The sequence below is a fragment of the Propionivibrio pelophilus DSM 12018 genome, assembly GCF_059569095.1.
Genome location: NZ_JCANUT010000016.1, coordinates 1 through 56,935 on the forward strand (window position 1 = coordinate 1; position 56,935 = coordinate 56,935).

53 protein-coding genes (1 of these 53 cut by a window edge) are annotated in these 56,935 nt (G+C 63.9%); 26 read left to right on the plus strand and 27 right to left on the minus strand.

The features are described 5' to 3' along the window. Positions 1-152 precede the first annotated feature (152 nt). The 11 genes from cbiE (at position 153) to BO74_RS08880 (ending at position 11,043) form a co-directional block, all read left to right on the plus strand. Positions 153-1,442, plus strand: a complete 1,290-nt coding sequence (cbiE, locus tag BO74_RS08830) for a precorrin-6y C5,15-methyltransferase (decarboxylating) subunit CbiE (RefSeq protein WP_496441627.1) — start codon at positions 153-155, stop codon at positions 1,440-1,442. 130 nt (positions 1,443-1,572) lie between these two features. Next, complete coding sequence (cobI, locus tag BO74_RS08835; protein WP_496441628.1) at positions 1,573-2,349, plus strand: precorrin-2 C(20)-methyltransferase; 777 nt, start codon at positions 1,573-1,575, stop codon at positions 2,347-2,349. Positions 2,350-2,466: 117 nt separating this feature from the next. Further along, entirely contained in the window at positions 2,467-3,210 is a 744-nt protein-coding gene (locus BO74_RS08840) for a cobalamin biosynthesis central domain-containing protein (RefSeq protein ID WP_496441630.1), read from the plus strand. Continuing rightward, positions 3,207-3,611 (plus strand): cobalamin biosynthesis protein, encoded by a 405-nt coding sequence (locus BO74_RS08845; RefSeq protein WP_496441632.1) that lies wholly within the window; start codon positions 3,207-3,209, stop codon positions 3,609-3,611. Before BO74_RS08840 ends, BO74_RS08845 begins: the two co-directional genes overlap by 4 nt. Beyond that, positions 3,608-4,600, plus strand: coding sequence for a precorrin-3B C(17)-methyltransferase (cobJ, locus tag BO74_RS08850; RefSeq protein ID WP_496441634.1), 993 nt, complete (start codon positions 3,608-3,610; stop codon positions 4,598-4,600). Before BO74_RS08845 ends, cobJ begins: the two co-directional genes overlap by 4 nt. 29 nt (positions 4,601-4,629) lie before the next feature. Continuing rightward, positions 4,630-5,370 carry a uroporphyrinogen-III C-methyltransferase gene (gene cobA, locus BO74_RS08855; protein WP_496441636.1) on the plus strand — a complete coding sequence of 247 codons (741 nt, stop codon included), beginning with the start codon at positions 4,630-4,632 and terminating at the stop codon, positions 5,368-5,370. Positions 5,371-5,418: 48 nt separating this feature from the next. Beyond that, entirely contained in the window at positions 5,419-6,135 is a 717-nt protein-coding gene (locus BO74_RS08860; protein ID WP_496441638.1) for a DUF599 domain-containing protein, read from the plus strand. A 265-nt stretch (positions 6,136-6,400) separates the two neighbouring features. Continuing rightward, positions 6,401-7,990: an FGGY-family carbohydrate kinase gene (locus BO74_RS08865; protein ID WP_496441640.1), complete on the plus strand. Its 1,590-nt coding sequence runs from the start codon at positions 6,401-6,403 to the stop codon at positions 7,988-7,990. Between the two features lie 30 nt (positions 7,991-8,020). Continuing rightward, positions 8,021-9,670 (plus strand): hypothetical protein, encoded by a 1,650-nt coding sequence (locus BO74_RS08870; protein WP_496441641.1) that lies wholly within the window; start codon positions 8,021-8,023, stop codon positions 9,668-9,670. Positions 9,671-9,727: 57 nt separating this feature from the next. After that, positions 9,728-10,663 (plus strand): dihydrodipicolinate synthase family protein, encoded by a 936-nt coding sequence (locus tag BO74_RS08875; RefSeq protein ID WP_496441643.1) that lies wholly within the window; start codon positions 9,728-9,730, stop codon positions 10,661-10,663. Between the two features lie 170 nt (positions 10,664-10,833). Further along, positions 10,834-11,043 (plus strand): hypothetical protein, encoded by a 210-nt coding sequence (locus tag BO74_RS08880; RefSeq protein ID WP_496441645.1) that lies wholly within the window; start codon positions 10,834-10,836, stop codon positions 11,041-11,043. Positions 11,044-11,057: 14 nt separating this feature from the next. Here the strand turns inward: BO74_RS08880 and BO74_RS08885 are convergent, their stop codons facing one another. The 7 genes from BO74_RS08885 to mpl all read right to left on the minus strand — a co-directional run bounded on the left by BO74_RS08885 (position 11,058) and on the right by mpl (position 18,712). Next, positions 11,058-12,089 (minus strand): LacI family DNA-binding transcriptional regulator, encoded by a 1,032-nt coding sequence (locus tag BO74_RS08885; RefSeq protein ID WP_496441647.1) that lies wholly within the window; start codon positions 12,087-12,089, stop codon positions 11,058-11,060. Positions 12,090-12,134: 45 nt separating this feature from the next. Beyond that, complete coding sequence (locus BO74_RS08890) at positions 12,135-13,430, minus strand: TRAP transporter large permease (RefSeq protein ID WP_496441649.1); 1,296 nt, start codon at positions 13,428-13,430, stop codon at positions 12,135-12,137. Beyond that, on the minus strand, positions 13,427-13,939 hold the full coding sequence (locus tag BO74_RS08895; protein ID WP_496441651.1) for a TRAP transporter small permease: 513 nt from the start codon (positions 13,937-13,939) through the stop codon (positions 13,427-13,429). The genes BO74_RS08890 and BO74_RS08895 overlap by 4 nt, the downstream gene beginning before the upstream one ends. Before the next feature lie 92 nt (positions 13,940-14,031). Then, entirely contained in the window at positions 14,032-15,045 is a 1,014-nt protein-coding gene (locus BO74_RS08900) for a sialic acid TRAP transporter substrate-binding protein SiaP (RefSeq protein ID WP_496441653.1), read from the minus strand. A gap of 193 nt (positions 15,046-15,238) precedes the next feature. Next, positions 15,239-16,150 (minus strand): ribokinase, encoded by a 912-nt coding sequence (gene rbsK, locus BO74_RS08905; protein ID WP_496441655.1) that lies wholly within the window; start codon positions 16,148-16,150, stop codon positions 15,239-15,241. 126 nt (positions 16,151-16,276) lie between these two features. Continuing rightward, positions 16,277-17,323: a LacI family DNA-binding transcriptional regulator gene (locus BO74_RS08910; protein WP_496441657.1), complete on the minus strand. Its 1,047-nt coding sequence runs from the start codon at positions 17,321-17,323 to the stop codon at positions 16,277-16,279. A gap of 15 nt (positions 17,324-17,338) precedes the next feature. Then, the gene (gene mpl, locus BO74_RS08915; RefSeq protein WP_496441659.1) at positions 17,339-18,712 is read right to left on the minus strand and encodes a UDP-N-acetylmuramate:L-alanyl-gamma-D-glutamyl-meso-diaminopimelate ligase; all 1,374 of its coding nucleotides are present in this window, start codon (positions 18,710-18,712) and stop codon (positions 17,339-17,341) included. 130 nt (positions 18,713-18,842) lie between these two features. Between mpl and BO74_RS08920 the strand changes: the two genes are divergently transcribed. The 8 genes from BO74_RS08920 (at position 18,843) to BO74_RS08955 (ending at position 25,650) form a co-directional block, all read left to right on the plus strand. Then, entirely contained in the window at positions 18,843-19,451 is a 609-nt protein-coding gene (locus tag BO74_RS08920) for a hypothetical protein (protein ID WP_496441661.1), read from the plus strand. Next, complete coding sequence (locus BO74_RS08925) at positions 19,451-19,996, plus strand: TlpA family protein disulfide reductase (protein WP_496441738.1); 546 nt, start codon at positions 19,451-19,453, stop codon at positions 19,994-19,996. The genes BO74_RS08920 and BO74_RS08925 overlap by 1 nt, the downstream gene beginning before the upstream one ends. Positions 19,997-20,112: 116 nt before the next feature. Further along, positions 20,113-20,583, plus strand: coding sequence for an acetyl-CoA carboxylase biotin carboxyl carrier protein (gene accB, locus BO74_RS08930; protein ID WP_496441663.1), 471 nt, complete (start codon positions 20,113-20,115; stop codon positions 20,581-20,583). A gap of 9 nt (positions 20,584-20,592) precedes the next feature. Continuing rightward, a complete protein-coding gene (gene accC, locus BO74_RS08935; RefSeq protein WP_496441665.1) occupies positions 20,593-21,951 on the plus strand; it encodes an acetyl-CoA carboxylase biotin carboxylase subunit in 1,359 nt (452 codons plus the stop codon). Positions 21,952-21,973: 22 nt separating this feature from the next. Next, positions 21,974-22,867 carry a 50S ribosomal protein L11 methyltransferase gene (gene prmA / locus BO74_RS08940; RefSeq protein ID WP_496441667.1) on the plus strand — a complete coding sequence of 298 codons (894 nt, stop codon included), beginning with the start codon at positions 21,974-21,976 and terminating at the stop codon, positions 22,865-22,867. 11 nt (positions 22,868-22,878) lie between these two features. Further along, positions 22,879-23,814 carry a DUF3426 domain-containing protein gene (locus BO74_RS08945; protein WP_496441669.1) on the plus strand — a complete coding sequence of 312 codons (936 nt, stop codon included), beginning with the start codon at positions 22,879-22,881 and terminating at the stop codon, positions 23,812-23,814. A gap of 77 nt (positions 23,815-23,891) precedes the next feature. Continuing rightward, positions 23,892-24,827, plus strand: a complete 936-nt coding sequence (locus tag BO74_RS08950; RefSeq protein WP_496441671.1) for a carbohydrate kinase family protein — start codon at positions 23,892-23,894, stop codon at positions 24,825-24,827. A gap of 31 nt (positions 24,828-24,858) precedes the next feature. After that, entirely contained in the window at positions 24,859-25,650 is a 792-nt protein-coding gene (locus tag BO74_RS08955; protein WP_496441673.1) for a lysophospholipid acyltransferase family protein, read from the plus strand. Here BO74_RS08955 and BO74_RS08960 read toward each other — a convergent pair. The 4 genes from BO74_RS08960 to BO74_RS08975 all read right to left on the minus strand — a co-directional run bounded on the left by BO74_RS08960 (position 25,586) and on the right by BO74_RS08975 (position 29,908). Continuing rightward, complete coding sequence (locus BO74_RS08960; RefSeq protein WP_496441675.1) at positions 25,586-26,407, minus strand: symmetrical bis(5'-nucleosyl)-tetraphosphatase; 822 nt, start codon at positions 26,405-26,407, stop codon at positions 25,586-25,588. The two genes, BO74_RS08955 and BO74_RS08960, sit on opposite strands and share 65 nt — an antisense overlap. A gap of 1 nt (position 26,408) precedes the next feature. Beyond that, positions 26,409-28,271 (minus strand): polysaccharide biosynthesis protein, encoded by a 1,863-nt coding sequence (locus tag BO74_RS08965; RefSeq protein WP_496441677.1) that lies wholly within the window; start codon positions 28,269-28,271, stop codon positions 26,409-26,411. A gap of 77 nt (positions 28,272-28,348) precedes the next feature. Next, positions 28,349-28,921: a sugar transferase gene (locus BO74_RS08970; RefSeq protein WP_496441679.1), complete on the minus strand. Its 573-nt coding sequence runs from the start codon at positions 28,919-28,921 to the stop codon at positions 28,349-28,351. After that, positions 28,922-29,908, minus strand: a complete 987-nt coding sequence (locus BO74_RS08975; protein ID WP_496441681.1) for a UDP-glucose 4-epimerase family protein — start codon at positions 29,906-29,908, stop codon at positions 28,922-28,924. An 86-nt stretch (positions 29,909-29,994) separates the two neighbouring features. On the opposite strand from BO74_RS08975, the gene waaC reads away from it, so the two are divergent. Together waaC and waaA are read left to right on the plus strand one after the other, a co-directional pair. Next, positions 29,995-30,951 (plus strand): lipopolysaccharide heptosyltransferase I, encoded by a 957-nt coding sequence (gene waaC, locus BO74_RS08980; protein WP_496441683.1) that lies wholly within the window; start codon positions 29,995-29,997, stop codon positions 30,949-30,951. After that, positions 30,948-32,222, plus strand: coding sequence for a lipid IV(A) 3-deoxy-D-manno-octulosonic acid transferase (waaA, locus tag BO74_RS08985; protein ID WP_496441685.1), 1,275 nt, complete (start codon positions 30,948-30,950; stop codon positions 32,220-32,222). Before waaC ends, waaA begins: the two co-directional genes overlap by 4 nt. Here waaA and BO74_RS08990 read toward each other — a convergent pair. From BO74_RS08990 to BO74_RS09005, 4 genes are all read right to left on the minus strand, one after another. Next, positions 32,197-33,537, minus strand: a complete 1,341-nt coding sequence (locus tag BO74_RS08990; RefSeq protein ID WP_496441687.1) for a TolC family outer membrane protein — start codon at positions 33,535-33,537, stop codon at positions 32,197-32,199. The two genes, waaA and BO74_RS08990, sit on opposite strands and share 26 nt — an antisense overlap. A 19-nt stretch (positions 33,538-33,556) precedes the next feature. Beyond that, on the minus strand, positions 33,557-34,222 hold the full coding sequence (locus BO74_RS08995; protein WP_496441689.1) for a protein-L-isoaspartate O-methyltransferase family protein: 666 nt from the start codon (positions 34,220-34,222) through the stop codon (positions 33,557-33,559). Between the two features lie 191 nt (positions 34,223-34,413). Continuing rightward, complete coding sequence (locus tag BO74_RS09000; RefSeq protein ID WP_496441691.1) at positions 34,414-36,999, minus strand: TRAP transporter permease; 2,586 nt, start codon at positions 36,997-36,999, stop codon at positions 34,414-34,416. Between the two features lie 97 nt (positions 37,000-37,096). Further along, on the minus strand, positions 37,097-38,065 hold the full coding sequence (locus tag BO74_RS09005) for a TAXI family TRAP transporter solute-binding subunit (protein WP_496441693.1): 969 nt from the start codon (positions 38,063-38,065) through the stop codon (positions 37,097-37,099). A gap of 439 nt (positions 38,066-38,504) precedes the next feature. Here BO74_RS09005 and BO74_RS09010 point away from each other — a divergent pair, with 439 nt between their 5' ends. Continuing rightward, positions 38,505-39,395, plus strand: coding sequence for a DUF4392 domain-containing protein (locus BO74_RS09010; protein ID WP_496441695.1), 891 nt, complete (start codon positions 38,505-38,507; stop codon positions 39,393-39,395). Here BO74_RS09010 and BO74_RS09015 read toward each other — a convergent pair. Further along, positions 39,315-39,836, minus strand: a complete 522-nt coding sequence (locus BO74_RS09015; RefSeq protein WP_496441697.1) for a hypothetical protein — start codon at positions 39,834-39,836, stop codon at positions 39,315-39,317. The genes BO74_RS09010 and BO74_RS09015 overlap by 81 nt on opposite strands. A 147-nt stretch (positions 39,837-39,983) precedes the next feature. On the opposite strand from BO74_RS09015, the gene BO74_RS09020 reads away from it, so the two are divergent. Together BO74_RS09020 and BO74_RS09025 are read left to right on the plus strand one after the other, a co-directional pair. Continuing rightward, the gene (locus BO74_RS09020; RefSeq protein WP_496441699.1) at positions 39,984-41,381 is read left to right on the plus strand and encodes an aminotransferase-like domain-containing protein; all 1,398 of its coding nucleotides are present in this window, start codon (positions 39,984-39,986) and stop codon (positions 41,379-41,381) included. A gap of 45 nt (positions 41,382-41,426) precedes the next feature. Next, on the plus strand, positions 41,427-42,509 hold the full coding sequence (locus BO74_RS09025; RefSeq protein WP_496441702.1) for an NADH:flavin oxidoreductase/NADH oxidase: 1,083 nt from the start codon (positions 41,427-41,429) through the stop codon (positions 42,507-42,509). Positions 42,510-42,516: 7 nt separating this feature from the next. On the opposite strand, the gene BO74_RS09030 is transcribed toward BO74_RS09025, so the two are convergent. The 10 genes from BO74_RS09030 to BO74_RS09075 form a co-directional block, all read right to left on the minus strand. Continuing rightward, on the minus strand, positions 42,517-43,497 hold the full coding sequence (locus BO74_RS09030) for an SMP-30/gluconolactonase/LRE family protein (RefSeq protein ID WP_496441704.1): 981 nt from the start codon (positions 43,495-43,497) through the stop codon (positions 42,517-42,519). Between the two features lie 29 nt (positions 43,498-43,526). Further along, positions 43,527-45,074 carry a galactarate dehydratase gene (garD, locus tag BO74_RS09035; protein WP_496441706.1) on the minus strand — a complete coding sequence of 516 codons (1,548 nt, stop codon included), beginning with the start codon at positions 45,072-45,074 and terminating at the stop codon, positions 43,527-43,529. Positions 45,075-45,096: 22 nt separating this feature from the next. After that, entirely contained in the window at positions 45,097-45,930 is an 834-nt protein-coding gene (locus BO74_RS09040) for an aldo/keto reductase (protein WP_496441708.1), read from the minus strand. A 60-nt stretch (positions 45,931-45,990) separates the two neighbouring features. Continuing rightward, positions 45,991-47,517 (minus strand): tripartite tricarboxylate transporter permease, encoded by a 1,527-nt coding sequence (locus BO74_RS09045; RefSeq protein WP_496441710.1) that lies wholly within the window; start codon positions 47,515-47,517, stop codon positions 45,991-45,993. Between the two features lie 9 nt (positions 47,518-47,526). Beyond that, complete coding sequence (locus tag BO74_RS09050) at positions 47,527-48,006, minus strand: tripartite tricarboxylate transporter TctB family protein (RefSeq protein ID WP_496441712.1); 480 nt, start codon at positions 48,004-48,006, stop codon at positions 47,527-47,529. Positions 48,007-48,091: 85 nt separating this feature from the next. Next, positions 48,092-49,063 (minus strand): tripartite tricarboxylate transporter substrate binding protein, encoded by a 972-nt coding sequence (locus tag BO74_RS09055; RefSeq protein WP_496441714.1) that lies wholly within the window; start codon positions 49,061-49,063, stop codon positions 48,092-48,094. A gap of 187 nt (positions 49,064-49,250) precedes the next feature. Next, on the minus strand, positions 49,251-50,144 hold the full coding sequence (glxR, locus tag BO74_RS09060) for a 2-hydroxy-3-oxopropionate reductase (RefSeq protein ID WP_496441715.1): 894 nt from the start codon (positions 50,142-50,144) through the stop codon (positions 49,251-49,253). Between the two features lie 51 nt (positions 50,145-50,195). Next, the gene (gene garL / locus BO74_RS09065; RefSeq protein ID WP_496441717.1) at positions 50,196-50,975 is read right to left on the minus strand and encodes a 2-dehydro-3-deoxyglucarate aldolase; all 780 of its coding nucleotides are present in this window, start codon (positions 50,973-50,975) and stop codon (positions 50,196-50,198) included. Positions 50,976-50,987: 12 nt separating this feature from the next. Next, the gene (gene gudD / locus BO74_RS09070) at positions 50,988-52,316 is read right to left on the minus strand and encodes a glucarate dehydratase (protein ID WP_496441719.1); all 1,329 of its coding nucleotides are present in this window, start codon (positions 52,314-52,316) and stop codon (positions 50,988-50,990) included. Positions 52,317-52,394: 78 nt separating this feature from the next. Continuing rightward, positions 52,395-53,792, minus strand: coding sequence for an enolase C-terminal domain-like protein (locus BO74_RS09075; RefSeq protein WP_496441720.1), 1,398 nt, complete (start codon positions 53,790-53,792; stop codon positions 52,395-52,397). A 222-nt stretch (positions 53,793-54,014) separates the two neighbouring features. Here BO74_RS09075 and BO74_RS09080 point away from each other — a divergent pair, with 222 nt between their 5' ends. Next, complete coding sequence (locus tag BO74_RS09080; RefSeq protein WP_496441721.1) at positions 54,015-54,716, plus strand: FadR/GntR family transcriptional regulator; 702 nt, start codon at positions 54,015-54,017, stop codon at positions 54,714-54,716. Between the two features lie 1,066 nt (positions 54,717-55,782). Further along, positions 55,783-56,574, plus strand: a complete 792-nt coding sequence (locus tag BO74_RS09085; protein WP_496441723.1) for an IclR family transcriptional regulator — start codon at positions 55,783-55,785, stop codon at positions 56,572-56,574. 73 nt (positions 56,575-56,647) lie between these two features. On the opposite strand, the gene BO74_RS09090 is transcribed toward BO74_RS09085, so the two are convergent. After that, on the minus strand, positions 56,648-56,935 hold the end of the coding sequence (locus BO74_RS09090; protein ID WP_496441724.1) for a hypothetical protein. 528 nt of this gene lie beyond the right edge of the window; 288 of the gene's 816 nt are visible here — the last part of the coding sequence; its start codon lies off the right edge, out of view; the stop codon is at positions 56,648-56,650.

A 56,935-nucleotide genomic window follows, 5' to 3' on the forward strand; every position in this document is an offset into this window, starting at 1 on the left:
CACACACAGGTCGGATATACGGTCGCAGTCGCACCCATTTGCCCTATCTCAACTCGCTCTTGCAAAACGGGAGGAGTCCATATACGGAATCCAGAACGGCCGCAGACTGGACCCCGGCCTTCGCCGGGGCGACGGATTCTTTTGGGGCTTTTATGACTGATTGCACCCTGATCGGTATTCTCGACGACGGATGGAGCGGCCTGTCTGACGCGGCACGCCACCGGCTAACCACCGCCAGCGTCGTCATCGGCGCCGGCCGCACGCTCGATCTCGTTCGCCCGCATCTGACGCCCGACTCCCTTTGCCACGACATGGACGGCGCACTGGCCAAGGTGCCGGAATGGACACGGGCCGCGCTGGCGGAAGGCTGCACCGTCGCCATCCTCGCCACCGGCGACCCGCTCTGTCACGGCATCGGCGCCTGGTTGAAAGAAAGAATCGACGCACCACTCGAAATCCTGCCCAACGTCTCGACGCTACAACTGGCCTGCGCCCGCTTCCAGCAACCGTGGCAGGACATCAGGATCGCATCCTGCCACAGCAAGGACGCCGGCGAATGGTTCATCGGCGCGACGCCCGAGCACGGTCTCTACCCCGCGATGCGCGCTATCGCGCAGCACCCGCGGATTTTCCTGTTCACCGGCCCGGAGAACAGCCCGGACCGCCTGGCGCGTGCGCTGCTGGCAGCCGGCTACGCCAGTGACGAAGTCCGCCTTTCGATCGCCTGCCGCCTGCAGCTGGACGGGGAAGAGCTGTTCACCGACCTGTCGCTCGACACCGTCGCCGCGATTAGTGTCCCCGAGCCGAACGTCGTCCTGGTGCAACGCAAGGAAGGCGCGGGAACGCCCAGCTTCGGACTCGACGACCTCGACTACATTCAGCGCAGCCCGGAAAAAGGACTGATCACCAAGCAGGAAGCACGCGCCCTGTCGCTCGCCAAGCTGCGCATCCGACCCGACGCCACCGTCTGGGACATCGGCGCCGGCTCCGGTTCGGTCGGTCTCGAAGCGGCCCGGCTCGCGCCGCACGGCCACGTCTGGGCCATCGAGAAGGCTGCAGGCGACGCCGCCAACGCCCGCGCCAACGCCGCGCGTTTCCGGATCAGCAACTATTCGCTGTTCGACGGCAAGGCGCCGCAACATCTCGACACCTGGCCCGACCCGGACGCGGTGTTCATCGGCGGCTCCGGCGGCGAACTCGGCGCGCTGATCCGCCTGATTCTTGGCCGACTGAAACCCTGTGGCCGGCTGGTGATGAACTTCGTCACGCTGGAGAACCTGGCCACCGCCACCGCGACGCTGACCGAACTGAACGCAGAGGGTGACATAAGCTGGGACGTCGTCCAGCTGCAGGCCAGTCGCAGCCAGCCGATCCTCGACATGCACCGCATGGCGGCGCAGAACCCGGTGTGGATCGTCACCGCATCGAAGAGCGAAGAATGACGTATCCATCCACCCCAACGGTTTTATCTCCGTCATCCCGGCGAAGGCCGGGATCCAGTCCGGCGGTTGAAATTCTGGATTCCGGCCTGCGCCGGAATGACGGCCACTTCCAATGATTAGGCACGCACCAATGAACAAAACCTACGGAAAACTGATCGGCGCCTCGCTCGGCCCCGGCGATCCCGAACTGATCACCCGCCGCAGCTGGGCCGTGCTGCAATCGAATGCGCGCTGGATCTACCCGGTGAAGAAGGCCGAGGAAGTCTCCTACGCGCTGTCGATCGTCGAGCGCGGCGGCATTCCGCGTCCCGCAGACGCCGTCGAACTGGTCTTCCCGATGACCCGCGACGCCGAAGCGCTGGGCAAGGCCTGGGTCCGCGCCGCGCAGCAAACGGTCGAGTTGCTCGGCGAAGGCCGCGACCTCGTCTTCCTCGTCGAAGGCGACGCCTCGACCTTCGCCACCTTCGGCCACCTCGCCCGCGTCGTGCGCGAGTTGGTGCCCGAAATCGAGGTCGAGACCATTCCCGGCGTTTCCTCCTTCGCCGCCGCCGCGGCCACCACCGGGATGCCGCTGGCCGAGGAAGACGAAACGCTGGCGATCATCCCGGCCGCCTACGGCACCGGCGTCATCGACCACATGCTCGACGAGTTCGACACGCTGATCCTGCTCAAGGTGAAGCCGCTGCTCGATGAGGTCATCGAATTGCTCGACCGTCGCGGCCTGCTGGAAACCAGCTGCTTCATCGAAAAGGTCGGCTCGCCGGAGGAACGCGTGATCCGTGATCTCGGCAGCCTGAAGGGCGCAACGGTCAACTACCTGTCGCTGCTGCTGGTGCAGAACCCGAAGCGCGAACGCGGCGAATTGCGCCGCGGCTGCCGCCGGCGCAAGGAAGCTGCGAATGCCTGACCGGCCGCTGATTCTCCGTCACACCGGCGAAGGCCGGTGTCCAGTTTGTGCGTCAAATTTCTGGATTCCGGCCTTCGCCGGAATGACAGTGCATTTTCAGCGGAAAGCGGATTGCCGATGAAAACGGCAGTCATCTCGATCACCCGACATGGCCTCGCCACGGCTGGCCGCGTCGTCGCCGCCTTGCCCGGCGCGCAACTTTACGCGCCGGAGAAATTCGCGGCAGAAGCGCAATCCGCCGCTCCCGGGCAAGCACACCCCTACGCATGCAAGACAGGTGAGCAACTGGGCACGCTGTTTGCAAACCACGACGCCATCATCGCCATCCTCTCGCTCGGCGCAACGGTGCGCATGATCGCGCCATTCCTGCAGTCAAAGGAAACCGACCCGGCCGTGGTCGTCCTCGACGAAGGCGGGAAGTTCGTCATCCCGGTGCTCTCCGGCCACCTCGGCGGCGCCAACGCACTGGCAGGCCATCTGGCGGCAGCTCTCGGCGCCCAAGCCGTGCTGACCACCGCGTCCGATTCGCGCGAAACCATTGCCGTCGACCTGCTCGGCCGCGAGCTCGGCTGGACCTTCGAAGCCACGCACGACGAACTTGTCCACGCCAGCGCCGCCGTGGTCAATGACGAACCCGTCGCGCTGGTGCAGGAAGCCGGAAGCACGGGCTGGTGGACCCACCACGCCAATGGGCGCCTAGGGGCCCTGCCGGCCAACGTCATCCTGTTCAACACACTGGAAGACGTCGCCCCGGAGAAATTCGCCGCCGTCCTCTGGATCAGCGTGCGCCCGATGCCCGCCGACTACAGAGAAAAGCTCGCCGGCCGCTGCGTCACCTACCGCCCGGGGACCGGATCATGAAGATCGCTCTCGGCCTCGGCTGCGACCGCAACACGCCGCTCGCCACGGTCAAAACCGCCATCGGCGCCGCGCTGGCCGCGTGTAGCGCCACATGGAACGACATCCAGGCCGTCGCCAGCATCGACCTGAAAGCCGACGAACCGGCGCTGCAGCAACTCGCCGCGGAACAGGGCTGGGCCATCCGTTTCTACACTGCGCAGGAACTGGCGACGATAGACGTCCCCAACCCCTCGGAAACCGTGCGCAAGCACACCGGCACGCCCACGGTCTCCGAAGCCGCCGCGCTGCTTGCCGCCCAGCCGGACACTCCGGACAAAACCAACCTCCTCATCGAAAAACACCGCCATCGCGGCCCCGACGGCCGCAATGCCACCGTCTCCATCGCAAGGATTCCCGAATGAATCAAGCCACCTCCCACGGAAAGATCATGCTCGTCGGCCTCGGCCCGGGCAGCCACGATTACCTGACCGGCCGCGCGCGCGCCGCCATCGCCGAAGCCGACACGGTGATCGGCTACGCCACCTACATCCGCCTGGTGAAGGACCTGCTCGACGGCAAGGAAGTGATCAAGAAGGCGATGACCGAAGAACTCGACCGCGCCATCGAAGCCTACGACCGCGCGAAGCTAGGCAAGAAGGTGGCGATCGTTTCCTCCGGCGATGCCGGCGTCTACGGCATGGCCGGCCCGACCTTCGAAGTGCTGTTCCAGGCTGGGTGGACCCCGGATTCCGGAATCGAAGTGGAGATCATCCCCGGCGCCTCGGCGATCAACACCTGCGCCTCGCTGGTCGGCGCGCCGCTGACGCACGATTTCTGCGCTATCTCGCTCTCGGACCTGCTGACCCCGTGGCCGACCATCGCCCGCCGCCTCGACGCCGTCGCCTACTCCGATTTCGTCGTCGCCCTGTACAACCCGAAGAGCGGCAAGCGCACGCGGCAGATCCAGGAAGCGCGGCGCATCTTCCTGCGCCACCGCGACCCGAACACGCCGGTCGCCGTCGTCAAGTCGGCTTTCCGCGCCAAGCAGCGCATCGAGTTCACCACGCTCGGCACGATGCTCGACGCTGACATCGGCATGCTGTCGACGGTGCTGATCGGCAACTCCAACACCTACGTCAAGCACGGCCTGATGATCACCCCGCGCGGCTACGCCAACAAGTACGACGTCGAAATTGGCAACAGCGCCGCGCGCGACGGCGAGAAGCGCGGCATCTCGCTCTCGACCGGCCTCAACGGCTGGCTCGAAGCCATTCACGCCGCACACGCCGACGGCCTGTCGCCGGCCGAACTGGCCAAGGCCTACCGCCTGCCGGAAGACTACATCGCCGCCGTGCTCGCCGAGCCGCTCGACCTTGAAGAGGACGAAGCGGAAGAAAGCACCGAAGCCTGAGCCAACACCTCATTGACCGGAGAATCGTCATGACCGTACAGAACACTACCGGCCGCGTCGCCCTCATCGGCGCCGGTCCCGGCGACGCCGAACTGATCACCCTCAAGGGCGCCCGCCTGCTCGGCGAAGCCGACGTCGTCATCTACGACAACCTGGTCAGCCCCGGCGTCATGGACCTGGTTGCGCCAACCGCCGAACGCATCTTCGTCGGCAAGATGGCCGGCAACCACACCTTGCCGCAGGAGGAAATCTGCGAGCTACTGGTTGCCAAGGCCAGGGAAGGCAAGCGCGTTGCCCGTCTCAAGGGCGGCGATCCGTTCGTCTTCGGGCGCGGTGGCGAGGAAATGGACGTGCTGATGGCCGCCGGCATCCCGGTGGACATCGTTCCCGGCGTCACCGCTGCGCTCGGTGCCGCCGCCAGCTTCGGCTTCCCGCTCACTCACCGCGACCACGCCCAGAGCTGCGTCTTCGTCACGGGCCACCTCAAGGACCACACCGTCGACCTCGACTGGCCGGCACTCGCCCGCCCGGGGCAGACCGTGGTGATCTACATGGGCGTCACCGGCCTCGAAACGATCTCGCGCGAACTGCAGGCCGCCGGTCTGCCGGGCAACACGCCGGCCGCACTGCTCTACCGCGCCACCTGGCCGAACCAGCAGGCCTACTCCGGCACGCTGGCCACGCTGCCCGAGCTTGCGCGCGAGCACAAGGTCAAGCCGCCGACACTGATCGTCATCGGCAGTGTGGTCCGGCTGATGCACGCTTGCTAAGATGCGCGCAGTCCCCCACGCTGCGTCATTGAAGAAGGGCTGCGAACGATGTTTCTCGAAAAATTCCTCGTCCAGTTCACCTGGCTCGACTGGATCGGGCTGATCTGGTTCCTTACCTGCTGGCTCGGCTTCGAGCAGGTGGTCGAACGTGGCTGGAGCGGGCGCAAGAGCCTCATGGAGGAAACGCACAAGCTGCGCCTGCAGTGGGGGCGGGTCATGCTCACGCGCAGCCCGCGCATCGTCGATGTGGCGCTGATCAGCAACCTGCTGCAAAGCCTGTCGTTCTACGCCAACACCTCGATCTACATCATCGCCGCGCTGTTCGCCGCACTCGGCGCCCTCGACCAGCTGATGGCGCTGGCCTCCGACCTGCCGTTCGCGCGGTCGATGTCGCGCGAAGCCACCGAGATCAAGCTGCTGCTCCTGATCGGCATCTTCATCGTCGCCTACTTCAAGTTCACCTGGTCGCTACGCCAGTTCAACCTGCTCTCGATCACCCTCGGCTCGGTGCCGCAGGAAGGCGAGCCGGAAGAAATGGAGAGCTACGCGCAAAAATTCGCCGCGGTCAATTCGTGCGCCGGCAACGACTTCACCCGCGGCCTGCGCGCCTATTATTTCGGCATGGCGGTGATGTCCTGGATGGTCTCGCCCTGGCTGTTCATCCTCGCCACGATCGTCATCGTGGTCGTTCTCGCCCGGCGCGAGTTCTACTCGCCGGTGCTCAAGGCGCTGACCGACATCGACCCGCCGCGACCGCGGGAATAACCGCCTCCGCACGGGTGGCATGTAGAAGTCGCCTCCTCCACGACGCGAAGAGGCAAAGACTGGGCAAAGGAAGACAGATCTCATCATCGATGTTTCGTCTGCCTTGATGCTTTCCGCCTGACTTCGCGCTCCCTTTGCTCCGTTTAGCCCTTGGCGCCGGGGTTTCCGTTCTCGACTGCTATCGCAACGCACCCGGACCTTGAAATGGAAGTGCGTATTCGATATATTGCTAACTCGAATTAGCAACCATAAAACCGGGGCAAACATGAGCGAAAAAGTCTTTCTGGGAATCGACGTCGGTTCGGCCAGCGTGCGCGCCGGGTTGTTCGACGGCAACGGGCAACGGCTGGCCTTCGCGGTACGGCCGATCAAGCAATTCCACCCGAAACCGCTGTTTGTCGAACAATCCTCCGCCGACATCTGGGCGCAGACCTGCGCCGCCGTGCGCGAGGCCGTGGCGACGGCGGCGATCGATCCGGCGAGCATCGCGTCGATCGGCGTCGACGCGACCTGCTCGGTGGTGGCCGTCGGCGCCAACGGGGCGCCAGTCTCCGTCGCCGAGAGCGGCGAGACGGAGCGGGACATCATCATGTGGATGGATCACCGCGCCGAAAAGCAGACCGCCGCGCTCAACGCCACCAAGGATCCCGCGCTGGCCTACGTCGGCGGCGAGGTCAGCATCGAGATGGAACTGCCGAAGGTGCTGTGGCTCAAGCAGAATTTCCCGGAGCGTTACGCGGCCGCGTGGCGCTTCTTCGATCTCGCCGACTACCTGACCTGGCGCCTGTCCGACGCGGATATCGCCAGCGTCTGCACGCTGACCTGCAAGTGGAATTATCTGGCGCACGAGAACCGCTTCAGCGAATCGCTGCTGGCCGGCGTCGGACTCGACGACATCACCAGCAAGGTACCGCCGAACGTCCTGCCGCTCGGCTCCGCGGCCGGCACACTCTCTCCCCGGGCCGCTGCTGAACTGGGACTGCCCCCCGGCATCGTCGTCGCGACAGGGATCATCGACGCCCATGCCGGCGGTCTGGCGCTGGTCAGCACGGAACCCAAGGGCAGCCTGGCGATCATCGGCGGCACGTCGAACTGCCACATGGTGGTCAACCCGACGCCGGTCATGGTACCGGGCGTCTGGGGCCCCTACTTCGGCGCCATGCTGCCGGGCTACTGGCTGAACGAAGGCGGGCAAAGCGCGGCCGGCGCCCTGCTCGACTGGACGCTGCGCCAGAGCGATGCCTGGCCGCTGCTCGAAAGCACCGCCAAGGCGGAAAACCGCAACATTTACGCCGTGCTCAACGACTGGCTCGTCGACCTGGAGAAACGCGAGACCTGGCCGACCCGCAACCTGCACGTCCTCTCCGACCACCACGGCAACCGCTCGCCGCGCGCCAATCCGCACGCGCGCGGCGCGGTCGTCGGCCTGACCCTCGAACAGGGCAAGGACGCACTGGCGCGCCTCTACCTCGCCACCCTGCAGGCGCTGGCCTACGGCACGCGCCATATTGTCGAAAGCATGAACGCCGCCGGGCACGCCATCACGCGCATCGTGATGTGCGGCGGCGGCACCAAGAACCCCTACTGGCTGCGCGAGAACGCGGATGCCACCGGCTGCGAAATCCAGCTGGTCAGCGAGGAAGACGCCGTCACCCTCGGTGCGGCGCTGCTTGGCGCCGTCGCCAGTGGCGCCTTCGCCTCGCTGCCAGAGGCCGCTGCAACGCTGGTGCGACCCGGCGGCAGCGTCGCGCCGCGCATCGAAACCAAGGCCTTCCACGACGCGAAGTACGCCGTCTACCTGCAGCTTTACGAAGACATGGAACGTTGCCGTTCCGCCATGCGGGCGTGGCAGTAAGCCACCCCTGAATTTTCCGAGGAACCTCACATGCTTACACTTACCCTCCCCGAATCGAAGCCGCTGATCAAGGCCGGAACCAACGAAGTGCTGCTGGTCACCAACGCCGACCTGCGCGAATCGGCCAACGTCGAATGCTGGCCGGTGCAGAACAAGTTCGAAGCCAAGCTGCAGGACGCGCTGTCCAGCCGTTTCGGCGTCAGCGCCAAGCGCGCCCACCTGTACAAGGGCGACAAGGGGCATGGCTTCATCAGCAGCCAGCGTGAGGGCAGCGACCTGTTCGCCACCATCGACCCGGATTCGCCTGTCATCGTCCTGCTCACCGCCTGGCAGTACTCGCACCACCTGGCGCCGAGCCTCGCCAAGCACCGCGGCCCGGTGTTGCTGCTGGCCAACTTCGACGGCACCTGGCCGGGACTGGTCGGCACCCTGTGCATGGCCGGCACGCTGACCGGTCTGGGCAAGGCGTATTCCCGCCTGTGGTCGTCCAACTTCGATGACGAGTTCTTTTTCAAGGGACTCGACTCCTGGCTGAAGACCAGCACGATCAAGCATGATCTCTCGTACCTGCATCCGGTCGACGCCAACCACCCGGTGGCCAAGACGCCGGCCTGGGCACTGGGCCAGAAGGTCGGCGAATACGTGCTGCAGCACAAGGAAATCATCGGACTGTTCGACACCTTCTGCATGGGCATGATCAACGGTGTCTTCCCGCAGAAGGCACTCGTGGACATCGGCATGCCGCTGGAAAGCCTGTCGCAGTCGGCACTGCTCGTCGAGATGGCCAAGGTACCGGCGTCGCTGCGCGAGGAATGCCTGAAGTGGTACGAAGATCGCGGCATGAAGTTCCAGTACGGCAGCGATCCGGCCAAGGAGCTGACCCGCGAGCAGGTGCTGGAGCAATGCGCGATGATGATCGCCATGGCCCGCTTCACCCAGCGCTTCGGCCTCTCCTGCGTCGGCGTGCAGTACCAGCAGGGGCTGGCGCATTCCTGCGCGGCCTCGGACTTCGCCGAAGGCGCCATCGGTTCGACCGACCGCTTCCCGATCCCCGACGAGAACGGCGAGATCATCCGTCCGGGCAAGCCGATCACCTGCGCCAACGAGGTCGACATGGGCACGGCGATTCCGCAGACGATGCTCTTCCGCCTGCTCGACTCACTCGGACTGCCGTCGGAAACCACGCTGCACGACATCCGCTGGGGCAGCGAGTACGAAGGCACCTTCTACTGGGATTTCGAAATCTCCGGCTCGGTGCCGTTCGAACTCCTCAAGGGCGGCATCGCCGGTTCCACCGGCTATCGCCAGCCGGCCATGTACTTCCCGAAAGGCGGCTCGTCGATCCACGGCCAGGGCAAGGCTGGACGACTGATCTGGGCGCGCGCGCACTATGAAGGCACGCAGGTGTTCATGCACATCGGCACCGGCACCGCCGTCGAGCTGCCCGCCGCCGAATTCGAGCGCCGGCGCAAGGCGACAACCTACGAGTGGCCGCTGCTCAACTGCGTCCTCGACGGCGTCGGCCGCGACGACCTGATGGCCGGCCACCAGAGCAACCACATCACCATCGCCTACGTCGACGAAGACAAGCTGCAGGACGTGCTGCGCGCCTTCGTCGCCCAGGCCGTCACACAGAACATCAAGGTGTCCGTCGCCGGCGACGCCTTCAAGGCACTGTAGTACCTCCTCGGGGGCGGTCGGTCCCGGCCGCCCCGTTTTTTTCTCCCCGGAAACACAATGACTACACACGAGCACTACCGTGGCGTCTGGCCTGTGATGCTGACGCCGTTCGACAACCAGCGTGAAATCGACTGGGAGTCGCTGAAAAAACTGATCGACTGGTACATCAGGGCCGGCGTCAATGGCCTGTTCGCCAACTGCCAATCCAGCGAGATGTTTTTTTTGTCCGAAGCTGAATCGCTACAGCTAACCCGTTTCGTCCTCGACTACGTCGACGGGCGCGTTCCGGTCGTCGCCTCCGGCCACACCGCCTGCGGACTGTCGCAACAGATCGACCAGCTCGGCAAGATCGCCGAGACCGGTGTCGACAGCGTGATCCTGATCAGCAACCGTCTCGCCATGCCGGGCGAAAGCGACGCGACGGTGCTCGCCAACCTGCGGAAGATCACCGCTGCGGTGACCGACAAGGTCGGCCTCGGCATCTACGAATGCCCGCATCCGTACAAGCGCCTGCTCTCCGACGACGTCGTCCGCTGGTGCGCGCAGAGCGGCCGCTACACCTTCATCAAGGACACCTGCTGCCAGATCGACACCATTCGCCGCCGCGTCGAACTGTCGAAGGGCAGCCGCATGCACATCGCCAACGCCAACGGCCAGACCCTGCTACCTTCCCTGCAGGCCGGCGCGCACGGCTACAGCGGCGTGATGACCAACTTCCACCCCGAGCTGTACGTCTGGCTGTGCGACAACTGGCAGCAGGAACCGGAAAAGGCCGAGACGGTCTTCGCCTACCTGTCGACCTCCTCGCTGGCCGAATGCCTCGACTACCCGATCTGCGCCAAGGACTACCAGAAGTCGATCGGCAACTTCCAGACCGTCGCCTGCCGCGTGCGCGAAGCCGGGAACTACTATTCGGCGCACTTCCAGAGCAACGTGCAGCAGATGGTTCAGCTGGGCGAAATCATCAAGAAGCAGCTTGGCATCCTGCAGTAAGCGCGCAGCGTCCACTCACGGTGGCGGCTTCGGCCGCCCCGTGAGCATTTCCTGATCGACAGACGGTCAAAAAAACGCAACAGACGCCGAAAACACGCGGCGGTAGACTCGCGGCCTTCTTCTGGCGGCATGGCCGCCACACCGCTTTTCTCCCATTACAGGTAACCGTCATGCATCAGGATGCACTCGCCGGGCTTCGCGATTTTCTCGTCAACAAGGAACAGCCGCTGGCGCTGCTGGCCCTCGCCAGCCTTTTCGTCGGGCTGGACACCGGATCGGTGCCGACCTTGTTGCTCTGCGTGCTGGCCGCAGGCGCTGCACGCGTCGTCAGGTTTTATCTGAACGACCGTCCGACGCAACGCTCGGCCTGGGCGTTCTAACCTTCAGGCGTCGCTCAGTCGGCGCGTTCGGTATCGACCTTGCGGCTGCGCCAGTGCAGGCACGCCGGCACCGTCGTCGAATCCGGCGCCTTCTTGTTGATCATTCCGATCAGTCGTTCGAGGCTGGCGCTCGCCAGTGCCTGACTGTCCTGCTGGATGGCGTCGATCTTCAGCGGCAGACAGTCGAGCAGGTAGTGGTCGTCGAAGGTGATGATCCGCTGCGGGGCGATGCTGAAATGGCGGTGTTCGCTGATGAACGCCAGCGCCCCTTCGAGCAGGGTGATCGAGCCGGTGAACAGCACCCGCGGATAGCGGCCGAGGTCCCGATAGCACTCCAGCATCAGCTCATAGCCGCTGCGCCGACGATAGTCGCGTGCCCGCACCCAGCCGGGCTGTTCGGCCAAACCGGCCTCGGCAAGCGCGGCACGGAAGCCGCGCAGACGGTCGATACTCGGCGAGAGGTTCGGCTGGCCACCGAAATAGAAAGCTTCTTCCGGATAACTGGCCAGCGCATCGAGCACCATCGTCGTCACCGCGCTTTCGGCATCGGTCACCACGTAGGGCAGGTCGCAGCCGTCGAGACGCCGGTCGACGAGGAACAGCGGCAGGCGCTTGCTCCACTTCAGGTAGGTTTCCGGATCGGTCGAGCAGGGATCGATGATCAGGCCATCGACCTGCCGGGCAATCAGGTGCTCGATTCCCGCGGTTTCCTGTTCGACTTCGTCATTGCTCGAGACCACCAGCAACTGATAGCCCGCCTGGTGGCAGATCGGCTCCATCGCCTGCGCCAGACTGGCATGAGCAAAGTTGGTCAATTCGGGAATGACCAGCCCAAGGGTGTTACTGCATCCGGAACGCAACGCGCGTGCCGAATGCGATGGCTGGAAGTTGTTGTCCCGCGCCGTGGACAACACACGCTCCTGGGTGGCGGCGGAGATCCGGAACTGCTCGGCACGACCGTTCAGGACCATGCTGGCGGTCGTTCGCGACACGCCCGCCATGCGGGCGATGTCGTCGATGGTAAGGCGCTTGTAGCTCGTCGTCATTCGATGATTTCAGCGTGCCACGCTCCGGGCGCGGCTTCTTGTTTGTCAGACCGTGTTGTATCCCATCGACTGCGGCAACCAGAGCACCAGATCGGGGACCAGGGTCAGCAGCAACAGGGTGAGAAGCAGAAGGATAACAAACGGCACGCTCTCCCGGATCATGCCGCGCAATGACGTCCCGGTCAGCGCGTTGAGGACGAACAGCAGCATCCCGAACGGCGGTGTCACCAGGCCGATCATCATGTTGACCACGGCGACCACGCCGAAATGCACCAGATCGACGCCCATGGCCTTGGCCGAAGGGATCAGCAAGGGCACCAGGACCAGCAGCATCGTCGAAGTGTCGAGGAAGCAACCGAGGAACAGGAAGACCACGTTGCACAACAGCAGGAACTGCACTTTGCTGAACTCGTGCGTGGTAAACCACTGGGCGACGAGATCCGGAATCTGCTCCGCGGCGATCGCGTAGTTCATGATGAACGCGCTGGCCACGATCAAGGTCACCGAGGCGCTCTGCTTGAGCGAATCGTGCAGAACGGTCCATAGCCGCTTCCAGGAGAGCGTCCGGTAGTACAGGGACAGCAGCAGCGCATGCATCGCCGCGACCGCGGCAGCCTCGGTCGGCGTAAAGACGCCGGTGTAGATGCCGCCGAGGAGGACGATCGGGATCGTCATCGGCAGGAATCCGTCGAGCACCACCTTTGGCATGTCCTTCATCGGGATGGCTTCTTCACGCGGGAAATCGCGGATGCGGGCAAGGATGTAGATGCCGACCATCAGAGACAAGGCCATCAACACGCCCGGAACCACGCCGCCGAGGAAGAGCGCCCCGACCGAGGTTCCCGACACCAGTGCGTAGATCACCATCGGGATCGACGGCGGCGCGATCGGCCCGATCGTCGCCGAGGTGGCCGTGATTGCCCCGGCGAATTCGGGGGTGAAGCGGTTCTTGTCGGTCATCATCCGCATCGAGACGAGGCCCGGCCCGGCGGCATCGGCGATGGCGCTGCCGCTCATCCCGGAGAAGATCACGCTGACCAGGACATTGACGTAGGCCAGGCCGCCGCGAAAGCGCCCGACCAGGGCGATGGCCATGGAGAACATCCGTTCGCTGATCGAACCGGCGTTCATGATGCTTGCCGCGAGGATGAACAGCGGCACGGCGAGCAGCACATAGCTGTTGTAGAGGCCGTTCAGCACCTGCTCGGCCATCAGCCCCACGTCCTGCCCCTTGGCGACGAGATAGGCCACGCCGCCGGCGAGCATGCCGAACGAGATGGGTGCCCGCAGCAGCATGGTGCCGCCCATGACCACGAGCATGATGAGGATTGCATTGCTCATTCGACAGACTCCGCGTTTTTGGGATCGTGCGGGACGGCGCCCACTTCGTCTTTCCAGTTCGGGCCGAAAAGAATCACGAGTTTTCGTATGTAAAACAGGCCGATGGCCGCCAGGAACAGGATGAAGGCGGAGAATACGTAGGCGAAGGGAATCCCCAGCACCGGCGTGTCCTCACGCATCATGAAACTCACATAGCTGTACGAGGCGGGAATCGCCCACAGGAACAGCCCGCCGATGATCAGCGAATAGGTGATACAGAAGACGCGCTTGCCTTGATCACCGAGGTGTTCATAGACGATGTCCAGCATGACGTGATCCTTTTCCTTGAGCATGAAGGCGCCCGCCCAGAACATGCTGAAAACGTAAAGGATCACGATCAGTTCATCGCTCCAGGCCAGCGGCTTGTTGAACACGAAGCGCAGGACCACCTGGAAGATGAACGTCACGAACAAGACGCCATAACTCAACGTGCCGATAAATCCGGCCACATTTTTCAACTGCTTAAGCATGATGCCCTCACTGAAAGCCGAGGCGCTCCGGCGGGGCATCGACACCCGCGCCGGAGCTGTTCAGGCACCCGTACGGGCGCCTGCCAGGGGGATTACTTCACTGCGTTGATCTTTTCCAGCAATCCCTTCGGCCAGATGTTGGCGTACTCGGACTTCAGGTACTTGTCCTGAACCACCTTGCGGAACTCGTCGACGTTGGGCTTGACGATCTTCATGCCCTTGGCCTTGAACTCGTCCACGATGGACGCCTCGTCCTTGATGCGGTTCTCGTTGTTGTATTTGGCGGCATCCTGGGCGGCGGCCTTGATCTTTTGCTGCTGCTCCGGCGTCAGGGCGTTGAACGCCTTGGTTGCATACGACAGGAAGATCGCGTCGACCAGGTGGTTGGTCATCACCACGGTCTTGCTCACTTCGAAGAACTTCGCCGCGCGTGCGCTGGGCAGCGGGTTGTCCTGACCATCGATGGTCCCGGTTTTCAGGGCCAGATAGACTTCGCCGAAAGCCAGCGGCGTCGCCGTCGCGCCGAGCGCCTCGCCGAGGAACAACCACTCCTTGCTGCCCGGCATGCGCAGCTTCACCCCCTTGAGGTCGGCCGGGGTCATCACGTTTTTGTCTTCACGCAGCATGACCTGACGGGTACCGAGGTAGGCAGTCGCCAGCGGCGTCACGTCCATCTTCTTGACCACCGGCTTGAACACTTCCTCGCCGATCGGGCCGTTGAACACCTTCTGCTGATGATCCGGGTCGCGGATGATGTAGCCGGCGGTGAAGATCGAGAACTCCGGCACCAGCTTGGAGATGTCCTGCGCTGAAATCGCGGACATTTCCAGGTTGCCGCGCGCCATCGCAGCCGGTTCGGTACCCTGCTTGAACAGCGCCGCGTTCAGGTGGATCTGGACGTCGAACTCGCCCGGAGCGGATTTCTCCAGCGAATCCTTGAACACGGTCCACATCTTGGCATGCCAGTCGTCCGGCACGGCCGGGGTCGAGATGCGGATCACCTTCTTGGCTTGCGCCATGGCTTGCGGTGCAGCAAAGCCGAGGCCGAGTGCGGCAACGGCAACCAGGGCCCTGAGTGCATTCCGGTTAACGAAACGATGCTTCATGTGAGTATCCTTCCTGTTATTGACTACCCTCTGGCAGACCGCGCCCCGCTACCCCGACCTGCAAGGAACCGCGACACCCTCCGCCCCTCTCCAACCGCGCCACTTCTCGCGCCACGGCTCGACTACGACAACAACTCCCGGCTACTGCTACTGCTTCTCGCAGTCGGACGTCCGCCCACTGCAAGAGCCTCATTCAACCAGCTTCCCGGACGGTCCGCCACTCTTCCAGGAACCGCATCAACTCTGCATGGGTCGGCATGCCGCCCTGAGCCCCGGCGCGGGTAACTGACAGCGCCCCGGCAGCACACGCCAGCCGCGCCACCTCGCCAAGACCTTCTCCCCAGAACGCGGCCAATGCCCCGTTGAAGGTATCGCCGGCGCCAGTCGTATCGACCGCTGCGACCTTGAACGAGGGCTGATGGTGCAACGCCCCGTCCGTGCCGGCAAACCAGGCGCCGTCGGCCCCCCGCGTCATCAGGACGCGGCCCGGATGCGCCGCCAGTTGATCCCGCCAGGCGTCGCAGCTTCCGGAGGAAAGAATGGCCAGTTCGTGCTCGTTGGGGGTCAGCAAGGCAACGCGTTCGCGCAGCGAGGCCGGCAATGGAATGGCCGGCGCCGGATTGAGGATCAACGGCTTGCCATGTCGCTCGGCGAGTACGGCGACCGCCTCGACGGTCTCCAGCGGAATTTCAAGCTGGGTGATGACGACATCGGCCTCCTGGAAGGCTTGCTCCGCAGCCGCCACGTCGGCGGGTGAAAGCGCGTGATTCGCTCCCGGAACCACGACGATCGAATTCTCGGCCTGGCTGACGGTAATCGCCGCCACGCCGGTCGAAGAGGCATCGTCAACGCGTAGGTAACGCACGTCGATGCCTTCGCTCTTTAGCTGAGCCGTCAACTCGCGGCCGAAGGCATCCGCCCCGACGCAGCCGATCATCGCCACTTCCGCTCCGAGGCGCCGCGCGGCCACGGCCTGATTCGCGCCCTTGCCGCCGGGGAAGGTGCGAAAGCGTTGACCAAGCAGCGTTTCTCCCGGAGCGGGGAACTTCTCCGTTTCCACCACGAGGTCCATGTTGATGCTGCCCACCACCAAAACCCTGTTCATTCGCCCACCCCTGTTCGACGTTAGCTGCGCAGTTACTAAAACGTAATCAGCAGCCGCGTAATTTATCTCAGCAGACAGCAAAATGTCTACTGATGCGATTTGATGTCAACCGGGCGAGGCCGCCAGCTATGTCGAATTAGCAGGACATATTACAGAAGCCGCAGGGGTAGCCAGATTGCGGCAGACCAATTCCGCCGGAACTTCCGAGAGGACGGCCCCCGGATCTTCGCCGGAAATCGCGCCAACCAGGCAATCGACAATGCGTTGCGACAGTTCGCCCTCGTTCTGGCGGATCGAGAAAACCGGGTTGGGCAACAGATCGAGCATTGCATGATCGTCGAAGGTGCCGATCAGGATCTCCGGCGGGATTCGTCCGCAGGTCGCCCGGATCTGTTGCAGCGCACCTTCAAGCACCAGCAGCGAGGAACACATGAATGCCCCTGGCACCGGCCGGCCGCCGTCGGTCAACGAAAACATCAGCCGCCGACCGGCGTCGACGCTGTCCTCCGCTTCAAGCAGCACCCGCCCCTCGCTTGCCACTCCGCGTTCGGTGCAGGCCGCATTGAAACCGCGAATGCGGTCCTGGATGCTCGGCGACTCGGCGTGACCGCAAAGGAACGGAAACGCTTCGCCGCTTATCTGCTGCAGCATGCGCCGGGTCATTTCCAGCCCGCCCTGGCGGTTGTTGCTGACCACGGTCGGGAATTTCCCGGAGCCGTAGTCGCGGTCGAACATGACCACCGGCGTACGTTTGCGGCTCTTCAAAAGCTGGGGGGCGACCTGCGGCTGGCACGGCGCGATGACCAGGCCATCGACACCCCGGGCGAGCAGCTTGGCCACCGCCCGGTTCTCCAGCACCGGGTCTTCATGCGAGGCCACGGTCAGCAGCAGCAGATCGCGCTTGCGACAGAGCCCTTCCAGCGCCGCCATCAGACGGGCGAAAAAGGCGTTGGACAGATCGGGCACGACGAAACCGACGGTGTCGCTGCGGTTGAGTTTCAGGCTGCGCGCCGCGTGGTTTATCAAATAGCCGTGCAGGGCGACGTAATCCTCGATCTTCTTCCGGGTCGCGGCGCTGATGCGGTAGCGCTCCGACTGGCCGTTGATCACCAGACGCACGGTGGTGACCGAGAAACCGGTCTCTCTGGAAATTTCTTCGACTGTCTTCGCCATCGCTTTCTTACTGCGTCAATCAGCCATCGACTGTCGGCGCAAGGCATCGAGAAGCTTGCCGTGAATCCCGCCGAAGCCGCCGTTGCTCATCACCAGAATATGATCGCCGGCCCGTGCTTCGCGGACGATTCCGGCCACCAGCGCGTCGAGTTCGTCGGCCACGTTCGCTTTCTCGCCCATCGGCGCCAGCGCCTCCGCCGCGTCCCAGCCGAGGTTGGCCGCATAGCAGAAGACCCGGTCGGCCTCGGCCAGGCTGGCCGGCAGCTGGGCCTTCATCACCCCGAGCTTCATCGTGTTCGAGCGCGGCTCGAGAACCGCGAGGATACGCCCCGTTCCCTCTTTCTTTCTCAGGCCGGCAAGCGTCGTTGCGATCGCCGTCGGATGATGTGCAAAATCGTCATAAACGCTCACACCGCGTTCCGTGCCACGCAACTCCATCCGCCGCTTGACGTTCTCGAAACGCGACAACGCCGTCAAACCCTGCTCCAGCGGCACCCCCACGTGGCGCGCCGCCAGCAATGCAGCGATGGCATTGGCGCGGTTGTGTTCGCCGGAAAGCGCCCACTGCGTAGTCGCCACCGTCTCGTCGCCACGCATGAGACACAAGGCGCCGGAGGCATCGTCGCCGACCATGCGCCAGCCATCCGCCACGTTGAAGCGCTCCACCGGCGTCCAGCATCCGCGCGCCAACACTCGGCAGAGACTCGCCTCGCCACCGTTCGCCACGACCAGTCCATTTCGCGGCAGGGTGCGCACCAGATGGTGGAATTGCGTCTCGATGGCGTCCAGATCGGCGAAGATATCCGCGTGATCGAATTCGAGATTGTTCAGCACCGCGGTCCGCGGCCGGTAATGCACGAACTTCGACCGCTTGTCACAGAACGCCGTGTCGTACTCGTCCGCCTCGATCACGAAAAACGGCGAATCAGGCAACTCTCCATGCAGGCGGGCGGACACACCGAAGTTCCGCGGCACGCCGCCGATCAGGAAGCCGGGGCTCAGGCCGGCGTCCTCCAGAATCCAGGCCAGCATCGACGAGGTCGTCGTCTTGCCGTGGGTGCCGGCGACGGCCAGCACCCAGCGTCCGCGCAAGACATGATCGGCGAGCCATTGCGGCCCCGACACATAAGGCAGTCCGCGATCGAGGATTTCCTCCAGCAGCGGGTTGCCGCGGGAGATGGCGTTGCCGATGACGAAGCAGTCGGGCTGCAGGTCGACCTGTTCGGCGCCGTAACCTTCGATGAGTTCGATGCCCGACGCTTCGAGTTGCGTGCTCATCGGCGGATAGACGCCGGCATCGCAGCCGGTCACGCGATGGCCGGCCGCCCGCGCCAGTTGCGCGACGCCGCCCATGAAGGTGCCGCAGACGCCGAGGATGTGAATGTGCATGCGCTGAATCCGGATAGAATGACCCGGCGACGGCCTTGGCAGCCCGCCGGGATTGAACTGATCGGCGGGATTGTACCTCCTTCACGAAACACCCTGCCTCGACCGAAGCCAACCCACGGAGCGCCGCGCGATGAACACCCACGCACCTTTCCCCCCTGCCGACTCGCCCCGGACCCGCATTGCCAGCCTCGCGGCCCGGATGATGGCCGAGGACGGCATCAGCGACTACGCCACGGCCAAGCGCAAGGCCGCCCAGCGCCTCGGGCTGCCGGAAAACAACAGCCACCTGCCGGAGGACCGTGAGGTCGAGGCCGAACTGCGCGCCTATCAACGGATCTTCCAGGAAGACGAACAAACCGAGCGCATCGCCCATCTTCGGCAAAAAGCGGTTGAAGTCATGGACATCGTGCAGCGATTCAACCCGTATCTCACCGGCTCGGTACTCGACGGCACGGCCGGACGCTACGCCGAAATCGACATCCAGTTGTTCACTGACAGCGCCAAGGATGTCGAGATCTTCCTGCTCAATTCACGCATCGACTACCAGCACAGCACGCCGCGTTCCGAGCGCGCCGAAGCGGTGCTGACGCTGGACAGCGACGATGCCACGGTCAATCTGATCGTTTATCCGCTGAACGACGAGCGGGTGACCTTCAAGAAGCGCAACGGACAGCCGCGCGCCCGGGCGCGCGTCGAGGCGGTCCGGAAGATGCTGGCAGAAGACGGCAACGCTCCGTGATGACGCGCAGTTGGACGTTGACCGCAACGGCGGCGTTGCTCCTCGCCACAACGAGCGCGGTTTTTCTGCTGATAACAATGAAGGAGTCCGAGTCGCACCGGGCTGTCGACCGCCTGTTCGCCACGACGCTCGACGACCAGCACGGCCAGCGCCAGGCGCTGGCCCAATGGCGCGGCAAGGTCCTCGTCGTCAACTTCTGGGCGACCTGGTGCCCGCCGTGCCGTGAGGAAATGCCCTATTTTTCGCGCCTCCACACCGACTACGCGGCCCGGGGCGTGCAGTTTGTCGGCATCGCGGCCGATTCCGCCGAGGCGGTCCGCGCCTTCGCTGCACGCGAACCGATCGCCTACCCGTTGCTCGTTGGCGGGCCGGGCATCATCGAGTTGAGCACCGAACTCGGAAACCGGGTCGCCGGTCTGCCGTTTACCCTGCTTCTGGACCGCCATGGGGAACCGATCGCGACGCGAACGGGTCGACTCGCAGAAGCTGAACTGGAGAATCTGCTGAATCGGCAGCTTTCCGGACATTCGGCTAAAATGCCTTAGTTTTCCAACGAATTTCGGCGATCTTGCCGGCGTTCTCGCGTACTTTTACCGCACATTGACTCCCCTTCGCGCCGACGGCCACGACCGAACGCCCCAGCCCCAAGGAGGCTCCCCAAATGGACTTGCGCAAACTCAAGAAGCTGATCGACCTCGTCGAAGAATCCGGCATCGCCGAACTCGAAGTCACCGAGGGCGAAGAAAAGGTGCGCATCGTCAAGCACACGATGATGGCCGCCGCGCCCCAGACCTACATGCTCCCGCAAGCACCGGTGGCGATGGCAGGCGCCCCCACCCACCGCGAGAAATCCTCGACCTTTGACGATGAACTGGAAGACGAAGCCGAGGACGCCGAAGGCGAGGTCCTCAAGTCGCCGATGGTCGGCACCTTCTACCGTTCATCCAGCCCGGATTCGGCACCGTTCGTCGAGGTCGGCGACACGGTCAAGGTCGGCGACACGCTGTGCATCGTCGAGGCGATGAAGCTGCTCAACGAGATCGAATCGGAGTTTGCCGGCACGATCAAGGAAATCCTGGTCGACAACGGCCAGCCGGTCGAATACGGCGAGCCCCTGTTCATCATCGGCTAGGAGACCGCCATGTTCGGCAAGATTCTCATCGCCAACCGTGGCGAAATCGCCCTGCGCATCCAGCGCGCCTGCCGCGAAATGGGCATCAAGACCGTCGTCGTGCACTCCGAGGCTGATCGCGACGCGAAATACGTCAAGCTGGCCGACGAATCGGTGTGCATCGGCCCGGCGCCGTCGAACCAGAGCTATCTCAACGTTCCGGCGATCATCTCGGCGGCCGAGGTGACCGACGCCGAGGCGATCCACCCCGGCTACGGTTTCCTCTCGGAGAACGCCGATTTCGCCGAACGCGTCGAGTCGTCGGGTTTCGTCTTCATCGGCCCGCGCCCGGAGACGATCCGGCTGATGGGCGACAAGGTGTCCGCCAAGGCCGCGATGAAGGCCGCCGGGGTACCGTGCGTCCCCGGCTCCGACGGCGCCCTGCCCGAGGACCCGAAGGAAATCCTGAAGATCGCCAAGGCGGTCGGCTACCCGGTGATCATCAAGGCTGCCGGCGGCGGCGGCGGGCGCGGCATGCGCGTGGTGCATACGGAAGCGGCGCTGCTCAACGCGGTGAACACCACCCGCACCGAAGCGCTCAGTTTCTTCGGCAACGCCAACGTCTATCTGGAAAAGTACCTGGAAAACCCGCGCCACATCGAGATCCAGGTGCTTGCCGACAGCCACCGCAACGCCATCTACCTCGGCGAGCGCGACTGCTCGATGCAGCGCCGGCACCAGAAGATCATCGAGGAAGCTCCCGCGCCGGGAATCCAGCCCCGGCAGATCACGCGCATCGGTGAACGCTGCGCCGAGGCGTGCAAGCGCATTGGCTACCGCGGCGCCGGCACCTTCGAATTCCTCTATGAAAACCGCGAGTTCTACTTCATCGAGATGAACACCCGCATCCAGGTCGAACACCCGGTCACCGAGATGATCACCGGCATCGACATCGTCCAGGAGCAGATCCGCGTCGCCGCCGGCGAGAAGCTGGGCTTACGCCAGCGCGAGGTGACTCTCCGCGGACACGCCATCGAATGCCGCATCAACGCCGAGGATCCCTACACGTTCGTGCCCTTTCCCGGCAAGATCGACCGTTACCACCCCCCCGGCGGCCCCGGCATCCGCGTCGACTCGCACATCTATCAGGGCTATACGGTGCCGCCGCATTACGACTCGATGGTCGCCAAGGTCATTGCCTATGGCGATTCGCGCGAGCAGGCCATCCGGCGCATGCGCATCGCCCTGTCGGAAATGAGCATCGACGGGATCAAGACCAATATTGCGCTGCACCAGGAACTGATGCAGGATGCCAACTTTGTTGCGGGCGGCACCAGCATCCACTATCTGGAAAAACGCCTCGCCGCGCTCAGCGAAGTCAAGAACTGAGAACAACCAAGAACGCCGATTCATGCCCTGGATTTCCGTCACCATCGAAACCGACTGCGCGCACGCCGAGCGCCTGGCCGACGCCCTGCTCGACGCCGGCGCGCTCTCCGCGAGCATCGAGGACGCCGACGCCGGCACGCCTGAAGAAACGCCGCAGTTCGGTGAACCCGGATCGATCACCACGCCCGGCTGGACGCGCTCGCGCGTAGTCGCGCTGCTCGACCCTGAAACCGACATCGACGAATTGCTCGAAGCCTGCGTCCCGCTGGCCGGACTGGAAAACCTGCCCAGTTACACCAGCGCGGCAGTAGAAGAGCAGAACTGGGTGCAGCTGACCCAGTCGCAGTTCGACCCGATCCGCGTTTCGGACCGCCTGTGGATCGTCCCCTCCTGGCACACCGCGCCCGACCCCGAGGCCATCGTCCTCGTCCTCGACCCCGGCATGGCTTTCGGCACCGGCTCGCACCCGACGACGCGGCTCTGCCTCGAATGGCTGGAACGCAACGTCACCGAGGGCGTCTCCCTGCTCGACTACGGTTGCGGCTCGGGCATCCTGGCCATCGCCGCCGCAAAGCTCGGAGCGGAGGAGGTACTCGGGGTCGACATCGACCCGCAGGCCGTGATCGCCGCCGAGCACAACGCCACGCGCAACGAGGTGAGCGCCCGCTTCGCCGATTCCGCCGCCGAAATCGAGGGGCAGTTCGACATCGTGGTCGCCAACATCCTTTCGAACCCGCTCAAGGCGCTGGCGCCGGCAATCTGCGGGCACGTTCGCGCAGGTGGCCGACTCGCCCTGTCTGGAATTCTGGCCGAGCAGACGGATGAGTTGATCGCCGCCTACGCCCCGTGGATTCCCCTCGCCGTCGCCGACAGCCGCGAGGGCTGGGTCTGCCTGGCCGGGACGAAACCGGTCTGAACGGCAATCTCATGAAAACACGCTGCCCGGAGTGCCAGACCGTCTTCCGCGTCACGCCGGAACAGCTCAAGGTGCGCGCCGGCAAGGTTCGCTGCGGCCATTGCCAGATGGTTTTCAACGCACTCGACAGCCTGCTGGAAACGCCTCTCGCGCCGGAGCCGGTGTCCACATCGGCAAGCGTTGCCCCTGTCGTTACCGACGAACCAGGTCTATCCGCCGCCCCGGCAACGGTCATCGAGACTGACGAACAAACCGAACCGCAGCAAGAGATTCCGGTCGAGCCGATTCCATTTTCTGCGGCAGACGACACGCCGTCGTCAAGCGGTTTCCGCATGGTGGAACCAACCCTTTCGCCATCGCCCGAGTTCACCGACAGCCTGATCCTGCCCCGGGACACCACCGAAATCCCGGGCTACAGCAAATGGGCAGAAGGTGCCGTCAGCACAAGTCACTTCGAACCCGAGCGCACGCGCACTCACTGGCTGTTCTCAGTAGCGGCCCTGCTGCTGGTTCTTGGCCTGGCCGGCCAGGCGGTGTTCCATTTCCGCAGCGAACTCGCCGTTGCCTTCCCGGCCGCTACGCCGCTGCTCGAAACATTCTCGGCGGCGTTCGGCAACCATCTTCCCCTCCCGCGGCACACCGATCTGGTCAGCATCGAGACGTCCGACCTGCAGACCGACGCCGCGCGCGGCAACCTGCTGGTTCTCAACGCGACACTGCGCAACCGCGCGCCATACGCGCAGGACCACCCCTCACTCGAACTCTCGCTGACCGACACGCAGGACGTGGCCATCGCCCGCCGCGTGTTCTCGCCGAAAGAGTATCTGCCACCAAAATTCGCTGCCGACAAGGCTTTTCCGGCCAACGCCGATATCCCTGTCCGCCTCTGGCTCGAGGCACGCGAGTTGAGCCCCGCCGGCTACCGGCTGTACGTTTTCTATCCCTGAATCGCCAACTTCGGCGGGAAAAGCCGGTTTCCAGGCGGTGCTATAATCGCCGCCTCTCCAACCCGCCGGTTTTCGCCATGCCCACTCTCGTCTGTGGCTCGATCGCCTACGACAACATCATGGTCTTTCACGACCGCTTCCGGAACCACATCCTGCCGGAGCAGATCCACATCCTGAACGTGGCCTTCCTGGTACCGGAAATGCGCCGCGAGTTCGGCGGCTGCGCCGGCAACATCGCCTACAACCTCAAGCTGCTGGGCGACGATCCGCTGATCATGGCCACTGTCGGTGACGATGCCGGTCCCTATCTGAACCGGCTCGATGGGCTCGGGCTGTCACGCGCCCACGTGCGCCAGCTCGACGGCTGCTTCACCGCGCAGGCCTTCATCACCACCGACCTCGACGACAACCAGATCACCGCGTTCCATCCGGGCGCGATGAGCCTGTCGCACCAGAACCAGGTTGCCGATGCGCGCAACGTGACGCTGGCCATCGTTGCCCCGGACGGACGCGACGGCATGTTGCGCCATGCGGCCGATCTGGCGGCTGCCGAGATCCCGTTCATCTTCGACCCCGGCCAGGGCATGCCGATGTTCTCCGGCGAGGAACTGCTGCACTTCCTCGACCAGGCCGACTACGCCTGTTTCAACGACTACGAGGCCAAGCTGCTCTGCGACCGCACCGGACTGCCGCTCGAACAACTCGCCGGACGGCTGGAGGCATTGATCGTCACGCGCGGCAGCGAGGGGTCGTACATCTACGCCAAGGGACAGCGCATCGACATTCTCTGCGTCACGGCCAAGGAAGTCGTTGACCCGACCGGCTGCGGCGACGCCTACCGCGCCGGCCTGCTCTACGGCATCGCCAAGGGGTGGGGATGGGAGAAAACCGGGCAACTCGCCGCCGTCATGGGTGCGCTCAAGGCCAGCTGCCGCGGCGGGCAGAACCACCAGCCGAGCCGCAACGACATCGCCGCCTGCTTCGCCAACGCCTTCGGCAAGATGCCCTGGTAAGCGGCCGGGAGTTCCCCGCCGCCAGATCAGGATGAGCGCCCCGTCGCCGACACCGTACCTGCTGCGCTTACTGCGCTGCGTGCGGCTGGCGTTGCACCTGCTCTGGCTGGGATTCGGTGCCGCCGTCATCTACCCGCGTGTTCCGCCGGAACGGCAACTGGCGCTGCGCCAGCGCTGGTCGCACCAGATCCTGGCCATCCTCGGCATCCGCCTCGACGCCGAGGCGACCGACGCCGCGCCCGGCTGCCTGATCGTCGCCAATCACATCTCCTGGCTGGACATCTTCGCCATCAACGCACTGCGCCCGTCGGCCTTCATTTCCAAGGAGGAAGTTCGTCACTGGCCGTTCATCGGCTGGCTGGCGGCGCGCAACGACACGGTTTTCCTCAACCGCGGCAGCCGCCGGCATGCGCGCGCGATCAACGAGGAGATCGATGCCCGGCTGAACACCGGCCGCGACGTCGCGATTTTCCCGGAAGGGCGTACCACGGACGGGCGGCACATGCTGGAATTTCACGCGGCGTTGCTGCAGCCGGCGATCGAGACCGGGCGGCCTTTGTTGCCCATCGCCATCGCCTACCTCGACGCCAACGGGGCACCGACCTCCGCACCGTCGTTCGCCACCACATCGCTGCCTCAGTGTTTTTCCGCGATCCTGGCCTGCCGTACCCTGACCGCACGGCTGACTCCGCTGCCGATCATCGCCACCGCCGATCGTTCGCGGCGCGAGGTGTCGTGCCAGGCCCACGCGGCCATCGCTACCAGGCTCGGGTTTCCTCCGGCGCGCAAGGCACCTGAAACACCACCCGATCTTCCAGCCTGACTGCCGTCAGCGGTCCGCCCCACAGGCAGCCGGAATCGAGGGCCAGCAGATTCGGTGTTATCTTCAAACCCAACGCTGACCAGTGGCCGGTCACCAGCGTCGTCTCCGCGCTGCGCCGTCCGGGCACGTCGAACCATGGCACGCAACCGGGCGGAGCCTTCTCGACCTCGCCCTTGACGTGCATGTCCATGACGCCGTCGGGCGTACAGAAACGCATCCGCGTCATCGCATTGACAATGACCCGCAGACGCGGCCAGCCGGCGAGATCGTCACGCCAGGCCACCGGCTCGTTGCCCCACAGGTTCGCCAGGAAATCGTGCCAGTCGCGACCGGTCAGCGCCGACTCGACTTCACGCGCCAACTGCCGTGCCTGGACCACCGACCATTGCGGCAGCAGGCCGGCATGCACCAGACAGAAGCCGTTCTCGACATGACACAGGGGCTGTTGGCGCAGCCAGGCGAGCAGTTCATCGCGGTCCGCGGCGTCGAGGACATCGTCGAAGGTATCGCCCTTGCTGCGCTTGCCGAATCCCTCGGCCGCCATTACCAGCGACAGGTCGTGGTTGCCGAGCACCGTCACCGCGGCTTCGCCAAGATCGCGGACGAAGCGCAGCGTCTCCAGCGAGCGCGGGCCACGATTGACCAGATCACCAACCAGCCAGAGGCGGTCACGCGCCGGATCGAAGTTGCAGCGATCGAGCAGACGCGAGAAAGCGTCGAAGCAGCCCTGGATATCGCCGATCGCGTAGGTCGCCATGCTATTGCTCCTGCCCGTGACCGCTCACATGACAGCTTAGTTGTGGAGAGTATTCAGGCACGAAGCTGTGCAGGCGCAGCTTCAGATCACTGTTGGTTGCCGGTACGGGTTCGCGCAGCCAGTCGTCGAGACCGCGCATCCAGTGGGCATCCGGGGCGGCTTCGGCTAGCGCGACGCGCAGCTTGGAATGCGGTGTCGGCAAGGTCTGTTCGCTGTCGGTGAGCAATTCCTCGTAGAGTTTCTCGCCCGGGCGCAGGCCGGTGTATTCGATGCGGATCTCGTTCTCCGAAAAGCCGGACAGCCGGATCATGTCGCGCGCCAGATCGGCGATGCGCACCGGCTCGCCCATTTCCAGAACGAAGATCTCGCCGCCCTGCCCCATCAATCCAGCCTGCAGAACCAGTTGCGCGGCCTCGGGAATGAGCATGAAGTAGCGGATGATCTCGGGGTGGGTGACCGTCACCGGGCCGCCGCGCGCGATCTGCTCGCGGAAGGTCGGAATCACCGAGCCGTTGCTGCCAAGCACGTTGCCGAAACGCACGGTGACGAAACGCGTGCCGTCTTCCTTCTGCAAGCCGGCCAGCACCCGCTCGGCGAGACGCTTGGTGGCACCCATCACGTTGGTCGGATTCACCGCCTTGTCGGTCGACACCAGGACGAACTTCTCCGCCCCGTGGCGCTGCGCCGCTTCTGCCACACGCTTCGACCCGACCACGTTGTTGCGCACCGCCTGCCAGGCATTCTCGCCCTCCATCAGGGGCACGTGCTTGTAGGCCGCCGCATGGAACACGACGGCGGGGCGATAGCTGGCGAAGAGGCGGTCGATCCAGGCGACATCCTTGACGTCGCCGACGACGAACGTACAGTGCGCCTCGGGATGCAGGCGCAGGAACTCCTGCTCCATCTGGTAGAGGGCGAACTCGGAGATATCGAGCAGGATCAGCAGCCCCGGGTTGAATTGCAGGAGCTGGCGCGCCAGTTCCGAACCGATCGACCCGCCGGCGCCGGTCACCAGCACGACCCTTCCCTCCAGCCAGGAATGCAGGCCGGCGTTGTCGAGTTCCACCGGTTCGCGCCCGAGCAGATCCTCGAGTTGCACCTGCCGTACCGCGGAGACGGCGACCCGGCCGGTCAGCATGTCGTCCAGACTCGGCACGGTCATCACCGCCAGCCCGGCCTGCACGGCCAGTTCCATGGCATGGCGCCGCTTCCGCGACGAGGCTTCCGGCATGGCCACGATCGCCCGCTTCACCGCGAGCTTCTCGGCCCATGCGGCGAGATCCGCGTTCGGCCCGAGGATCTTCACCCCCTGCAGTTCATGGCCGATGCGCCGGACATCCTCGCTGAGCAGGCCGACGACGCACCAGTCAGGCGAGTGCGCCAGTTCTCGCAGCAGACGATCGGCGGCGTCGCCCGAGCCGATCACCAGAACCGGCTCGCCCTCCAGAACCACACGCCCGTACAGCGCGCGATCACGCCACGCCCGGTAGGCAAAGCGACTCCCGCCCATGACCAGCACCAACAGGATCGGATGCAGCACCAGGACGGAACGCGGAATCCCCGGCTGACGGAGCATGAACAGCAGCGCCGCGGCGACGACCGATGCAGTGGCGACAGCGAGAATGATCCGGCGCAGATCCATCACGCTGGCATAGCGCCAGATTCCGCGATACAGGCCAAAAATCCAGCACGCGGGCACGTAGACGACGAAGACCGGAAGCAAGGCCTGCAACGCGCCTTCCCAATACACCCCCGGTATATCCAGGTTGAAACGCAGCCAGTAGGCGGCAAACCAGCAGACGACCACGGCCACCAGGTCGTGCGCCACGGCCAGCGAGCGCTTGGCCACAAAATGAGGGGTCATCGGAATCCTGCTTTTCGGAAGTGTTGCGTCATGCCGCGCATTTTACGTTAGTCACCGGGCATTTCGCCGCTGGCATGTCAATGCGAGACGCCGTCGCGCCGTAACACTTTCAACGCCGTCCGGGCAATGATCAGGCAATCAAAAACCAGCGAGCGACGCCGCAGGTATTCGACATCGAGCGCGACCTTCTGCGGGATCGGCAACTCGTCGCGGCCGTTGATCTGAGCCCAGCCGGTCAGGCCGGGCACCAGTTCGTGCACGCCGTGGCGCGTGCGCAATTCGATCAGATCATCCTGGTTGAACAGCGCCGGACGCGGGCCGACGAAGCTCATGTCGCCCTTGAGAATGCTCCACAACTGCGGCAGTTCGTCAAGGCTGGTCCGACGCAGGAACGAGCCGACCGGCGTCAGGTGGCTGGCGGGATCGCCGAGCAGGTGTGTCGCCACTGCCGGCGTGCCGATGCGCATGCTGCGGAACTTCGGCATCCGGAAGATGCGGTTATGCCGCCCGACCCGGTCCGACCAGTAGAGCGCCGGCCCCGGCGAGGTCAGGCGCACCAGCAGGAACACCAGCACGATCGGGACCAACAGCACCGACGTGGCAACGAGCGCCAGCAGCAGGTCCATCAGCCGTTTCAGGAAATCAGACATTCATCGCTCCACGGTCGCCCTCAAGCCATCCGCCACCGAACAGGGGGGCTCCCAGCCCAGTTCACGCCTTATTTTCTTGTCATCGACGCGCAGCGAACCGAGCAGACGCTCCATCTGCGCGCCACGACCGAGCAGCCGGGCGCCAGCGCGCAACAGCACCGGCGGGCAGGGCCACAGCCGCGCCGGAAACCCCATGGCATCGCCGAGCCGGCGCAACAGACCTGGCGTGGACAAATCCTCTCCGTCGCTGACCAGATAGGTCTGCCCCGCAACAGCGGAATGCGTCGCACAACACAACAACGCATCGACGAGATTGCCGAGATAGACGAGGCTGCGCCGGTTATCCACCGACGCCAGCGGCAACGGCACCCCACGCCGGAGCACCCCGAGCATCGATGCGAAATTGCCTTTCACGCCCGGGCCATAAACCAGCGGCGGACGGACCACCACGACCTCGAGGCCCGTTTCCGCGGCGATCCGGTGCAAGGCCTGTTCGGCCTCCCATTTCGATACGCCATAGGCATCGATCGGCGCCGGCGCATCGGACTCGGAATAGCACCGATCCCCTTCGGTCGCCTCGCCATTGACCTTGATCGAGCTGACGAACAACAGACGTCGAACCCCGTGCTCGGCCGCCTGGCGTGCCAGATGAGCCGTCGCCGCCACATTCACTTTCCGGAATTCCGCCAGCGGATCCTGCGCATTTTCGCGCATGACATGTACCCGCGCCGCCAGGTGGATCACCGTCGTTATGCCACGCAGGGCTTCCGCCCAATCGGTTGCCTCCGATATCTCGTCAATCCGCGTAATCGCACAGCCCCGGGGAACCCGCACCGAACCGCCCTCGCGTGCAGTGGCGCGCACGGACAGGCCACGGCGGAGCATTTCAACACAGAGCGCACGACCGACGAAGCCCGACGCACCGGTGACCAGGATAGCGCCTGCAGATGGAAGCGGATCGGTCGGAGTAGGCGAAGAATTGGCCATGCGCGCAAGGAGTGACTGACAGGATGTCCGGAAAAATCGCCAGCGTATAATGCGCGCTTTCCCGAGGGCGCTTATTTTACCTGCCGATGCGCATCCTGTTGGTCAAAACCTCGTCGCTGGGCGATGTCATCCATAACCTGCCGGTGGCCAGCGACCTGCGCCGGCAATTCCCCGACGCGGTCATCGACTGGTGCGTCGAAGAGTCCTTTGCCGAGATTCCGCGCTTGCACCCGGCGATCGCCGAGGTCATTCCCGTGGCCATCCGGCGCTGGCGGAAAAAGCTCTTCTCCCGGCAAACCTGGCGCGAAATCGGCGCGTCCCGCAAAAGGCTCGCCGCAACGCATTACGATGCGGTTCTCGACACGCAGGGGTTGATCAAGAGCGGCCTCGTCACCTTCTGCGCCCGTGGTCGCTGCTACGGCTACGCGGCCGAGGTGGCGCGCGAACCGCTGGCGTCCTGGTTCTACGACAAGACCTTCGTCATCCCGCCGAACGCGCACGCGGTCGAGCGCAACCGCTGGCTGAGTGCCGCCGCCTTCGACTACCCGGTCGGCCTGCCGCTCGACTACGGCATCGTCGCCCCTGAATTGACCTTCCCCTGGCTCACCGCACCGCGTCACGCCGCTTTGCTCACGGCAACCAGCCGGGACGACAAGCTGTGGGAAGAAGAGCGCTGGATCGCCGTGGCCCGGCAGTTAATCGAGCGTGGCCTGACGCCGATCCTTCCGTTCGGCAGTCCGGTCGAACGACAGCGCGCCGAGCGTATCGCCGCCAGCGCGCCCGGCGCCATCGTCCCGCCCTCGCTCAGCTTGCGCGAACTCGCCGCCGTGATCGGCCACGCGGAACTGGCCATCGGTGTTGATACCGGCCTCGTGCATCTCGCGGCGGCCCTCGGCGTACCGACGATCGCCCTCTACACGGCCACCGACCCCGCGCTGACCGGTGTCCTCGGCACCCGCAATTTCCGCAACCTCGGCGCCCCCGGCCAATCACCCGCCGGCGCCGATGTCATGACTGCCGTGAATCAGGAACTGCGACAATGATCCGCTTCGTCTATTCCCTGCTGTTCTACCTCGCCCAACCGCTCGTCTGGCTGCGCCTCGCCTGGCGGGCGCGCAAGCAACCGGAATACCTGCAGAACATCGGCGAGCGCTACGGCTTCCATGCGACCCAGCCGAGCACGCCGCTGCTCTGGCTACACGCCGTTTCGGTCGGCGAAACGCGGGCCGCCGAACCACTGATCAAGGCGCTGCTCGCCGATTACCCCGACCATTCGCTGCTGCTCACGCACATGACGCCGACCGGACGCGCCGTCGGGGCGGAACTCATCGGCAAGTACGGACCGCGCCTGATCCAGGCCTACCTGCCATACGACCTGCCGGACGCCTGCGCACGCTTCCTCGCGCATTTCCGCCCGCGCATCGGACTGCTGATGGAAACCGAGATCTGGCCGAACCTGATCGCGTCGGCGCGTTCGCGCGACATCCCCATGCTGCTGGTCAATGCCCGCCTGTCCGCGAAGTCGCAACGCGGCTACCAGCGTTTCCTGCCGCTCATCCGGCCCGCGCTCAAGGCGCTTTCGGCGGTCGCGGCGCAAACGGTCGCCGATGGCGAGCGGCTGCAGACGATCGGCGCCAGCGAGGTGCGCATCAGCGGCAACCTGAAATTCGACGTCACGCCGGCACCGGAAAAGCTGGCCTTGGGTGGCGAGTGGCGGCAAGGCTTCGACGGCCGCCCGGTCTGGCTCGCCGCCAGCACGCGCGAAGGCGAAGAGCCCTACATCCTCGACGCCTTCGCCCGCCTTAACCAACCCGGTCTGCTTCTCCTGCTGGTGCCCCGCCATCCGCAACGATTCAACGAAGTCGCGGCGATGATCGAAGAGCGCAAGCTCGCGTACTGCCGGCGCAGCGAAGGAAAGTTTCCCACTCCCGAAACACGCGTCTGGCTCGGCGACAGCATGGGCGAAATGCCGGCCTACTTCGCCGCGGCGGACATCGCCCTGATCGGCGGCACCTTGCTGCCGTTCGGCGGGCAGAACCTGATCGAAGCCGCCGCCTGCGGCTGCCCGGTCATCGTCGGGCCGCATACCTACAATTTCGCCCAGGCAACCGAAGACGCCCTGGCCTGCGGCGCGGCACTTCGTGTCGAAGATGTTGACGACGCGGCAGCCACCGTACAGCGGTTATTGGGAAATTCGGGAGAGCTGGCGGCAATGCGCGCGGCCGCCACGGAATTCAGCCAGGCCCACCGTGGCGCGACGGCGAGAACCATGGCGCTGGTCAAGGAATTTACGGCACCTCGAAAAGCGGTTTGATCTGTTCCAGATCGGCCTCGCTCAGCGCACCGACCGAGGCCTTCAACTTGAGTTGTGCGAGCAGCGTGTCGAAACGCGCCTTGGCCAGATCACGCGTCGTGACATAAACCTGCTGCTCGGCGTTGAGCACGTCGATGCTGATGCGCACGCCGACCTCGTAGCCGAGCTTGTTCGAGTCCAGCGCGCTTTTGCTCGAAACCAGCGCCGCGTTGAGCGCCCTTACCTGGGCCAGCCCGTTCACCACTCCGAGATAGGCCTGTTTTGCCGCGAGCGACGACGCGCGCCGGGCATTCTCCAGGGACGCCGCGGCCGCATTGCGATTGGCCGCCGCTTCCCGCGTCCGCGAGTTGACCGCCCCGCCCTGATAGAGGGGAATGGTCAATTGCAGGCCGATATTGCGTACGTCCGTTTCCAGCCGGTTGCTGCTGGCGGGTGTCGTCGTGTTGGTGCCATAGTTGGCCACCGCGTCGAGCGTCGGATAGTGCCCCGCGCGCTGACGCTCCACTTCGCGACTGGCCACTTCCACGGCGGCCTGCTGAGCCTGGACGGAGAAACTGTCATTCTCGGCCGCCTCGACCCACTTTTCCATGCTCGCCGGCTGCGGCGGCTGCAATGTCGCCTCGGCTCGCAGCCGGCTGAGCGAGCCGACGTCCTTGCCGACGATCACGCGCAACGCATACTGCTTGACCTGAAGATCGTTCTCCCCGGCCAGCTCCTGCGCGCTGGCAAGGTCATAGCGCGACTGCGCCTCATGGGTGTCGGTGATCGTCGCCGTGCCGACCTCGAAATTCTTCTTCGCCTGTTCCAGTTGCAAGGCGATCGAGCGCTTGGCGGCGCGCACCGCCTTCAGGTTTTCTTCAGCGTAAAGAACATCGAAATACGCCTGGGCGACGCGCAGGATCAGATCCTGCGACGCTTGCGCGAAGTTCGCCTCGGCCTGCGCGACCTGCCAGTGCGACTGGTCGTACTGCACGATGTTCTGCCAGCGGAACAAGGGCTGGGTCAGATTGAGGTTCCAGCCGTTGGAGTTGAAATCGCGCGACCACCCCGAAAGATTCTTCGGGTCGTATTCGTTCGCGTTCCACACGCTGTTCGCCGAGGCACCGATCGTCGGCAGCAATCCAGCCAGGCCTTGCGGCAGCTTCTCCCGCCCCGCCTCGACCGTTGCACGGGCGGCGGCGTACTGCGCATCATTGACCAGCGCCTCGCGATAGACCTGCAACAGATCAGCGGCGGCCACCGAGCCGCCAGACAACAAACCCAACAGCCCCCCGGCAATGATGCTGCGGCGCACGCCCAGACGTCGCGGGAGCATGGAGAAACTCTCCGTCAGCCTAGAAAACGAACTTTTCCGGACGCGGCGCGTTGACCAGCGGCGCCACGACAGTCTCGAACAGATTGACCGTGCTGAAGGCGTTCTCGTCGGTACGCTTGACCAGTTGCGCTTCCATCGTCGGACCTTCGCCGACGATTGCCACCAGTCGCCCCCCCACCTTCAACTGGCGCAACAACGACTCGGGCAACACCGGCACCGAGGCGGAGACAACGATGACGTCATACGGCGCATAGAGACCCCAGCCACACGCCGCATCACCCAGATCGACGCTGACATTGGCCACGTCGGCTTTCTGGAGGTTCGCGCGCGCGAGGTCGACCAGTTCCGGATCGATCTCGACGGAATAAACGAACTCGGCCTTGGCGGCCAGCAGCGCGGCCATGTAGCCGCTGCCCGTGCCGATCTCCAGTACCTTGTCGGAATTCTTCACGGCCAGTTCCTGCAGCAAGCGGGCTTCGACCCGCGGCGCCAACATGGTTTGCCCGGACAGGGCATTGGCCTTCAGGGGGATCTCCACATCGGCAAACGCCAGATCACGATGCTCGGCCGGCACGAAATCCTCGCGCTTCACCACCGACAACAACGCCAGAACACCCGGATCAAGCACCTCCCAGGTCCGGATCTGCTGCTGGATCATGTTGAAACGCGCTTTTTCGGTATTCATCGCCACGGCTGCCATTACATTCCCCGCTGGAAAGATTCGTCAGAACGAATCGCTAGTCATTGAAAACAATTGAAGATTATACCTTGCGCAGAATGCGTGGCGCGCATTGCTTCGACACCGCGGCCGCGCAGAAAAAACGCTGCCCGCAGGCAGCGTTTTTTCTGGAAGCGCCGTCAGACGCCGAAGCCGGTCTATACGGCCGTCGCGGCGATCCGCCTGCGCTGCAGGAAGACGATCACCCCGAGCAGAGCCAGGGTCGGCACGTAAAACCACTCCTTTGCCGGGTTGCCGGTTTCCTTTTCCAGCGCGGTGATCTTGTACCCCTGTTCGACACCGGCCTTTTCCGCCTTGCTGCCGAATTTCACCTGCATGATGTCGAACTGGTCGCCCGACGGGATGAGCCGCAAGCCGAAGCGTTCGAGCCGCTGACGCGCCGCGCCGGTGTCACCGAGTTCCAGCAGCACGCCGCGCTTGACGTCCCGACCGTTCATGTCGACGCCCTCCAGCCACACGCGCAGATAGCCATTCTTCGGCGCCTGCTCGACCACCTGCATCATCTGCGCGGCCGGAACCTTCTCGTACGGCGGGAAATAGTCGTCCATGAAGAAGCCCGGGCGGAACAACGCGAAGGCGATGAACAACAGCCCGACGGTTTCGTACCAGCGGCTACGCGTCAGGAAATAGTGCTGCGACGCCGCGACGAAGATGAGGTTGGCCACGATCGCCGAGACGATGGTGATCAGCAGGTGGAACACGGAATCGATGCCGATCAGCAACAGCTGGGTGTTGTAGATGAACATGAACGGCAGGATCGCCGTGCGGATGCTGTACCAGAACGCTGTGAAGCCCGTCTTCATCGGATCGGCTTTCGCGATTCCGGCCCCGGCGTAGGCCGCCAGACCTACCGGCGGCGTCACGTCGGCCATGATGCCGAAATAGAAGACGAACAGATGCACGGCGATCAGCGGCACGATCAGGCCCGCCTGCGATCCGAGTTCGACGACCACAGGCGCCATCAGCGTGGACACGATGATGTAGTTGGCCGTCGTCGGCATGCCCATCCCGAGGATCAGCGACGCAACGGCGACCAGCATCAGCATCGCCAGCAGGTTGCCGCCGGAAATCGCCTCGACCAGTTCGGTCAGCACCAGGCCGATGCCGGTCAGCGTCACCGTGCCGACAATGATGCCGGCGGTCGCGGTGGCGATACCGACGCCGATCATGTTGCGCGCGCCGGTTTCCAGCCCGGAGTGCAGATCGCAGAGCCCCTCGCGGAGTGCACCGCCCACGTCACCCTTGCCACGGAACAACGCGCTGAGCGGACGTTGTGTCACGAGGATGACCATCAGGAACATGATCGCCCAGAACGCCGACAAGGCCGGGGAAAGCTCCTCGACCATCAGGTTCCAGATCAGCGCGACGACCGGCAGCAGGAAATGCAGGCCGCTCTTGATCGTCGGCCCGGGATCAGGCAGCGAATCGATCGGCGCATTCGGGTCATCCATGTGAAGTTCGGGATAGCCCGCTTCGTACTTGAGCAAGCCGACATAGGCCACCATCATCAGCGCGCTGATGATGTACATCGAAGCGCCACCAGCCACGGTCTTGATCCAGCCGAGCCCGAAATAGACGGCGTTGGCCAGCAAAATGATGCCACCGGTAACCAGGACAAAATTGATCAAACGTTGCTTGAGTGGCGGCACGTGGGTACGCGGAATGCCATGGATGTTGGCCTTGCACGCTTCCAGATGCACGATGTAGAACAACGCGATGTACGAAATGATCGCCGGCAGGGCCGCATGCTTGATGATCTGCACGTACGGAAGACCGACGTACTCGACCATCAGGAACGCTGCGGCGCCCATCACCGGCGGCATGATCTGGCCGTTGACCGAGGCGGCCGTCTCGAAGGAGGCCGCCTTGTGCGCCGCATAGCCGACGCGCTTCATCAGGGGAATGGTGAAGGTGCCGGTCGTCACCACGTTGGCGATGGAACTTCCTGAAATAACGCCGGTTAAAGCTGACGAGATCACCGCCGCCTTGGCCGGGCCGCCGCGCAGGTGCCCGAGCAGGGACAGCGCCGACTTGATGAAGTAGTTCCCCGCACCCGCCTTGTCGAGCAAGGCGCCGAACAGCACGAACAGGAAAATGAAGCCCGACGAGACCCCCAGCGCCACACCGAAGACCCCTTCCGTGGACAACCACAGGTGCGACATCCCCTTGGCGAACGAGGCCCCCTTGTGGGCGATCAGATCCGGCATGTGCTGGCCGAGGAAGATGTAGCTGATGAAGACCACGACCAGGATCGCCATCGGCGAGCCGACTGCACGGCGGGTCACCTCCACCAGCATGAGCAGGCCGACGGCAGCCACTGCCAGATCGAGCCCGATCGGCTGTCCGGGACGCGCCGACAGGTCCTTGTAGAAAATGAACAAATAGGCCGCGCAAAACGCCGCGACGATCGCCAGGATCCAGTCCTGGACCGGAATGTATTTCCGCGGCGAACTCTTCAGCGGCGGGAACAGCAGGTAACCGAGGAACATCGCGAAAGCCAGGTGAATGGCGCGCGATTCGGTATCGTTGAGAACGAAGATTCCGAGCGAGAATGGGAGCGGCGAAGCGATCCAGAGCTGGAACAGCGACCACGCCAGTGCCGCGTACATCACGACCTTGGCGGCCAGTCCGCTGGGTTTGCGGCCGCCGGTATCGGCCTCTTCGACGAGCCGCTGGATCTGCTCATCGGTCATTCCCGGATGGTTGGGGGTGGGTTGATTCACACAAAGCTCCCTGGGGATAAATGCCTCAAAACGCAAGACGGCTCCCGCAGGGGAGCCGTCCGATCTTCAGCAGGTAGTGCTCACCTGCCGGCCGGGATTACATCCAGCCTTTTTCCTTGTAGTACTTGACAGCGCCGTTATGCAGCGGCGCGGAAAGACCACTCTTGACCATGTCCTTCGGATCGAGGTTGGCGAAAGCCGGGTGCAGCTTCTTGAATTCCTCGAAGTTGTCGAACACCGCCTTGACCATCGCGTACACAACGTCGTCAGGCACCTTTGCCGAGGACACGAAGCTGGCCATCACGCCGAAGGTCTTGGCCGCATCGGGGTTGGCCGGATAGGTACCGCCCGGAATCGTCACATGAGCGAAGTAAGGAAGATCCTTGACCAGCTTGTCAACCGCGGGGCCGGAAACCGACACCAGCTTCGCACCACAGGTCGTGGTCGGGTCCTGGATGTTCGCCGCCGGGCTGCCGACAACGTAGGCGAAACCGTCGATCTTGTTGTCACACAGCGCCGCGCCGTGCTCGTCCGGCTTCAGCTCGGAGGTGAGCGAGAAATCGCTGGTCTTCATGCCCAGGGTATCCATCAGCTTCATGACCGTGTCACGCGTTCCCGAGCCCGGGTTGCCGACGTTGAAGCGCTTGCCCTTGAAGTCCTCGAACTTGGTGACGCCGGATTCCTTGCGCGCAACCACGGTCAGGGCTTCCGGATACACGGCGAAAACCGCGCGCAGGTCGGCATGTGCACCACCGTCCTTGAACTGGGCCAGGCCCTTGACCGCGTTGTACTGAACGTCCGACTGGGCCACGCCGAAATCGAGTTCGCCGGCCTTGATGGTGTTCACGTTGTATACCGAACCGCCGGTGCTTTCCACCGAGCAGCGGATGCCGTGCTTGGCGCGTTCCTTGTTCATCAGACGGCAGATGGCACCGCCCGCCGCGTAGTAGACACCGGTCACGCCGCCGGTGCCGATCGTCACGAATTTCTGCTGAGCCACCGCGGCCGGGCTGAGCAAGGTCGAACCAAGCGCCAGGGCAGCTGCGATTAGGGTAAGTTTTTTCATTCTTGATACCTCCAGAAATGTGGCTGTGACCCCGCGAAAGGGCCGGTTGAAATGAATGACCCGCTTGTTGTTGGTTTCCGGAAATGCACGTATCAACATCGGCGATTTTTCCGGGCAAAGCAAGCGGGAGATTAGCGCAAAAACCACTTCAATGCCGCTTTCTCGACGATTCGTGTGTAAAACCGCAAGAAATAGGCAAAAAGCCATACACCGTGCCTACTCTAGCAGATTGCATGCCACCAAAAAACACTTTTTGGTCAGGCCACCTAACAGCATGTTTTTTCGGGAAGAACATCGACGCCGGAAAATCGGGGCCGAACGCGATGCACCCTGGTGGTGCGAAAAACCCGGCCCGGACGCCCTTTTGGCGCACTCGGAACCCTGCGCAGCCATGCTAGAGTCCCGCCCTGATCAGTAGCCGCAGAAAGGTACAAGCACCGTGGTCACGCCAACCGTGCACGACGCCATCCAAGCCATCGAATCCTGCTCCCGTCGCGACCCCGGCGGACGCGGCCTGGCGGCGCATGCCCCGCCCGGCACGCTCTACCCGGCGGCACAGGCGCTTCTCGCGAGCGAACGCGTCGTCGTCGTCACCGGTTTCTGCATCCGCGCCGCGCTGGCCGGTGAGACCGACGGCCCGCCCGGCGCGCTGGACATTGCCGATGCATTGTTGCAACTCGGCAAGCACGTCGTGCTGGTCACCGACGAGTACAGCGAGCCACTGCTCGCCGCCGGTACTGCCGTCTCTGGAATCGACGCGCCGATCATCCGGATCGACCTGCCCCAGGACAGCGCGGACCGCACCATCGATGAACTGCTCGGCGAGTTCGCGCCAACACACGTGCTCGCCATCGAGCGGCCGGGCAATGCCGCCGACGGACACCGCTACTCGATGCGTGGCGAGATGCTCGACGACCTGATTCCCGGCGCAGACCGCTTGCTGGACCCGCCCGAACCCCGGAACTTCACGACCCTGGCCGTCGGCGACGGCGGCAACGAACTCGGACTGGGTAACTTGCGCGCGCAACTGGGCGGCCAGATCAATCACGGCGAACTCATCTTCAGCGCGACCGCGGCGGACCACGTCGTGCCGGCGGGCATCTCGAACTGGGGTGGTTACGCGCTGGCCGGGGCGCTCTCCCTGCTCTCGGGCAAACCTTTGCTCCGTTCCCCCGCACATGAACACCGCGTTGTCGAAGCGATGGTCGCTGCCGGTGCGGTCGATGGTTGCACGCGGCAGCGGACACTGTCAGTTGACGGCCTTCCCTGGGACGACTACGCCAGCACGCTCCAGGACATTTTCCGTCACGCTCGCGGCCAGCAGGCCTAAGGCACCGCCCCGGCGGTCGATTTCACCGACCGCCTCGCCCGAATCGGCAATCAGGCGCACGCGGTGCCCTTCGAGGCGCAAAGTGGACAGATGTGCGCCATCGACGGGGATGAAACGTTCAAGGGTCAGCCGACGCGCATCGAAAACCGACACGCCGTTGTAGCCGAGCACCCACAACCTGCCGCCGGCCTCATCAAGCTGCATGTCACGCACGCGCGCGTGACTTCCGCTGCGCGATTGCGCAAAGGCTACCGGCGAACCATTGCCAAGATAATAGGAACGGACCAGGCTCGTACGCTCGTCGGCGACAAAAAGAAGCCGCTGACCGGACCATTCCACGAGCGATTGCCGCGGCACCTGCGCCTCGACAGGCAGGCACCCGGCCAGCATCAGCATCGACGCCACCACCAGAAGTCCACGCAAACCGGTTCGTTGGGCCATCACGATCTCCTTCACCTTCGATTGACATAACCAGAACAATACCGGACACTTTTTGCATTTCAAATGTACAGTTTTCAAACAACGGAGGATGCTGTACCGGTCCGACGACCGATACAGCACTGGTCTTCCGGAAACACGGGAGGAATCATGCAACTGAGCCTGAACAGCGCATCCAGCCTGCCACTGATCGACCAGATCGTCAGCGGCGCGCGCGCCTTGATCGACGATCGCGTGCTGCGTCCCGGCATGCGCGTGCCGCCGATCCGCAGCTTTGCCGAAGCGCACGGCATCAGCCGGTTCACCGTCGTCGAGGCCTACGACCGACTGGTCGCCCTGGGCTACCTGCAGTCGCGGCGCGGCGCGGGGTTTTTCGTCGCGCCGCGCCAGGAACCGGCGCCGGTGTCCGCGCGCGGCGACGAACAGGAGCGCGCCTTCGACAATACCGGCGTGCTGTACCAATGCCTCGACCATACCAGCGAGCACGTCAAGGTCGGGGCCGGCTGGCTGCCGTCGGAATGGCTCGACGAGGACGGCGTGCGGCGCAACATCCGCGCGCTGTCACGGCGGGCCGATGCGCGCGTGGTCGACTACGGCACCTCGCGCGGCTACCGGCCGCTGCGCGACCAGTTGCAGATCAAGCTCGGCGACCTCGGCATCGCCGCTGCCCCGAAGCAGATCGTCCTGGCCCAGGGCGCCACGCAAGCGCTCGACATCGTGTTCCGTTACCTGGTCAAACCCGGCGACTGTGTTTTCGTCGACGATCCCGGCTACTGGAACCTGTTCTCGATGCTGCGCCTGCAGGGGATCAACCTGATCGGCGTGCCGCGCACCCAGGACGGACCGGATACCGCCGCGCTGGAAGCCCTGCTGGCCCAACACCAGCCCAAGGTCTTCTTCACCCATTCCGTGCTGCACAACCCGACTGCCTGCAACCTGACCCCGGCCACGGCTTTCCGCATCCTGCAACTCGCCGAAAAGCACAACTTCCTGGTGGTCGAAGACGACACCTATGCCGATTTTCACCCTGGAAACGCCACGCGACTGGCGCAACTCGACCAGCTGCGCCGGGTGATCTACGTCGGCAGCTTCTCGAAGACACTCTCGGCCAACCTGCGCGTCGGCTTTCTCGCCTGCGACGTCGACCTTGCCGCCAAGCTGACCGACGTCAAGATCATCACCTGCGTCGCCACCTCGGAATTCGCCGAACGCCTCGTTTACCTGATGCTCATCGAAGGCCACTACCGCAAGTTCCTGGAGCGGATTCAGGGCCGCCTCGCCGACGCCACCGCCCGCACCCTGCGCCTGCTGGAGAAATCGGGGCTCAACGTCTACGCCGAACCCAAGGGCGGCATGTTCGTCTGGGCCGAGGCACCCGGGGTCGGCGACTCGGCGCAACTCGCGACGCGGGCCGCGCAGGAAGGGGTCATGCTCGCGCCCGGCAACATCTTCCGGCCGCAGATGCAGCCCTCGCCCTGGCTGCGTTTCAACGTCGCTTACGCGCTCGATTCGCGTCTCGAACGCTTCCTTGGCGACGCGCTGCGTTAGTCCGCGTGCTATCGTGAAACGTCACCCCGCCCTTCCGGAGAAACCATGACACACCTCTTCGAACCGCTCGTCCTGCGCGACCTCACCCTGCGCAACCGTATCGGCATTCCCGCCATGTGCCAGTATTCAGCGACCGACGGTCTGGCCAACGACTGGCATTTCGTGCATTACGGCACGCGCGCCGTCGGCGGCGCCGGCCTGATCATCGGCGAAGCGACCGCCGTCGCGCCCGAGGGGCGCATCAGCCCGAGCGATCTCGGCCTGTGGAACGACGCGCAGATCGAGCCGCTGGCGCGCATCGTGCGCTTTGCCGACGAACAGGGCTGTCCGATGGCAATCCAGCTGGCGCATGCGGGACGGAAAGCCAGCGTGCGACGCGGCTGGGAAGCGCAGACACCGCTTGCCCCGAACGACGGCGGCTGGCCGGTAGTCGGCCCGTCACCGCTCGCCTTCTCCGGACAGCACGCCACACCGCACGAACTCGACGCCGACGGCATCGGCACGATCATCAAGCAATTCGTCGCCGCCGCGCAGCGCGCCCATGCCGCTGGCTACTCCGCCGTCGAGATCCACGCCGCGCACGGCTACCTGCTGCACGAATTCCTCTCGCCGCTGGCCAACACGCGTTCCGATGGCTACGGCGGCAGCTTCGCCAACCGCACGCGCCTGGTCATCGAGGTCGTCGACGCGGTTCGCGCCGTCTGGCCGGAGCGTCTGCCGTTGCTGGTACGAGTCTCGGCGACCGATTGGGTCGAAGGTGGCTGGAATGCCGACGAGACCGTGGAACTCAGCCGGATACTCAAGACGCACGGCGTCGACCTGATCAACGTCTCCACGGCCGGCCTGACACCCGACGCGAAGATCCCGGTCGGCCCCGGGTTCCAGACGGAGTTCGCGGAAAAGGTGCGGCGCGAAGCCGGGATTCTGACGGCGGCAGTCGGCCTGATCACCTCGCCCGCCCAAGCCGATCACATCGTCCGCAGCGGTCAGGCGGACATGGTCCTGCTCGGCCGCGAAATCCTGCGCAATCCCTACTGGCCGCTGACCGCCGCGCACGAACTCGGCCACATCGCTGCCTGGCCGCCGCAGTACCTGCGTTCGGCACCGGCAGGATCAGTCAGTCGATAACTCTCCGCTAAACCGCGCCGCGCGTCTCGACGTACAACGCGTACAGCGAGTGACTGGCGGCCATGAACAGGCGGTTGCGCTTGGCACCGCCGAAGCACAGGTTGGCGCAGCGCTCCGGCAGGTGAATGTGCGCCAACGGGCGGCCTGACGGGTCGTAAACCATCACCCCGTCCAGCGCCGCGGGGTCAGCATCGAGCGCGCCGTTGCTGCCGAAACCGCACCACAGGTTGCCATCGACGTCGGCCTTGATGCCGTCGAACGCTCCCGGTCCGTTGGCGTCGACGAACGGACGCCGGCGCCCGAGGCGCTTGCCGTCCTTGCCGACTGAATAGGCCCAGATCCTGCGGAACGGCGTGGCGCGTGATTCGACGACGTAGAGCGTCCGCTCGTCGGGCGAGAAGCACAGGCCATTGGGCCCGGCCATTTCGTCGATCACCCGCGTGACCTTGCCGCTCTGCGCGTCGATGCGATAGACGCCCTGCGGCAATTCCGGCTCCGCCTTTTCGCCCTCCCATTCGCCGGAGATGCCGAACACTGGATCGGTGAACCAGATCGAGCCATCCGCCGCGCAGATGATATCGTTCGGCGAATTGAAGCGCTTGCCGTCGAAACGGTCGGCCAGCACGGTCACCGCCCCGTCGTACTCGGTGCGCGTGATGCGCCGGGAGAGGTGTTCGCAGGCGATCAGCCGCCCCTGGCGGTCGCGCGTCAGCCCGTTGGAGTGGTTTGACGGCTGGCGAAAAACGGAAAGGCCGCCAGTCGTTTCATCCCAGCGCAGGATGCGGTTGTTGGGAATGTCGCTGAAGAGCAGGTAGCGCCCATCGCCGAACCACACCGGACCTTCGGCCCAACGCAGACCGGAGCCGAGTTGTTCGACCGAAGCGCTGAAGATCCGGTAGCGCAGAAAGGCCGGATCGAGCACCTCGACGGCCGGGTCGGGGTAACGCGAGTTCCCCGGGTAAGCGACATGCAGCGGCGAATTGTCCATCAACGTTTCTCCTTTCGCCGCATGGTAAATCAGGTCACCGGTGCCGGGTTGAACACCGCCAGCGAATTGAACAATCCCCACTGGTCGGCCCAGGTTTTCTTGCGGCCGCTGGCGACGTCGAGGATCAGGCGGAAGATCTCCCAGCCGACCTCCTCGATGGTCGCCTCGCCGGTGGCGATGGTGCCGGCATCGACTTCCATCAGGTCCTGCCAGCGCGCAGCAAGGTCACGGCGCGTGGCAACCTTGATCACCGGCGCGGCTTCCAATCCGTACGGCGTGCCGCGACCGGTGGTGAATACCTGGAGGGTCATCCCCGAAGCCAGTTGCTGCGTGCCGCAAACGAAATCGCTGGCCGGCGTGGCGGCGTAGGTCAGCCCCTTCCTGCGGATTTTTTCGCCCGGGGCGATCACGTCCACGATGGCGCTGGTGCCGGATTTGGCGATCGAACCCATCGCCTTTTCGACGATGTTGGCCAAGCCGCCCTTCTTGTTGCCGGGCGTAGTGTTGGCGGCGCGGTTGGTTTCGCCGCGATCGAGGTAGTCGTCGTACCAGGCCATTTCACGCAGCAAGGCCTTGCCCACCTCTTCGTTAGCGCAACGCGGAGTGAGTAGATGGATGGCATCGCGCACTTCGGTCACTTCCGAGAACATCACCGCGGCGCCGGCGCGCACCAGCAGATCGGCGGCATAGCCGACAGCGGGGTTGGCCGTCACGCCGGAAAAGGCGTCGCTGCCGCCGCACTGCAGGCCGACGATCAGGTCGGACGCGGGACAAGTCTCGCGCTGGCGCTGGTTGAGGCGGGCGAGATGCACCTCGGCCTGTTTCATGATCGCCTCGACCATCGACTGGAAGCCGGTGAATTTCTCGTCCTGCAGGCAGACGACGTCGTCGCTGACCACCTTGATGGGGATGCCGCCCTCGTTGAGCAGACGCTCCGGCGGCAGCTTCTCGCAGCCGAGACTGATGACGAAGACCTCGTTGCCGAAGTTCGGGTTGAGCGCCAGGTTGTGCAGGGTGCGGATCGGCACGACGGCGGCCGGCGCGTTGATCGCCACGCCGCAGCCATAAATATGATTGAGGCCGACGATGCCGTCGACGTTCGGGTACTTCGGCAACACTTCGGCCTTGAGGCGCTTGACCACGTAATCGACCACGCCGGCGACGCACTGCACGGTCTGGGTAATCGCCAGCAGGTTCTTGGTACCGACGGTGCCGTCGGCGTTGCGGTAGCCCTCGAAGGTAAAGCCTTCCAGCGGCGGCAGCGGCGCCGGCACCTTCGTCGCCAGCGGCAAGGTTTCCAGCGGCGGCGCGTCCGGCAGGCGCACCAGCGATTCCTCGATCCAGCTGCCTTGCGGAATCCGCTTCATCGCGTAACCGATCACTTCGCCATAACGCAGGATCGGCGCCTCCAGCGCGATCTCGACGAGCGCGACCTTGTGTCCTTGCGGAACGTGTTCGCGCAGCGTCAGCCCGTCGTTGAAAACCGTCCCGGCGGGCAGTCCGCCGGAATTGACGACGATGGCGACGTTGTCGGTCGGATGGACCTTGATGGTCAGCGGCTTGAGAGGTTGGTTCATACGATCCGGCTCCGTGGTTCGATTACAGCATTTCAAGCGGCGTGGCCCGACGCGGCGGCGGAAACAGCCGGTCGAGTTCGGCGATGGTTTCCGCATCCAGTGGACACTGCAACGCGGCGAAATTCTCTTCGAGATGCGCGCGCATCGAGGCCTTGGGAATGGCGATCAGCTGATCGCTCTGCAACAGCCAGGCCAACGCCAGTTGCGCCGGCGTCGCGCCGTGCTTCACCGCCAGTGCGCGCAGACCGGGATGCCGCAGTAGGCGCGCCTGTTCGATCGGCGAATAGGCCATCAGCGGGATGCCCTGCTCCTCGCACCACGGCCGCAGATCCCATTCGATGCCGCGCCGCGAGAGGTTGTAGAGCACCTGGTTCACCGCCACCTCCCCGCCGCCGGGCTGGTCGACAAGTTCCGCCATGTCGGCCGGATCGAGGTTGCTGACGCCCCAGTGGCGAATCTTGCCCAGGGCCTGCAACGTTTCGAAGCCTTCGATGGTTTCGTCGAGCGGCACACTGCCGCGCCAGTGCAGCAAATAGAGATCGAGGCAATCGACACCCAGACGTTTCAGACTGCGCTCACAAGCCGCCGCCGTACCCTTGCGGCTGGCGTTATGCGGATAGACCTTGCTGACCAGAAAAACTTCATCGCGCCGCCCCTTGATCGCCTCACCGACCAGCTGCTCGGAAGCACCTTCCCCATACATCTCGGCGGTGTCGATCAAGGTCATGCCCAGATCTATGCCGCGCTGCAGCGTGGCGATCTCCTCGGCGCGCGAGGAACGGTTCTCCCCGATCATCCATGTGCCCATTCCCAGGGCGGGAACGGTCTCGCCCGAGGGCAATCTGACTTGTTTCATCGCGTGTCACACCATAAAAATGAAAAAGGCCGGGGTCGCACCCCGGCCGGTCTGCTGCGGTCAGGCTTCGATTTCCACGACCGCCCTTCGCTTCGCGGACTTGGCGCGCTGCGCCTGATAAATGTGCCAGAACACCGATGCTGCCGACAACATGAGGAACGCCCCGGAAATCGGCGACGTCAGGAAGCCCGTGAAATCGCCATCGGAGAGTTGCAGGCCTCGGCGCAGGTTGGTCTCCGCCATCGGCCCGAGGATGAAGCCGATGATGAACGGTGGTTGCGGAATACCGGCTTTGACGAAGCCGTAGCCGATCATGCCGAACAGCAGGATGGTCCAGATGTCGAAGATGCGGTTGCCGAGACCGAACGCACCGACGACACACAGCACCAGGATGATCGGCAGCAGGATGTGCTTGGGCACGGCGAGCAGCTTGACGAAGATGCGCAAGCCGTAGAACTCGCAGACCAGCATCATGATCGTCGACAGGATCAGTGCCGCGAAGATCGTGTAGACCAGGACGCCTTGCGTGGTGAACAGCAACGGTCCGGGCTGGATGCCGTGGATCATGAACCCGCCGAGCATCACCGCCGTCACCGCGTCCCCCGGAATGCCCAGGGTCAGCAGCGGAATCAGCGCGCCGCCGATGCAGGCGTTGTTCGCCGCTTCCGAGGCAACGACGCCGTCGATGACCCCGGTACCAAACTTCTCCGGATACTTCGAACGCTTCTTGGCAACGATGTACGAGACGATGTTCGACGTTCCGGCGCCGATCCCCGGCAGGATGCCGATGCCGATGCCGATCAGGGACGAACGGAGGCCGTTCCACAACTGGCCAACGAATTCCTGCATCGAGAAGCCGAAGCCCTTGATGCTCTTCATGCTGACCTTGCCGATTGTTGCCGCCTTTTCGTGCTTGACGTTCTCGGCGACCTTGATGACCTCCGAGATGGCGAACAAACCGATCAGCACGGTGAGGATTTCGAAGCCGCCATTCAGTTGCGTCTGCCCGAAGGTGAAGCGGGTGATGGCGTCAACCGGCGCAATGCCGACCGTCGAGAAGGCGAAGCCGATCACGCCCGAAAGCAGCCCTTTGACCATTGACCCGGACGCCAGCGTGATGATCAGCGTCAGCGAGAAGATGGCGATGGCGAAATACTCGTGCGGCCCGAAGCTCAACGCGATCTTGGCCAGCGTCGGGGCGATGAAGATCAGGGCGATGATACTGAGCACGGTGCCGAGGAAGGAAAAGACGATGCCGACGCCGAGCGCCTTGGCTCCTTCACCTTTTTCCATCAACGGCCCGCCATCGAAGGTCGTGGCCACCGACGACGGGGTCCCCGGAATCTTCAGCAGGATGGCCGAAATCAGTGCGCCCGAGGTGCCGCCGACGAACAACGCGACGAGCAGCGAAATGCCCGCCCCCGCGCCGAGGCTGTAGGTAACCGGCAGGAAAAGCGCCACCGCCATGGTTGAGGTCAGGCCTGGAACGGCGCCGAAGATGATGCCGACGACGGTGCCGAAAAAGACGAGGCCGAAAATCTCGAAGGTGAAAACAGCCTCGATACCTTGTTGGAAGAGGGATAGCATCGCCGGCTCCTAGAAGTCGAACGGCCCGACCGGCAGCATCATGTCGAACAAGTACCGGAAGGTGAGATAGATGAACGCCGAGGCAATAACCGCGATCACCGAATAGAAGACGTAATTGACCTTCTTGTCGTGCGGCGTCAGAACAGTGAACTGCGCGACCAGATAAAGCACGGTCATCAGCGGAAAGCCAACAAAGTCCAGAAGTGCAACGTAACCCAGGATCAACCCGATGGTCTTGCCGACCGTGCCGTAGTCAACGTCGTCGCCCTTGCCCGTAGCCGGCTTGGGCTGGAAATTCTTGGCGGCGCGCAGTTGCAGCACGCCCAGAATGCACATGAGGCTGCTCAGTACGTAAGGCACGAACGTTGCGTCGACATGTACGTCAGGCCGCTCGGGCACTTTCAACTGACTGGTTAGAACCATGTAAATGATCCCGGCAACGAGAATGACCATCCCGAGGACATACTCGCGTTTCTTTGCGTCACCCATGATTGATCCCTGAATGATGAGTTGTACGCCTGGAGGCGACGGCACACGGCCGTCACCTCCGGGTCAGGTTTGATCTACCTGCCGCTTACTTTTTCTGGCGGAGCAGATCCTTGTACTGCATGAGGTCGTCACGCACCTGGTTCAGATGCTCGTTGGCTTCCTTGGTGTGATAGAACGAGATGGGCTGTTTGAAGCCATCTTCCAGCGCCTTGGCATAAGCCGGATCCTTGGTGATCTGCTGCCCGATGTCGGCGATTTTCTTTATGATCGCCGGATTCGTTCCCTTCGGGAAGGCGATGATGTACGGCTTCTCCATGTCGAACTTGAGGCCCTGTTCGCTGAAGGTCTTGATGTCGCCGAGCAACTGGTTCCGCTCCTTGCTGTATTGCGCCGTCATCGCCATGTCGCCGGTTGCGGCATAATCCTTGACCGGACCGAACGAGATCGAGGCCAGATCGATGCGCCCGCCCAGTAGCGAAGTAATCTTGTCCGAGGCCGAACCGACATCGACGAACTTCAGCTGGATCCCGGCTTGTTTGGCGAACATCAGGCCTTGCAGATGCGAGAAGCCGCCCATTTCCGTCCCGTAGATCACGCTATTCGGCGCAGCCTTGGCCTTGGTCACGACATCCTGAACGTTCTTGAAGCCGGATTTCTTCCCGGCGACCAGGACAACGCCCTTGTCCACTGCCGGGATGCAGGCAATGTCCATCTTGGCGTCGAATTTGTAATCGATCAGCCCTGAAACTTCGTTGACGATCAACTGCCCGGTATGACCAAAGAAGACTGTGTTGCCATCCGGTGCCGCGCCCTGAACCTGGGACATGGCGATCGTGCCGCCACCGCCATTGACGTTGGTGACGACCATCGGCTTGCCCGTGATCTTTTCGAAGTAACGGGCGAACTGCCGCGCGTTGAAGTCGGTGTCGCCGCCGGCGCCGGCCGGGACGATGACCTGTACCGGCTTGGTCGGCCACTTCACGTCGGCCTGGGCGAAAGCGCCGGTCGATGCGGCGACAGCCGCGGCCATCAGGGTCAATCCAAATACTTTTTTCATGTTCAAACCTCCTCGTTGAAAAAACTGCTCCCTTGAAACTTCTACTGCCTGCTCCCCGCTTGAAACTCCTTGTGAATCGCTGAATCCTTGCTACCTCGTCATTCCGGCGAAGGCCGGAATCCAGAAAATCCGACGAACTGGACCCCGGCCTTCGCCGGGGTGACGGATTCGTCAGCGTTTCCTTTGCTTATTCCGCCTTCTGCCCGATCTCGAAGTTGGCCATCAGCTCCAGGGCACGCACCATCCCGGAGTGATCCCAAGCAGCGCCGCCGTGCGCCGCGCAGCTGTTGAACAGCTCCTGGCAGGTGGCGGTGTTGGGCAGCGACAGGCCGAGCTTGCGCGCAACGCCGAGCGCCAGGTTGAGGTCCTTCTGGTGCAGCTCGATGCGGAAACCGGGGTTGAAGGTGCGCTTGATCATGCGCTCGCCGTGCAGTTCGAGAATGCGCGACGAGGCGAAACCGCCCATCAGCGCCTGCCGTACCTTGGCCGGATCGGCGCCGGCCTTGGAAGCAAACAGCAGGGCTTCGCCGACGGCTTCGATGGTCAGGGCGACGATCATCTGGTTGGCGACCTTGGCGGTCTGCCCGTCGCCGTTGCCGCCGACGAGGGTGATGTTCTTGCCCATCAGGTCGAACAGCGGCTTGACGGTATTGAAGGTTTCTTCCTTGCCGCCAACCATGATCGAGAGGGTGGCGGCGGCGGCGCCGACCTGGCCACCGGAGACCGGGGCGTCGAGGTATTCGCAGCCGAGGGCGTTGATCTTTTTGGCGAACTCCTTGGTCTCGACCGGCGAGATGGAGCTCATGTCGACGACGATCTTGCCGGCCGACAGGCCTTCGGCGATGCCGTTCGGGTCGAACAGGGCGGCAGCGACGTGCGGGGTGTCGGGGACCATGGTGATGATGATGTCGGCGTTCTGGGCGACTTCCTTGCCTGAGGCACAGGCCTTGCCGCCTGCCTGCACGAGCGATTCAGGAATGCTCGGGATGCTGAACAGGAACACCTCGTGCCCGCCCTTGATCAGGTGCTCGGCCATCGGCGTGCCCATGATGCCCAGTCCTACGAATCCAATCTTGCTCATCTGTTTTCTCCTGTTGCGTTCAATTGATCATGCAGGACATGGCGCCTGCGGTTACAGATACTTGTCGCGCAACCCCTGGGAGGCGCTGCGGAACACACCGAGGTCGCTGCCGACGGCGACGAAGGTGACACCCATCTCCAGATAGCGGCGCGCATCGGCCTCCACCGGCGCAAGAATGCCGGAGGGTTTGCCATGCGCCTTGGCACTGGCAATGATCTTTTGCATGGCGTCCTGGACTTCGGGATGCAGCGGATTGCCCAGGTAGCCGTAGCCGGCGGCCAGATCCGACGGGCCGATGAACACGCAGTCGACGCCATCCACGGCGCAGATTTCATCGATCGCGGCAACCGCCTTGCGGCTTTCGATCTGCACGATCACGGCGATGTTGTCGTTGATCACCTTCATGTAGTCAGCAACCGTGCCGTAGCGGTTGCTGCGGTGCCCGACCGACACGCCGCGCACGCCCTGAGGCGGATAGCGAGTGGCCGCGACGGCGCGGCGCGCGTCGTCCGCCGATTCGACGAACGGAACGAGAAAATTGTAGAACCCGGCGTCGAGCAGGCGCTTGATGATCACCATGTCGTTCCAAGGCGGGCGCACGACCGGCGCGCTGCCGCTGTCCTTCAGCGCCATCAGCTGCGGGATGAAGGAGAGCACGTCGTTCGGTGCGTGCTCGCCGTCGAGCAGCAGCCAGTCGAAGCCGGCAAGACCCATGATTTCCGTGGTAATCGGGCTGCCCAGCGAGCACCAGCAACCGATCAGTTTCTTGCCGGCAACCAGATCCTTGCGGAAGCGGTTCGGAAAGGCGTCATAAGGTGGTTTTTCGTTCATGATCTTGTCCTCTCAACGCACCAGGCACGGGCGCTTGTTGTCGAATTTCCAGCCGGGGATCAGGAACTGCATGGCGACCGCGTCGTCGCGCGCGCCGAGCCCCATGGCCTGGTATGCCTGATGCGCCTTTTCCACTTCGGCCATGTCGATCTCCAGACCCAGGCCGGGCTTGTTCGGGACACGGATCAGGCCGTCGCGGATCAGGTACGGATCCTTGGTCAGGCGCTGCCCGTCCTGCCAGATCCAGTGCGTGTCGATGGCGGTGACCTTGCCCGGCGCCGCAGCGCCGACGTGGGTGAACATCGCCAGCGAGATGTCGAAGTGGTTGTTCGAGTGCGAGCCCCAGGTCAGGCCGAACATGTCGCACAACTGCGCGACACGCACCGAGCCCTGCATCGTCCAGAAGTGCGGGTCGGCGAGCGGGATGTCGACCGACTGCAACTGGATCGAATGCGCCATCTGCCGCCAGTCGGTGGCGATCATGTTGGTCGCCGTCGGCAGGCCGGTGGCACGACGGAACTCGGCCATCACTTCGCGGCCGGAGAAGCCGGCTTCAGCGCCGGTCGGGTCTTCGGCGTAGGCCAGGATGCCGTGTTTGTCGCGGCACAGGCGGACGGCTTCGGCCAGCGACCAGGCACCGTTCGGGTCGAGCGTGATGCGCGCCTGCGGGAAGCGTTCGTGCAAGGCGATGATCGCTTCCATTTCCGCGTCGCCGGACATGACGCCGCCCTTCAGCTTGAAGTCGTTGAAGCCGTAGAGCTGATGCGTCGCTTCGGCGAAGCGGACGATCGCTTCGGGCGTCAGCGCCTCCTCGTTGCGCAGGCGGTACCACTCATGTTCCGCGTTCTCTTCGCTGCGGTAGTTGAGGTTGGTCTTCTTGCGATCGCCGACGTAGAACAGGTAACCGAGGATCTCGACGGCGTCACGCTGCATGCCTTCGCCGAGCAGCGCGGCGACCGGGACGTTCATGAACTGGCCGAGCAGGTCGAGGAAGGCCGATTCGACAGCGGTCACGGCGTGGATCGTCGTGCGCAGGTCGAAGGTCTGCAGGCCTCGGCCACCGGCATCACGGTCGGCAAAGGCGGTGCGCATCGAGTTCAGGACGCTGTTGTAATCACCGAGCGTCTTGCCGACGATCAGCGGGCGCGCGTCCTCGATGGTCTGGCGGATCTTCTCGCCGCCCGGCACTTCGCCGAGACCGGTGTTGCCCGCGCTGTCCTTCAGGATCACGATGTTGCGGGTGAAGTACGGGCCGTGCCCGCCGCTCAGGTTCAGCTCGAAGCTGTCCTGGCCGGCGACAGGAATCACCTGCAGATCGGTAACGACCGGGGCACCACTCACTTTTTGCTGCGTTGTATTCAACGCTGTATTCAAAATCGCCTCCGCTGAAATCGTTGTCGCGTTTGAAAGTGGCTGGACTTACTTGCGGCCGATGCTCGGCTGCTTGGGGTCGTACTTCCAGCCCGGGATGATGTACTGCATCGCCATCGCGTCGTCGCGTGCGCCGGCACCGACCTTCTTGTACAGTTCGTTGGCCTGGTAGATCCGGTCCATGTCCGGCTCGATGCCGAGGCCGGGCTTCTCCGGCACCTGCACCAGGCCGTCGACGATGCGCAGCGGCTCCTTGGTCAGGCGCTCCTGCCCTTCCTGCCAGATCCAGTGCGTGTCGATCGCGGTGATCTCGCCCGGCGCGGCAGCCGCGGCGTGGGTGAACATGGCGAGCGAGACGTCGAAGTGGTTGTTCGAATGCGAGCCCCACGTCAGCCCGAACTCGTCGCACATCTGCGCCACGCGCACCGAGCCCTGCATCGTCCAGAAGTGCGGATCGGCCAGCGGGATGTCGACCGAGTCGAGCTTCAGGGAATGGTTGAGCTGGCGCCAGTCGGTGGCGACCATGTTGGTCGCCGTCGGAATGCCGGTGGCGCGCTTGAATTCGGCCATGATCTCGCGTCCCGAGTAGCCGGCTTCCGGCCCGCACGGGTCTTCGGCGTAGGCCATGATGTGGCCCTTGCCCTTGCACGCCTCGATCGCCTCGGCCAGCGACCAGGCGCCGTTCGGGTCGAGCGTGACGCGCGACTGCGGGAAGCGTTTCTTGATCGCCGTGATCGCCTCGACTTCGTCGGCAGCGCTCATCACCCCGCCCTTCAGCTTGAAGTCGGAAAAGCCGTAGTGCTCGACCGACGCCTCGGCGAGGCACACCAGCGATTCGGCGGTCAAGGCCACTTCATGGCGCATCCGGTACCAGTCGCTCTTCGCCTCGCGGTTGGCGAGGTAGGGAAGATCGGTCCGCGTCCGGTCGCCGATATAGAAGAGGTAGCTCAGCATGCGCACCGCATCGCGCTGCTTGCCGGCGCCGAGCAGTTCGCACACCGGCACGCCGAGGTACTGGCCGAGCAGGTCGAGCAACGCAGCTTCGACGGCGGTGATCACGTTGTCCATGCGCAGGTTGATCTCGTGCGGCTGCTTCAGCACCTTCGCTTCTGACTCCGAGGTCACCTGATGCAGAGTCGCCTGGTGCGCCGCCTTGCCGCTGACGAAAGAACGGCGGATGGCGTTGAGGATGTTGTTGTACAGCCCGACCGACTTGCCGATGACCAGCTCCCGAGAGCGATCAAGGGCCTGACGGATGCCTTCTCCGCCCGGCACCTCGCCGATACCGCTCCGCCCGGCGCTGTCCTTCAGCACCACGATGTTGCGCGTGAAGAACGGCCCATGCGCGCCGCACAGGTTCAACAGCATGCTGTCCTGCCCGGCCACCGGGATCACCAGCATTTCCGTAACGACCGGCGTATCGCCGCCGACTTGACTTGCCGCCATCCGAATCTCCTGAGTTGCTCCTGACCACTGTTTTGTATTTGTGCCGATTGCCGTCTTTCGCGGCGTGCCGGTTCTTGCTATTCTTGTTTTTATCGTACGTCGTCGTACGACTGACAACGAAGTATAATCAGACGCGTTTTTTTTGCAACAGGCAATTTCAACTTTTTTTTCATCGACGCCATGAACTCGACCCCAGCCCCGGTGTTACCGCGCAGGCGCAATGTGAGCCTCGCCCAGGAAGTCATGAACGACCTGATGGAAAAGATCCGCAACGGCATCTACCAGCCGGGCGAGAAATTGCCCACCGAACCCGAGGTAATGGCTGAACAGGGCGTCAGCCGCACCGTCGTGCGCGAAGCCATCTCCCGGCTGCAAGCCGCCGGACTGGTTGAAACCCGGCACGGCGTCGGCACCTTCGTCCTGCCTGCCACCAGCCAACCGGTACCGCCGCTCGACTTCTCGACCGTGGTCACCATCCGCGACGTGCTGGAAATGCTCGAATTGCGCATCAGCCTGGAAACCGAAGCCGCCGGCCTGGCCGCCGTCCGGCGCACCGAGGAGCAGTTGGAGCGAATGCGCCATGCCGTCGCCGCCTTCGAGGAGGGCGTCGCCCGGGGTGAAAAATCGGTCGAGGCCGACTATCAGTTCCACCTGCAGATCGCCCTGGCCACACACAACAAGTACTTCGAGGATTTCTACCGCCACCTTGGCACCTCGACGATCCCGCGCACCCGCCTCGACACTTCGCGCTTTTCGCCGGAACCGGGACAGAGTTACCTGATCCGGACCAACCGCGAGCACGAGAACATCCTCGACGCCATCGCCCGCCAGGATCCGCAGGCCGCCAGCGCGGCGATGCGCATGCACCTGACCAACAGCCGCGAACGACTCAAGCGCGCGAGCGAGTTGGCGAACAAGGAGTAAGGCGACGCCAGTCGTCGTATGACTCAACCAGCACTGATCTTTACGGAGGCGCCGAAATAGCCTTCGCCGGGGCGACGGGGCCTTCGAACACTCGCCGTGGGCGGCGCAAAAACACCGAACGGAATTTGATGCACCAAACGGTGGCCACTCGATCGGTTTTCAGGTTGCCCTCTGCGTCGTCGAGCAGCGCAGGGCGCAACGGGAAAAGGGGCGAGGACTGTCTGAGGGCCTACGGCGCGAGTTCCACAGCCCCCCGTTGCGGCCGAGCAGCGCAGAGCACCCGGCAACGCCGGGCGACACAGCGGGCGCGCCTTCTTCTTGGGTACTTCTTCTTGGCAAGACAAGAAGAAGTACCTCGCCTGCAGGCGAAACCCGGCGCTTCAGTCCGCTACCACGCTATCTCGTGCTGCTTTGGAGACGGATGCGTTGATCTTCGCCTGAACCGCTGGGTTCCGCGCCTGACGCGCGGGTAGCTTTTTCTTGTTTCGCCAAGAAAAAGCTACCAAAAAGAAGGCGACCCCGGGTTACGCGGTCGGCTTCGCCGACTCCCCTGCGCTACTCAGCAAGCCGGGCGGCTGCGCGACTCGGGCCTGCGGCCCTCAAACAGTGCTCGCCGACGGCCCCCGGCCCGCTTCCGTTGCTCGGCGCTGCACAAGGGGATATTCAAAACCATCTGAGCACGCACGCCATCGCATCAAACACCGCTCGGTTTTCCTGTTGCCCTCTGCGTCGTCGAGCAGCGCAGGGCGCAACGGGAAAAAGGGCGAGGACTGTCTGAGGGCCAACGGCCCGAGTTCCGCAGCCCCCCGTTGCGAACGAGCAGCGCAGAGAACCCGGCAACGCCGGGCGACGCAGCGGGCGCGCCTTCTTTTTGGGTACTTCTTCTTGGCAAGACAAGAAGAAGTGCCTCGCCGGTCAGCGGCGAAAACCAGCGTATCAGAAACCTCCCACGCCTGAGGTCACAACCAGCCGAAAGCAATAGCGCGCCCCCTGAAACGGGAAAAGATATACGCCGCCAGACGCAGGCATTACAATTCGCACTCTTGAAATGGAACGCAGGTCCACAATGGCGAAGAAAGCTCCCGCAAAAACCCCGAACGTCCCGCTGGTCAGCGCCGCGGTCCGCGTTCTCGCGGTGCTGGAAAAGCTGTCGCAGCAGCGGACCATTGGCCTGGAAGAACTCTCACGCGAGATCAAGCTGGCCAAGCCAACGGTATATCGCTTCCTGCTGACGCTTCAGGAACTCGGCTATGCCCGCCGGGCGGACAACGATCGCTGGGCGATCACGCTGCGGATGTTCAACGTCGGTTCGCGCGCACTCGACCATCTCGACCTGCACGCCGCCGCCCGCCCGGTCGCCGAGGAGCTTTCCGACGAACTCGGCGAGACCGTCCACATGGGCGTGCTCGACGGCGATTCGGCGGTCTATGTGCTGAAGATCGAGTCCAAGTACCAGATCCGCATGTACTCCCGCGTCGGCCGTCGCATGCCTTTGTACTGCACGGCGATCGGCAAGATCCTGCTCGCCTACATGAGCGACGAGGAGCGCGAAGCGGCGCTGACCGGCGTCAAACTCACCGCCTTTACCAAGAACACCATTACCTCGCGCGCAGCACTCGACGCCGAGTTCGCGCAGATCCGCAAACAGGGTTACGCCCTCGACGACGAAGAGCGCGAGGAAGGTCTGCATTGCATCGGCGCACCGATCTTCGACTTCACCGGTGCCGTCGTTGCCACCCTCTCCGTCTCCTGGCCAGGTTTCCGCTACGAACGCGGCGAAGAATCCGAGAAGATCGGCAAGGTCAAGGACGCCGCCGCACGCATCTCCACCATCCTCGGCCACGAACCGCAGAAGTGACCTCGGCCGTCTCCGGCGGAGTTTTCGCCCAGCAATACCATGCAAAACAGACAGTCGCTTAACCCGTTGGACTCTACGGCTGACGATCTACCTCACAGTCTGCTGACTTCGTTCTCGTACTGGCGCGCTTAACTATCGCATCCAGCGACATCCATCGCCCGCGCCGTGGGGTTTCTCTTGCTAAAGTGGGCTGACTGCTTGTTCCGTCGAAAAAGAGCACAGGAATGCATTTTTGCCGGTTGTCCTCGTTGTCGTTGCTTTCGTCGTCAGATGTAGTGCGGGATCTAATCTCAGCATGTAATAACACTTCTCCATGCCGAACCAGTGTCTGCAAGCGTGAAACGTCCCACGGGTAGCCGTG

Excerpts from the sequence above, each read along its gene's own strand:
- BO74_RS08870 (WP_496441641.1), top strand. The coding sequence starts at position 8,021 with ATGCTTACACTTACCCTCCCCGAATCGAAGCCGCTGATCAAGGCCGGA.
- BO74_RS08960 (WP_496441675.1), bottom strand. The coding sequence starts at position 26,407 with ATGGCGACCTACGCGATCGGCGATATCCAGGGCTGCTTCGACGCTTTC.
- BO74_RS08970 (WP_496441679.1), bottom strand. The coding sequence starts at position 28,921 with ATGTCTGATTTCCTGAAACGGCTGATGGACCTGCTGCTGGCGCTCGTT.
- BO74_RS09075 (WP_496441720.1), bottom strand. The coding sequence starts at position 53,792 with ATGGCGGCAAGTCAAGTCGGCGGCGATACGCCGGTCGTTACGGAAATG.
- cobA (WP_496441636.1), top strand. The coding sequence starts at position 4,630 with ATGACCGTACAGAACACTACCGGCCGCGTCGCCCTCATCGGCGCCGGT.
- waaA (WP_496441685.1), top strand. The coding sequence starts at position 30,948 with ATGATCCGCTTCGTCTATTCCCTGCTGTTCTACCTCGCCCAACCGCTC.
- BO74_RS08880 (WP_496441645.1), top strand. The coding sequence starts at position 10,834 with ATGCATCAGGATGCACTCGCCGGGCTTCGCGATTTTCTCGTCAACAAG.
- mpl (WP_496441659.1), bottom strand. The coding sequence starts at position 18,712 with ATGCACATTCACATCCTCGGCGTCTGCGGCACCTTCATGGGCGGCGTC.
- BO74_RS09055 (WP_496441714.1), bottom strand. The coding sequence starts at position 49,063 with ATGAAAAAAGTATTTGGATTGACCCTGATGGCCGCGGCTGTCGCCGCA.
- BO74_RS08890 (WP_496441649.1), bottom strand. The coding sequence starts at position 13,430 with ATGAGCAATGCAATCCTCATCATGCTCGTGGTCATGGGCGGCACCATG.
- BO74_RS09015 (WP_496441697.1), bottom strand. The coding sequence starts at position 39,836 with ATGGCCCAACGAACCGGTTTGCGTGGACTTCTGGTGGTGGCGTCGATG.
- BO74_RS08920 (WP_496441661.1), top strand. The coding sequence starts at position 18,843 with ATGAACACCCACGCACCTTTCCCCCCTGCCGACTCGCCCCGGACCCGC.
- waaC (WP_496441683.1), top strand. The coding sequence starts at position 29,995 with ATGCGCATCCTGTTGGTCAAAACCTCGTCGCTGGGCGATGTCATCCAT.
- BO74_RS09005 (WP_496441693.1), bottom strand. The coding sequence starts at position 38,065 with ATGAAAAAACTTACCCTAATCGCAGCTGCCCTGGCGCTTGGTTCGACC.
- BO74_RS09040 (WP_496441708.1), bottom strand. The coding sequence starts at position 45,930 with ATGAAACAAGTCAGATTGCCCTCGGGCGAGACCGTTCCCGCCCTGGGA.
- cbiE (WP_496441627.1), top strand. The coding sequence starts at position 153 with ATGACTGATTGCACCCTGATCGGTATTCTCGACGACGGATGGAGCGGC.
- BO74_RS09030 (WP_496441704.1), bottom strand. The coding sequence starts at position 43,497 with ATGGACAATTCGCCGCTGCATGTCGCTTACCCGGGGAACTCGCGTTAC.
- BO74_RS08875 (WP_496441643.1), top strand. The coding sequence starts at position 9,728 with ATGACTACACACGAGCACTACCGTGGCGTCTGGCCTGTGATGCTGACG.
- BO74_RS08925 (WP_496441738.1), top strand. The coding sequence starts at position 19,451 with ATGACGCGCAGTTGGACGTTGACCGCAACGGCGGCGTTGCTCCTCGCC.
- BO74_RS08840 (WP_496441630.1), top strand. The coding sequence starts at position 2,467 with ATGAAAACGGCAGTCATCTCGATCACCCGACATGGCCTCGCCACGGCT.
- BO74_RS08955 (WP_496441673.1), top strand. The coding sequence starts at position 24,859 with ATGAGCGCCCCGTCGCCGACACCGTACCTGCTGCGCTTACTGCGCTGC.
- BO74_RS09050 (WP_496441712.1), bottom strand. The coding sequence starts at position 48,006 with ATGGGTGACGCAAAGAAACGCGAGTATGTCCTCGGGATGGTCATTCTC.
- prmA (WP_496441667.1), top strand. The coding sequence starts at position 21,974 with ATGCCCTGGATTTCCGTCACCATCGAAACCGACTGCGCGCACGCCGAG.
- BO74_RS09025 (WP_496441702.1), top strand. The coding sequence starts at position 41,427 with ATGACACACCTCTTCGAACCGCTCGTCCTGCGCGACCTCACCCTGCGC.
- BO74_RS08945 (WP_496441669.1), top strand. The coding sequence starts at position 22,879 with ATGAAAACACGCTGCCCGGAGTGCCAGACCGTCTTCCGCGTCACGCCG.
- BO74_RS08845 (WP_496441632.1), top strand. The coding sequence starts at position 3,207 with ATGAAGATCGCTCTCGGCCTCGGCTGCGACCGCAACACGCCGCTCGCC.
- cobJ (WP_496441634.1), top strand. The coding sequence starts at position 3,608 with ATGAATCAAGCCACCTCCCACGGAAAGATCATGCTCGTCGGCCTCGGC.
- accB (WP_496441663.1), top strand. The coding sequence starts at position 20,113 with ATGGACTTGCGCAAACTCAAGAAGCTGATCGACCTCGTCGAAGAATCC.
- BO74_RS09045 (WP_496441710.1), bottom strand. The coding sequence starts at position 47,517 with ATGCTATCCCTCTTCCAACAAGGTATCGAGGCTGTTTTCACCTTCGAG.
- BO74_RS08895 (WP_496441651.1), bottom strand. The coding sequence starts at position 13,939 with ATGCTTAAGCAGTTGAAAAATGTGGCCGGATTTATCGGCACGTTGAGT.
- BO74_RS09085 (WP_496441723.1), top strand. The coding sequence starts at position 55,783 with ATGGCGAAGAAAGCTCCCGCAAAAACCCCGAACGTCCCGCTGGTCAGC.
- BO74_RS08885 (WP_496441647.1), bottom strand. The coding sequence starts at position 12,089 with ATGACGACGAGCTACAAGCGCCTTACCATCGACGACATCGCCCGCATG.
- BO74_RS08975 (WP_496441681.1), bottom strand. The coding sequence starts at position 29,908 with ATGGCCAATTCTTCGCCTACTCCGACCGATCCGCTTCCATCTGCAGGC.
- BO74_RS09020 (WP_496441699.1), top strand. The coding sequence starts at position 39,984 with ATGCAACTGAGCCTGAACAGCGCATCCAGCCTGCCACTGATCGACCAG.
- BO74_RS08910 (WP_496441657.1), bottom strand. The coding sequence starts at position 17,323 with ATGGCGAAGACAGTCGAAGAAATTTCCAGAGAGACCGGTTTCTCGGTC.
- garD (WP_496441706.1), bottom strand. The coding sequence starts at position 45,074 with ATGAACCAACCTCTCAAGCCGCTGACCATCAAGGTCCATCCGACCGAC.
- BO74_RS08865 (WP_496441640.1), top strand. The coding sequence starts at position 6,401 with ATGAGCGAAAAAGTCTTTCTGGGAATCGACGTCGGTTCGGCCAGCGTG.
- BO74_RS08965 (WP_496441677.1), bottom strand. The coding sequence starts at position 28,271 with ATGACCCCTCATTTTGTGGCCAAGCGCTCGCTGGCCGTGGCGCACGAC.
- BO74_RS08950 (WP_496441671.1), top strand. The coding sequence starts at position 23,892 with ATGCCCACTCTCGTCTGTGGCTCGATCGCCTACGACAACATCATGGTC.
- BO74_RS08900 (WP_496441653.1), bottom strand. The coding sequence starts at position 15,045 with ATGAAGCATCGTTTCGTTAACCGGAATGCACTCAGGGCCCTGGTTGCC.
- BO74_RS08995 (WP_496441689.1), bottom strand. The coding sequence starts at position 34,222 with ATGAATACCGAAAAAGCGCGTTTCAACATGATCCAGCAGCAGATCCGG.
- cobI (WP_496441628.1), top strand. The coding sequence starts at position 1,573 with ATGAACAAAACCTACGGAAAACTGATCGGCGCCTCGCTCGGCCCCGGC.
- glxR (WP_496441715.1), bottom strand. The coding sequence starts at position 50,144 with ATGAGCAAGATTGGATTCGTAGGACTGGGCATCATGGGCACGCCGATG.
- accC (WP_496441665.1), top strand. The coding sequence starts at position 20,593 with ATGTTCGGCAAGATTCTCATCGCCAACCGTGGCGAAATCGCCCTGCGC.
- garL (WP_496441717.1), bottom strand. The coding sequence starts at position 50,975 with ATGAACGAAAAACCACCTTATGACGCCTTTCCGAACCGCTTCCGCAAG.
- BO74_RS08860 (WP_496441638.1), top strand. The coding sequence starts at position 5,419 with ATGTTTCTCGAAAAATTCCTCGTCCAGTTCACCTGGCTCGACTGGATC.
- BO74_RS08990 (WP_496441687.1), bottom strand. The coding sequence starts at position 33,537 with ATGCTCCCGCGACGTCTGGGCGTGCGCCGCAGCATCATTGCCGGGGGG.
- rbsK (WP_496441655.1), bottom strand. The coding sequence starts at position 16,150 with ATGAACAGGGTTTTGGTGGTGGGCAGCATCAACATGGACCTCGTGGTG.